Raw genomic sequence first — 57,671 nt, forward strand, 5'->3', positions numbered from 1 at the left:
ATCTGTTGCATCATCATTAGGCCTAATCTCAGCACCATCATTAATAAGTGCTTGTGATCAAAACACGAAAGTTATCTCAGAAAATAAAGATATTGAACCAATTTGGCGAAATAAAAAGGATGGCATGCAATATCGAATGCTAGGAAGAACTGGAATGATGGTTTCTGAGCTTGGAATGGGCACATTTCCTTATCAAACCGAAGAATGTTACCCAGTTCTTGATGCTAGTATTGAACGTGGCATTAATTATTTCGACTGTGCTTTTGCATACGGACAAGGTAAGGTGGAAGAAAATATTGGAAAGTATTTTAAACTGAGAGGGAACCGTGAAAAGGTTTTTCTTACCACAAAGCTTAGCGGTTATGGAAAAGGTAAGTATATGAAGAAGATATTTGATACGCTTTCAACGAGCGAACAAGAGAATTTACGTGCAGAAGCTGATGCTCTTTTGGCCAACAGAATGGTTTTAAGACCTGGTTATCATTTCAACTATTTCAATGGACAAGAGAACCAACTGAAAAAATCGTACCTATGGCATATTGTTTTGCAAAAATATGGCATGAAGAAAGAGTGGAAACAAGAGATTAAAAAGCATACTTATAAATTACTTGAAGATTCGCTAAAACGGATGCAGGTTGATTATGTTGATGTTTTATTTTGTCCACACGGTTCTTCAGAACCTGATTTAAAAGATGATATCCTTCAAGAGTTATTTTCAGAGTTTAAACAAAAAGGATTAATCCGTGCTTCAGCACTATCTTTTCATAATGATGTAAATGGCAATTTAGAGGCAGCCACAGATTTGTCTTACTACGATGTGGCCATGCTCGCATACAATATCGCCAATCATGCAGCTGTTGACGCAGCTATGTATAGAGCCAAGCAATCTGGTATGGGATTAATTGCAATGAAGGTTTCAAGGCTTTACGTTATGGATAATAAACCTGATTGGATTGTAGATAAATTGAATTCAATTATTCCTGATGAGAATTTATCTAAGTTTGCAAAGTCGTACCTATGGGCCTTACAAAATCCCAATTTAACTTCGTGTTTATCACAGATGGAAACAATAGAAAAAATTGATGATAACTTAATAGCTATAGGACAACAACAGGTGTGATAAATAATTACAACCACTTACATTTTTAATATCATAAGCCATTTTTTAGGAAGGTAAAATAGTACCATTTTGAGGTAAATTTCAGGAATAGTTCGAGCTAAGAATCTGTTAATATTGCAACATAATTAACAGATCTTAATAATTATTTACACAAAGCAACAACTATGAACTTAAAATTTACATCTATTCTCCTCTTTTTACTTGGCATCACTTTTACCGTCTATTCGCAAACCCAAGGAACACGCCCTAATATCATTGTAATATTAGCAGATGATCTTGGATATGGGGATGTAGGATTTAATCGCGACCCGAATTATCCTGCAGATAGAGGCGTAATACCAACTCCGCAACTAGATGCCCTAGCCACTAATGGTATTATTTGCTCAAGTGCACACGTGGCTCACCCATTCTGTGGACCAAGTAGAGCAGCTATTATGACAGGTATTTACCCACACCGAATTGGTGCTCAATATAACCTACCCAATGATATCACCACTACTTTAGGGATTCCTGAAAATGAAATTTATTGGTCAAAGGTTGTTGACCAAACCGGATATCATTCAATGGCACTTGGTAAATGGCATTTAGGTTTTACCGAAGGAAAATATCAACCTATGGATAGAGGGTTTGATGAATTCTTTGGCTTTTTAGGAGGAGGAAAAAACTACTTCAGAAGCGAATACGATAATGTATGGTACAAAAATCCAGAGGATCATGCAGATTATAATGCTCCTAAGGATAATCCTAATACAAACGAGTATCTTGATCCTTTACAAAGAAACCGAGACTATGTGGATAGAAAAGAATTTGGCTCTGATGAATATTTAACCGATATTCTGACCGATCAAGCCATCGACTTTATTGATAGAAAAGGCGGTGATGCTGATAATCCTTTACTAATGTACCTTGCATACAATGCACCTCATACTCCTCTGCAAGCTCCGCAAAATGAAATTGATCAATTCTTAATTGACAACCCTGCTTTTGAACAAAACATTAGAATTGATGGTGGTTACATTCGCACTTCGGACCCGGTTTCAAAAAGCAATAATGTTGATAAGGAAGCTCAAAGTTATGTTGAAGACGATGGCCGTGTTTGGAACGACCTTACGGAAGAAGAAAAAAATGCAGAACGCATTTTAGCTGAAGAACGACTATTTGAAAAAATGGTTGATGCACGTATTGTGTACGCTACAATGGTGGCTAATTTAGATAAAAACATAGGTAGACTGACTCAAAAGTTAAAGGACATGAATATTATGGATAACACCCTTATTGTATTCTTTAGCGATAATGGTGGGTATACCTTTAGTAAGGGAGCTGTAAATTATCCGCTCAACTCATTAAAAGGTAGTGTAGATGAAGGAGGACATAGAGTTCCTTTCTTTATACATTGGCCTAATCAAATTGAAACACCAAGTACTTATCCATACCAAATTAGCGCACTCGATTTGTATCCTACTTTTGTAAACTTAGCAGGAGGAACAATCCCAATTACTAAAACCATTGATGGATTAGACTTTATGGATAAAATGTTGGCTGGTGAAGAAGTAAGGCCCAACCAAACAATTCATGTACTTCGTCCGCAAAACGGATTCCACAACGCAGCTATAATCTCTTATCCTTACCGCATCACTCGCAAAGGAGGCAATGGTCAGTGGAAATTATTCGATGTTAATGTTAACCCCGAAAAGCAATTAAGCGGAAGCATTGACGGAAAGCCTGTGCAGGATATTATTGATGAACTAGTAGGGCAAGGTGCCGATTGGATTAGAGAATTCAAAGACGTAAAACCGGCCTGGTTTGATCACGACAGAGGTGATGGACATCCTCACCGTATTCTTTGGTTCGGAGAAGATATGGTTGGTAATACTGCCGATGTGGTGTTCCCAGGATACAGCTCAACCTATAACGATGCTACTCTTGATGAAGCTACTGCAATTAATCAGATATTTGATAACATTTGCACCGTTTACCCAAACCCAATAAAAAATAGTTTTAATATTACTTTCGATACTTCGATAGATAATCTTGAAATAGAAATACTAAACCAAACAGGACAAATCATTAAACGAATTAAATCATCTAATGTACACCGTTCTACTGTTGATGCTAATGACTTGGCAAGCGGTATGTATGTATTACGCATAAAGGCTGATGATAACTTAAGCGTAGAAAAGGTTATTAAACTGTAATACCAAAAATATCATCTCATAAAAACAACACGGGCTTAACTTTAAAAGTTAAGCCCGTGTTATGCTATATATCTTAATCTATTATACTTAAAAACCTATCTTCTTTCTAAAGTAGTACTTGAGGTTACTGAAACCGGTATTTGCATATCTTCCTCACCTTCCTTTTTACCCAACATTTCAATAAAGCCCGATATGCTTTGTTTCTGCCATCCCTTTTCAAACCAACCATCGTTCTGGTTAACTGTAAATTTTGAATGGTTATTTCCGTTTAAATTAAAACGCATCAACATGCCATCCATATTGGCCTCCTGAGCATCGGCCGACACTTTTCCCACGCTAGAAATAATCCAATTATTATTATCGGCCGATTCTAATGTCCAATTACTCATTAAATCAGCTTGCAATGCCGATGTTAAACGCGTTTCCGTAGTCCATTTGTCTCCAACCTTCTGCTTTTCATCAGGATAAATAGACAAAATCATTTCCATATTACCCTTCAACGATTCTTCACCAAAATGCGAATTCATAGTCCCTTTAATACGCTCCAATGATCGTGTTGAAGCATAAATTAAAGCTTCAGCAGCATCCTCAATAATCTGATCCATTCCATCAACCGAAATCACTTTACCTTTTGGGGTAATTACCATGGTAAAATCCTTATTCACAATACCATCGTACATCAAACCAATGTTATCTGTTTTCTCAACTGGTAAACTCGAATCGTATAACACATTAAAAAACATACTTTTAATTTGAACCGATAAAGTTTCAAAAGCAACTTTCAGGGTGATATTCTCTCCCTCAATTTTTGTAGGTGTAAATCGAGTAATACCTCTAAATGAATTATCCACCTCTTGATCCATCGGACCAATAGTTTGCGTAATATTTAATTCCGTAGCCTGATAGAATTTATAGGTCTTTCCAAGCTCAAGCTGATACCTGAGATCATAAGACTGTGCACTACCAATGATACAGAAAAATAAAAATGTGGTTATAATAAGAGATTTAATATTCATAGAATCTGATAAATTTGAAATAACAAAATTCGATATATGCTAAATTAGGATTTGCTTACTCGCAGTATTCATTTAAATACAATGCATGCATTTGCTGTGCTAAATTACATTTTTTCACTTTATAACCTCGTATTTTTTCATTTATTAAGCTCTGTAACCCTAAATAAACAAAGCTTTTTGTACTTTTGCGCCTCCACAATAAACAGTATACAAAACAAAATTAATATGGCAGGTCAATTATATTTAATTCCTACAACTTTAGGTGATAGTACTATAGAGCGTGTAATTCCGAATGACATCATTGGTATGGTAAAAGAAATAAAGCATTTTATTGTTGAGGATGTTAGAACCACGCGTAGGTATTTAAAAAAACTTGATAGGTCAATAAATATTGATGAGCTTACCTTTTACGTATTAAATAAGCGCACCACCGATAAAGAAAAAAGTAGTTTTCTGAATGCTGCAAAAGCCGGAAACGATATGGGTGTTATATCAGAAGCAGGCTGCCCTGGCGTTGCCGATCCGGGTGCCGATATAGTTGCTACAGCACACTTCTTGGGCATCAAAGTAGTTCCTTTGGTTGGTCCATCATCTATCCTGCTTGCCCTAATGGCTTCGGGTATGAACGGACAAAGCTTTGCCTTTAACGGATACATTCCCATTAAAACCGATGAACGAACTAAAAAAATCAAACAGCTCGAAGGCCGTTCTCTCTCCGAAAACCAAACACAGTTATTTATCGAAGCACCTTTCCGTAACAACCAATTGCTTAAAGATATTTTGGCTACCTGCAAAGGCAATACCCGCATTTGCATAGCCTGCGATATTACTTTAGAAACAGAATACGTTAAAACAAAAACTGCTAACCAGTGGAAAAAAGAAATACCAGAACTACACAAACGACCTGCGCTATTTCTGCTTCACGCGTAACAGATATAAAATATACCCAAGTCCTAATCTGCAGTTGCGGATTAGGACTTCTTATTTAACCACAAACCTTTTAATTTTTCCAAAACCCTAAATATTTGGGGCTTCCCCTGCGGGTCGGGCAATCCGCTGTATCTTTGCTTCGCCAAAAAGGGCTCACAAAGGATGCCGCTCCTATCCCTAAGCCAACTGGGTTCGCAGTATGCATCAATAATAAACTCCCTTGCACATTCCACTGCCTCTCAAACAAGCCCAAGAAACAACTAACTACACAAGCGCGAAACAATGGTTCACCTATCAAAATATGCATCACACAAATGTTGATATCTTGAACCACTGGCGAAAAGTACCTCCTCCGAAATTTTGATGGTATGCCTCACTGCCCAAAATACCAACAACATAAACGGGAAGGCTCAACCATGAGGCGAAAATGGTATCCCATAAATCTAGATGGTTCATATTCGCCGAAAAAATCGAAAAAACATTTTGTAAATACCATTTTGTCCGAAATTTAGTACTAAAACATGTCGGTAAAGGTAGTTTTAGCCACCCATACAGCCCATCTCCTATTACACATTGCTACTTTTTTATTGATAATACCACATTACGCAAATGTAAAAGGTACTTACACCGCCACATCACTAGTTCAACATTTTGTTGGTGGGCTATCTACACGAAAAATGCCTATTCCATACCTAATAATAAATTTAGTACCTTACTAACTATAGGGTTTATAATTCACTTTGAAATTATAGGAAACAGATTATCAAGCAATATAAAAACTCCTTAAAATTGAAATAAAATGACTACACAAAAAATTGCAGTAACAACAGCAAGCGGAAATTTAGGAAGTACCATTATAAAACACCTAATAAGCGAAATAGGTGCAGAAAATATAGTTGGTATAGCACGCACCCCTGAAAAAGCGAAATCACTTGGCGTTGAAATCAGAAAAGGAGATTATAACAATAAGGAAGATTTTACAGAAGCATTAAAAGGTATTGATGCTGTACTTCTGGTATCAGGTATGGATCATCCAGATAAACGTATTCAACAACATCGTAATGTAATAGAAGCAGCCAAAAGCAATGGTGTAAAAAAAATAGTTTATACTAGTATATTCGGTGCCGAGGAAGGCAATGCTTTTAGCCCCATTGTGGCAAGTAACCGCCAAACAGAAGAGGATATACGAAACTCGGGCTTGCAATGGGCTATTGGGAGAAACGGTATTTATATTGAGCCTGATTTACAATATATAGATACTTATACCAAAGAAGGCGGTATAATCAACTGTTCTGGTGATGGACGATGTGGGTACACTTCGCGCCAAGAATTGGCTTTTGCTTATTTTAAAATGCTAATTAACGATAGCCTAATTGGTGGAACTTATAGTTTATTTGGAGAACCAATTTCTCAACAAGAACTAGCTAGTGCCATTAATAAGAACTTTGATACTAACTTGGTATACAAAAGCATTTCGGTTGCAGACTATGTTAATGACCGCAAAGAAGCCTTGGGCGAATTTATGGGCACAGTAATTGGCGGAATTTATGAAGGGATTAGAACTGGAAAATTTGATGGCATTTCCGACTATCAGAAAGTAACACAACGTAAACACAAATCAATTGATGAAATGATTCAAGAGTTTAAAAATTAAACTTTAATAAAATACCTTGAGAAGAAGGAAAACTAATTTCCTTCTTTTTTATTATAACCAATTAGTACATCAAATAAATAGAGCACAATATCAACATTACAAAAGAAGTAGCTGCATTAACCACAGCTGCTTTTTTTATATCCTGAAAAGTTATTTCTCTTTCGTTTTCTCCAATATAAGGCTTGTCTACTAGCTTTCCATGATATACATTCGGGCCTCCAAATCTACAATTTAAAATACCCGCTAAAGCTGATTCAGGGTAGCCGGCATTGGGACTTGCATGCTTATGTCCAAACTTAAATATGAAGCTAAAACCTCTATAACTAAAAGATACAAGCACCATTAATAATGCAGTCAAACGTGCTGGTATATAGTTCGCAATATCATCAACTATGGCAGCAAACTTTCCAAAATAAAAATAGCGCTCACTTTTATACCCAATCATAGAGTCAAGCGTATTAATCATCTTGTAAGCAAACATTGCCGGTATACCGCCAATCGCATAATAAAACATTGGTGCTATTACTCCATCGCTAAGGTTTTCGGCTAAAGTTTCAAGAACAGCAGTGCGAATTTCTTGCGCACTTAATTGGCTGGTATCTCTTCCTACTATATAGCTTAGCTGCTTTCTACCCGCTTCTAAACCTTCCAACTCCAACACAGAGTTTACTTTTAAACCTTCCTTAATTAAAGTATGATTAGCTAAGCCATAAAAAACAAACACCGATACTATTACAAGACTAGCTATTGCATGCTGTGCCGAAAACTCTGCTATGAAATAAAAAGCTCCATAACTCAATCCAATTAATAAACTTGTTAATACTGCTCCCTTGGCAAATCTATTCTTTTTAGTATTGAGCTTCTTCTCACCGAAAGCAATACAGTTTCCAAATAGTTTTATAGGATGAGGCCATGAATAGGGATCTCCAATAATAGCATCTAGTATAAAACCTATTAATAAGGCGAGTAAAGTGATATATTCTGTAGACATCATTTGCTTACAAATTCTTTAATGGCATTAGCGCATTGGATATTATAATCTTCTCCTTGAATTGCCAATCTGAAATAAGACGCATCAAGTCCTTCGAAATTTGAAGCTTCACGTATTAAAAATCCGTAATTACTGATTAAGTACCTCTGCAAATCAGCAGCCTTATGATTGATCAGCTTACATAAAAAGTAATTGGTTTCCGATGGAATTACTTCTATGCCATCAATTGCGTTAACCGTATTTTGAAATTGAAGTGATTCTTTTTTTAATTCTTTAGTATCAATTGTAAAGTCATCAAGATGATTAAAAATATAACTACCTGCATCAAGCGCTATACTATTAACACTCCATGGCATTCTATAAGCGGCAACCTTATCTCTGAGAGCTTCATTTGCAATAAAGTAGCCCAATCGTAAACCAGGAATAACACATTGCTTAGTCATTGATTTTACTATAATTACATTATCATATTGAGAGATTAAACTAATTGCAGAACTAAATTTATTACAAACCTCAGCATAAGCTTCATCAATAACAAAAACCTTTTCCTTATTTTCCTTTAGTAATTCTTCAATGGTATGTATTTGCAGTACTTTACCATCTGGGTTATTAGGATTACCAATCCAAACCAAATTTGCATCAGAATCTTTTACCTTATCTAAATCTGCACTTCTAATTGTTTCAATTGAATGTTTATATAATAGAGGTGCATCATTATACTCTGAAAACGAAGGAATAACAATTAACGACTTCTGACAACTAAAAGCATGTGCAATTAAATAAAATGCTTCAGTTGCACCGTTAGTGATACAAACTGAATTATGAGTTAATCCATATGAATTGGCGACAATTTGCTGCAAATTAATAGCATCAACAACAGGGTAGTTAATTACATTATGTATTGTACTTTCAAGGTAAACTGATAAATTAGTATTTAAACCTCTATACCAAATATTGGAACTAAAGTCTTTCTGAATTGGCTCCTTTATATTAAAGTGTGAATTGCCATGTCCGTTGAGCATTTTGTAATCTTAGTAGTGATTAATAAGGGCCACAAAAATATACTTTTATATTGTTAATGACACAGTAATTACTGAAATATAATTGTCCCTATTTTGTAACAATAAGGATAAATACCAATAATAAATCCAATTAGTATCTATCATAATTTTATTTACTAAATCATTTTTCATATATTCGCAACAAACTCACACCAAATGCAACATGCTGTCTAAGAAAAAAACTCGTTTCCCAAAGAAACGCCCTATTAAACTATTGGAATATATTCTAAACATAATAGACACCGATAGTATGACTAGATATTTTGTAGCCATATGCTTTGCTGTTTCTGTATTATCTACATTTATAAACATTGCTCTAGACTTACCTCCTAGCTTTACATATATAACTGTAGGGTTCTCTTTTTTTTATGGAATACTATTATTAATATGCAAAAATAACTCAAGTTCAAGACTATGCAAACCTCTAATTATATTATCAGTTTTTAGTGCCATAAATATAGTATGGTTTACAAATGGTGGCAGCTTAGGCCCTACCGTAATTATATTTCAGGCTATTCTTCCAATCTTTCTATTTATTATAAAAATAAAAAACAAAGGACTTATTGTGGTGCTGGCATGGTTAAATATATGTGCACTATTCATTATTGAACTAATCTACCCTGAAACTATTGTTGGATATTCAAATATGACTTTCCGTTTTTATGATGTATTTATAGTTTTTATAATATTCCTACTTATTGAGATACCGATACTATACCTTATTAAAGAACATCTCATAAATGAAAAAGAGAAAGCAAAAAGATCAGAGAAAATCATCTCTTCTTTTCTTGCCAATATGAGTCATGAAATTAGAACGCCAATGCATGCTATTATAGGGTTTTCTGATATTTTAATGGATGACAATATCGATAAATCTACTCAAAACCTTTATCAAAATTTAATTAAAGATAATGGGAATAAACTCCTCAGAATAATTAACAACATGGTAGAGGCCTCTAAACTTGAATCAAATTCGATAAACGTTCATAAAAAATCGTTCCTGATTAAAAGTACTTTTGATAGATTAAGGCAAAAGCATCTATCTCAGATACCAGTTAACAAAACAGTCACAATTGGTTATAAACTACAAAAGGAGAATATTCTCATAGAATCAGATGAAAGTATAATATTTCAGATATTATCAAACCTTATTTACAATGCAGTAAAGTACACTGAAAAAGGCCATGTGGAATATGGTTTAATAGAAGAAGAAAACAATTTCAGACTATATGTTTCTGATGATGGCAAAGGAATTTCTGAAGAAGCTAAAAAAAGGGTTTTCGACCGTTTCTCTATTGATGAAACCATTCATATCAATACCAATGATGGGGTTGGTTTAGGTTTAGCTATTTGCAATGGACTTACTACTTTATTGAATGGAAAAATAGAACTAGACTCATCTCCTGAAAAGGGAAGTACTTTTTACATAGTCCTAGATAAGGAATAAATTTTTCAATCCTGTTAAAATAATATTTGCAGTAGCAACAACATTTTTTGCATTGTGCTGTTTAGATAAAAACACTTAAAGATAAACAAATGAATAAGAATAATATTGACGTAACTTTTGCCGGAAACCCGGTAACTTTAGTTGGAAACGAAATAAAAGTAGGCGATGTAGCTCCAGATTTTACTGTATTAAAAGGGGACTTAACACCTGCTAAATTATCAGATTATAAAGGGAAAGTAGTTGTATTAACAGTATATCCATCTATTGATACAGGAGTTTGTGCTGCTCAAAATCGCAAATTTAATGTTGCTGCAAACGAATTAGAAGATACTGTGGTACTTTCTATTTCTTGCGATTTACCATTTGCACAATCAAGATTCTGCGGTGCCGAAGGCCTAGAGAACATTATCACTCTGTCTGATCATAAAGATTTAGATTTTGGTGCTAAATATGGTTTTGTTGTAGAGGAACTACGTTTACTAGCCAGAGGTGGTGTGGTTGTAGATAAAGATGGTGTTGTAAAATACGTTGAGTATGTATCAGAGATAACTGATGAACCTAATTTTGATAAAACTTTAGAAGTTGTAAAATCACTTTTATAAAACCTAAAGACTCGATAAAATATCAAGCTCTTTCTCCTAATTTGGAGAAGGAGCTTTTTTATTATCAACAAGCAAGCAAACTGTTGCATCTCCTGTAACATTAACCACTGTACGCATCATATCAAGAATACGGTCCACTGGTAATATTATAGCAATCCAAGCAGGATTTAGCCCTACTGACTCAAGCACAACCATAAGCATAACCAATCCGGCACTAGGTATTGCAGCTGAGCCAATACTTGCCAAAGTTGCTGTTAGCACAACCGCCATTTGCTGTCCCAAGCTTAAATCAATCATATGAATTTGGGCTAAAAATATTACCGCAATCGCTTGGTACAAACTTGTTCCATCCATATTAATAGTAGCACCAATGGGTAAAACAAAACTTGCTGTTCTTTTATCCACTTTCAAGTTATCTTCTACACACTCTAATGTGACTGGCAAAGTTGCCGCACTTGAACTAGTTGAAAATGCTAAGGCTTGCGCAGGACTAATACCAACAAAGAAATCTTTAAACTTGAATGAGCCCCTTAGTAGTTTTAACAAGCTTGGATAAAGAATAAAGGCCATAATAAATAAACCTCCTGACACAGTTAATGAATACCATGTTAAACCTTTGAATAACTCTAAAACTTTTGATGGATCATCGCCAGCAATATCATTTACAACACCTGCCATTAGCGCAAAAACAAAAAGAGGAGATGCTTTCATTACAAAGTCAATCATTTTAACAAATGCTTCTGTTACCCCCTCTACTAAACTAATTACAGGTTTCGCTTTTTCCTTATCAATGTACAATAAGGCCACACCAAAAAAGATGGCAAAAAAGATGATTTGCAGCATAGATCCATTCCCAGATAAGGAATTAAATATATTAACTGGTATAATATCTACCAGTGGTTGAAGAGGACCTGATTCTTCATTAAGACGATTCTTAAATTTTTCATCTAACTCTTTATCTATGGAATTTTCTACTTGCCTTTTATCAAACAAATATGCTTTATAAACCTCATTATTCACTAAAGATTTATTCTCTATTATTTCAATTCCATTTTCATTGGCCCACCCTTCATAGGCAATTCTATTTTCTACTCTAACGTCTTCTGATAAGGTTTTTCCTGGTGAAAATACATTAACTAATATCAAACCTACTGACACTGCAGTTATTGTAGTAATTAAATAAAAACCGAGAGTCTTCACCCCCATTTTTCCTAAATCCTTGGGATTTCCAAGACCAACAATACCTCCTATGACCGAAAACAATATCAAAGGAATGGCTATTAATTTTAATAATGCAATAAAAATATCTCCCCAAGGAGAAATCCAGTTATTGGTAAAAGAACTCCACCCCATGTAGCTTGACAAAACAGCCCATATAATTCCGAAAATGAGTGCAACAATAATTTTAATATATAGAGGAATACTTTTTAGCATTTAAAAGAATTAGAAGATGAATAATTATAATGAAAAAAGCCTACTATAAAGTAGGCTTTGCAAAAGTATAATAAATTAATTATTGATACATCTTATTGAGATAAATCATATCAACCATTACCATAGCTGCCATAGCTTCAACTATTGGCACAGCACGTGGCAATACACACGGATCATGTCTTCCCTTAACCGTAGACACAATCTCCTCTCCTTGTTTATTTACGGTATTTTGTTCTTTCAAAATTGTTGCAATCGGCTTAAAAGCAACATTCATATAGATATCTTCACCATTGGTAATTCCACCTTGAACTCCTCCTGAACGGTTTGTTTTGGTTCTTACTTCATCAGCATCCATAATAAACTCATCATTATGCTGTGATCCTTTCATTTCAGCAGCCTTGAAACCCATCCCGTAATCAAAACCCTTTACAGCATTAATTCCTAGCATAGCTTTACCCATTTCTGCATGAAATTTATCAAAAACAGGTTCTCCAAGTCCAACTGGTGAATTCTTAATTACACAACTAATTACTCCACCAACAGAATCCTTATCTTGTCGTACTTTATCAATATACTCAATCATTTGCTCTGCAACCTCAGCATCAGGGCATCGCACAATATTATCCTCAGTTTTAGATAAATCAAGTTCTGTATATGGTTTCTCAAGTTTCAGTGTACCTACCTGAGATGTATATGCTGATATTTCAACATCATAACTTTTTAGAACCAATTTAGCTATTGCACCAGCAACAACTCGTGCAATGGTTTCACGTGCAGAAGATCTACCTCCCCCACGGTGGTCTCTAATTCCATATTTCTGCTGATAAGTATAATCTGCATGAGAAGGACGGTATACATCTTTTATGTTTCCATAATCCTTAGAGCGTTGATCCGCATTCCAGATAACAAAACCAATTGGAGTTCCGGTTGCTTTGCCATCTAATATACCGGAAAGAATTTCTACTTTATCTTTTTCATCTCTAGGTGTAGTAATCGCACTCTGTCCTGGTCTGCGACGATTTAATTCTGCTTGAATAAAATCAAGATCGATATCGATTCCAGGCTTCACACCTTCTATAACACCACCTACAGCTTTTCCATGAGACTCACCAAAAGAAGTGAGTTTAAAAAATTGTCCAAATGAATTTCCGGCCATCAGTTATTTCTTTTAATAATTTGTATCAGTATAACTACTGTATATGATTAATGTCACAAAAATAGAAAAGAATTTGGGATTACCCCTAAGTAAGAGACATTAGCTTACTATAAACAAAAAAAGAGTGCATAAGCACCCTTTTTTTATATCATTTTATGTATGAATTATGAACATCCACAACCGCCTGAACCTGAACCATCAGATCCACAAGACGCTGTATCACAACCACCACCGGCAGTATCTCCACAACCACATCCTGAACCACAACCGCCGCCACCTACAGCAGCAACTAATTCACTCTCTGTAGCTTCACGAACTTCTAATACAGATCCTGAGAAAAATAAATCATCTCCAGCTAAAGGATGATTAAAATCCATTTTTACAGTTTCGTCAGTAATCTCTAATACGATACCATTTAAACGATTTCCTTGAGCATCTTGCATAGGAACAACATTTCCAACTTTAATTAAGTCTTCGTCAATTGCTCCTTCTACCTCAAATATATTCTTTGGAATATCAACTTTTGCTTCTTCATTAATTTCTCCGTAACCAGCAGCACTAGGAATCTCAAAATTGTATTCAGAACCAGCAGTTAAACCCTCTAATTTCTCTTCAAACATAGGAAGCATTTTTCCTGTTCCGAAAACAAATTCTAAAGCATTTTCTGGAGTTGTTTCTTCTACTAACTCACCATCTGCAGCGTTTGTACGTAGAGCGTATGTAAGCTTTACGAAACTATTTCTTGTAATTTCCATATCTTATTTTATTTATTTTCAATAATCATTAAGTTTACAAAGTAAGGTAGATTTTTACTGATTACAAAACAACCAATGTAAAAAAGACTTAAAAATCCGTTTTTATTCCATAATTTTTTATAGGATTTAAAACTTCATTTTCTACTTTTGCGTTAAGCATATGTTTAACTTTAAAAATAGCGTCACCAAAGAATTCATGAAGAACAAAGTTGTTATAATTACTGGAGCCTCTTCAGGTATAGGCTTAGCTCTCGCTAAAGAGTTTGCTAAACAAGGTGCTAAGGTTGCTCTAGCAGCTCGATCGTCGCAGAAATTGGCTACTATTTCCGAAGAATTAACTTCAATTGGATGTGATAATATTGTTGTAACTACTGATGTAAGTATAGAGAATGATTGCAAACACTTAATCGACGCTACTGTATCTGCCTTTGGTAAAATTGACATACTGATAAATAATGCTGGTATTTCAATGCGAGCACTTTTTAAAGATGTAGAGATAGATGTATTAAAACAATTGATGGATGTAAATTTTTGGGGAACGGCTTACTGCTGTAAATATGCTCTACCATATTTATTAAAATCAAAAGGATCTATTACAGGCATATCTTCAATTGCTGGCTATATTGGCTTACCTGGAAGAACTGGATACTCAGCAAGTAAGTTTGCTATGCACGGTTTATTAGAAACTATAAGGGTAGAAAATCTTAAAACAGGATTACATGTATTAATTGCGGCACCAGGGTTTACAGCTTCAAATATCAGAAAAACCGCATTGACTAATAATGGAAGTCAACAAGGATCCACTCCTCGCAAAGAGAGTAAAATGATGAGTGCCGAAGAAGTTGCTATTTCAATTATTAAAGCTATCAAGAAAAGGAAGGAAACCATTGTACTAACCTTTCTAGAAGGAAAACTTACCGTATTTCTGAAAAAATGTATGCCACGTCTATTGGATAGATTATCGTTCAAACATATGTCTAAAGAAGAAAACTCTCCGTTCTAAGATAGAAGATAAACTCTAAGCTTTATTCATCATAAAAACAGAAAATGCAACAATTACCAATACAACAATTGCAGCTCCTGCTATTTTATTTAACCACCAAAGTCTTCTTAAGTTAATTTTTGAACGAAAAAGATTAATAACCGACGTCAGCATAAACCACCATATAGTCGCTCCCAAAAACACCCCGCCAATTAACATTACATGTTCTGGCAATCCACCATCTTCTTTCACCACTTCAAAAAATGCAAACCATGCCAAAAATAGGCCTATGGCTAGCGGATTTGAGATTGTTAGAAAAAAAGTGGAAATAAAGTCCTGAAATAAAGAACTCTTCACTTTTTTCTGTTTTCGTAATTCCACGGCCGGATTGCTCATAAAAATGCTAATGCCTAAGCCTATCAAAACAAGAGCTCCAAATATCTGTATGAATAATTCATACTTTGTAACAAAACCTAATATATAAGAAATACTAAAACTTGCTATAATTGCATATATGGTATCACTAACTACAGCACCTAAGCCTGAAATAAATCCAGATAATTTTCCCTTATTAAGAGTACGCTGAATACAAAGAACACCTATTGGTCCGAGTGAAACTGAAGCTAAAAATCCAACTATAATTCCGTCTGATAAAAAATTTAACGACATTGATTTGTGCTAATAATTTAAGCCGAACTAATACACGTCAGCTTTATTAAATATTCGGTTTTGTTAAAACAAAGGTACGTTAAAACTTAAATTTTGGTGCAAGATATCGTTAAACTTTAATTTGAATTAATCCACAAAGCTTAATATCCCCTTAAAGCACTTAGATCAGATAATGTGTTAACTTGTACATTATCAAATCATCTAATGATACAAGTACAATCAAAAAATCACACCATATATTTTTGTAATCTTGAACAGAATATCCTAGATTGCCAATTGAATATTAACATTGAATTAACATTTAAATAATATATAAAAAACATAACTAGTTGCGCTTTACAATATGTTTGCAACGCAAAATTAAAACAATATTAACTTAATTTTAATGGACAATATTTATTTAATTATGGTAGTGGTGCTCTTCGCACTCGCCATTTCTGATTTGGTTGTAGGTGTTAGTAATGACGCTGTAAACTTCTTGAATTCTGCTATAGGTTCTAAAGCAGCCTCATTTAAAGTAATTATGATTGTTGCAGCTGTAGGTATACTGGTAGGTGCAACTACTTCAAGTGGAATGATGGAAGTAGCCCGAAAAGGAATTTTTAACCCAAACCTATTCGCTTTTAGTGATATCATGTATATCTTTTTAGCGGTTATGCTTACCGATGTTTTACTTCTTGATCTCTTCAACACCTTTGGTATGCCAACGTCAACCACTGTATCGATAGTTTTTGAACTATTAGGTGCAGCTATTGCATTGGCTATTATTAAAGTTTCAAATGATCCGAGTACATCACTAAGTGAATATATAAACACAGCAAAAGCCCTTGCTATTATTAGTGGAATATTATTATCTGTAATTGTAGCCTTCAGTGTTGGAGCTATTGTTCAGTACATTACCCGTTTAATATTCTCATTTAATTATCAAAACCGACTTAAGTATATCGGTGCCGTATGGGGAGGTGTTGCAATTACTGCAATTACATACTTTATACTTATTAAAGGAGCAAAAGGCGCTTCTTTCATGACTTCTGACACAAAGGAATGGATTAACAATAATGCTTTAATTATCATTGGTGTTTCTTTTGTAGCTTGGACCGTATTGTTACAAATATTCAGAGCTTTATTTAAATTAGATATATTAAAGTTTACTGTATTGGTAGGAACATTTGCACTTGCAATGGCCTTTGCTGGTAACGACTTGGTTAACTTCATTGGGGTTCCGTTAGCTGGTTTGGAATCATACGGCTTCTTTAAAGCTGCAGGCAATGTAGACCCAACAACTTTTAAAATGTCTGCCCTAGCCGGAAAAGTAGCAACTGATACCTATTTATTGGTAATTGCAGGTATCATAATGGTAATTACACTTTGGACCTCTAAAAAAGCTAAAGCAGTTGTTAAAACTTCGTTAGATCTTAGCCGCCAACAAGAAGGTGATGAAAGATTTGGCTCATCGTTTTTTGCTCGTTCAATTGTTCGATCATCAATTAATGCATCAAATTCTATCAACACAATTATCCCAAAACCAATAAGTAACTTCATTTCGAAGCAATTTGACTCAACAAAATACGAAGAACAACGTATTGCATTAGGGAAAGATGCACCTGCTTTTGATATGATCAGGGCAACAGTAAACCTTGTTGTTGCAAGTATATTAATTGCAATGGCAACTTCTTACAAACTACCATTATCAACCACATACGTTACATTTATGGTAGCTATGGGTACATCTTTAACAGATGGTGCATGGGGACGCGAAAGTGCTGTATATAGAGTTACTGGGGTATTATCTGTAATTGGAGGTTGGTTCTTCACTGCTTTCTCGGCATTTACTGTTGCATTCATTATTGCTAACATTATAAACCTTGGTGGTGTTTTTGCAATCTTTGCGCTTATTGTTGTAGCTGGATACATTATGTACCGAACACATCTAATTTCAAAAAAGAGCACAGCAAAAACTACTGAAGTATCAGAATTTGAAATTGAAGAAATAGATGGACCTATTGAAGCGGATAAGATACTAGATACATGTAAGACTACCGTTACAACATCTCTAAATAAAATTCTTAATATCTATGTTAAAACATTTAAGGATTTTGAAAATGAAGATAGAAAAGAACTTAGAGAAAAGAAGAAGAAAGTTAATAACTCGAACAAAAAAATAAAGAAAGTAAAAGATAACATTTACCAAACAGTTAAAAAACTGCAGGATAATGAAATCGATTCTAGTCTTTATTATGTACAGGTAATTGATTATTTAAGAGAAACGGCACATGCCATTACATTTATTGTAACACCTCTTTATAATCACATCGATAACAATCATTCAGTATTTTCTGAAGAGCAGTTTAAAGACCTTAACGAGTTAACTGAAAGCATTAAGGATCTTCTAAAAAGAGCGATCAACATCATCAATAACGATGATTATGAGGATTTAAATGACTTTACTGAAGCAATTCAGCTCAAAATTGAAGACTTAAGAGAAATGCGTAAGAAACAGTTAAAACGCATCAGAAAAGAAAAGTCAGGAACAAAAAATAGTATGTTATATCTTAACATATTGCACGAAACTCAGAATATGATTTTACACGTGAACAACCTTGTAAAATCACAACGTGATCTTGTAAATTATAAAAAATAATTCCAAGTAGATGTGGATATTCTTGGGAGGGTATATCCACATCTATTTTAACACATTTCAGAGTAACCAATTGTACTAACCGGTACAAGTCCTATTAATTAATTAGGTCAATTAATCGAAATTACACATCAGGAAAATTCCTAAAATGAAAAAACAATTATTTGTGACAATACTTGTCACGCTAGTATCCGTATTTGCTTTCGGTCAAGAAGGCATTGAACTCAACAAAAAATCAGAGTACGCCCTACCCGAAACAAAAGATGTTAACCTTAACGATATGATTGTTCCTAAAGAATGGAATGAGCGTATTAAGATCTCAGGTTACATGCAATTACGAAACAATGATTTCTACCAATCAAATGTGGACCTAACATGTCCTCAATGTGACAGAACATATGGTGGAAACACCGGTTTCTCGTTACGTCGAATGCGCTTAAAAGTAACTGGTAGAATACATGAAAGAGTTTATTTTTACCTTCAATCAGATTTTGCTTCTGATGGTAAAAACCTAGGTCAATTGCGTGATGCTTACGCAGATATCTACCTTACTAAGGATGAAACATGGAGAATTAGAGCAGGACAAAGTAAAATCCCTTATGGATTCGAAAACCTACAATCATCACAATACCGTTTAGGTCTTGATAGAAATGACCCTTTAAATAGTGCGGTTAAAGATGAGCGTGATATGGGTGCCTTTGTTTATTGGACATCTACAAAGAATAGAGCAATCTTCCCAGCCCTAAAAAAGATGGGTTTAAAAGGATCAGGAGACTACGGTAACCTTGGTTTTGGTATGTATAATGGCCAAAGGGCTAACACATACTCAGGAAACGGTAGTTACCACTATGTGGCTCGTTTCACATGGCCTTTCCAACTCAATAATGGACAATTTATGGAAGCTGGTATCCAAGGGTACACTGGTAAATATACTGTTACCGATGTAAGTGATTCTGATATTAAAGTAAAAGGCACTGATATTAATGCCCTAAACCATGAGTTTAATGATCAGCGAGCTGCAGTAACTTTTATTGTTTACCCACAACCTTTTGGGTTTCAATCGGAATTTAATATTGGTAAAGGGCCTGAGTTCGACCCAGAAACCAATACAATTGACACACAAGATTTAATTGGTGGATATGCTCAATTAATGTATCAATTTAAAGGTAAAAGAAAACACAATTGGTGGTTAATGCCATTTTGTAGAGCTCAATATTATGATGGTGGTAAAAAGTTCGAGACAGATGCTAGAAGCTATACTGTTAAAGAATTAGAGCTTGGTATTGAGTGGTCCCCATTTCCTGCTTTGGAACTAAATACAACTTACACCTTCTCTGATAGAAGATATGAAGATTTAAGTAATTTTGTTAATGGTAATACAGGAAATCATCAAAATGGACAGCTATTAAGAGTCCAACTTCAAATAAACTATTAAGAAATATTTTACAAACTAGAAAGGCAATTCGAATTGGATTGCCTTTTTTTTATTCTCCTATTTCACAATATGTGAAAAAGTAAAAAGCCGATTTAATTAGTTAAATCGGCTTTTTAAGTCTATTTCGTTATTAAATTAATATCATTCATTAATTGTTCTTTATACGACTTACCAATTGGGATTACCTTTGAACCTATTTCAGTTTTTATAACAACTGAATTATCTTCTATTACTCGAATCTTACCTATATTTACAATAAAAGAGCGATGCACTCTTACAAACTTATCTGATGGCATTTTCTCAGAAATAGCTTTCATTGTAAAGTGAATAGTAAACTTATCCTTAAATGTATTTACTACAACATAATTCTCTAGGGCTTCTATCCATAAAATATCATCATATTTTACACGTACCAGAGATGAGTTATTTTTTATGAATATTTCAGAGTTACTTTTTGAAATATCATCTTTCTTTTCAGTATTCTCCTTAGCTTTACTTACCGCTTTTATAAAACGCGGATAGTTTACTGGTTTTAATAAGTAGTCTGTGACATTATATTCATACGACTCTAATGCGTACTTCTCTTTAGAAGAATAAATAATTACCTGAGGTAATACATTTAAGGTCTTTAATAAATCAATACCTGTCATATCAGGCATCTCAATATCCAGAAACAATAAGTCAATTCCGTCAGAATTTTTTCCATTCAAATAATTAATTCCGTCAACAGCATTGTCATAAGTTCCTACTAAGTTAAGGTCTCCAGATTTCTCTATAAATTCAGCTATAACCTTAGTTGAAAACTTATCATCATCGATAATAATACAGTTCATATAGCAATTTTTTTTCTTTAAAGCATATTATTAGACTTATGTCTAAAGGGCCTTAAGCTGGTTAATTTTTATGCCAGATAATTTACAACATTAATCATCAATTATCTAACGAATATCGTTTTTTTTTACATATTTATCACTAAATATCTCTTCTCTTGTATTCTTCAATAATGGCTTCCGATCGTTTAATTGAAGATTTCAGCCAATCAAACTTTATTGATTCTCGCTCATTTTCTGATAGTTGCCAGTTTACATTTGTAGCCCTAATTTGATGAGATAGGTGTTGCAACATTAAAGCTGCACATACTGAAATATTAAAACTTTCAGTAAACCCATACATTGGTATCTTTACGAATTCATCAGCTTCTTGTTTCACAATATCTGAAATTCCTGTTAATTCTGTACCAAAAACAAATGCTGCCTTACCTTTTGTAACATCAAAATCATAAAGCTCAACATCGTTTGTATGAGGTGTTGTTGCAACAACTCGGTACCCATCTGCCTTTAACTTCTTTATAGCTGACAAGGTGTTATTTTCATGCTCATTATATTTATGCATACTCACCCATTTCGATGAGCCTAAAGCTACATCTCTACTAACGGTATATTCGTTTGTATTTTCAATAATATGAACATCTTGTATACCAAAACAATCACACGATCTTAATACAGCACTAGCATTATGGGCTTGATATATATCTTCTAAAACAACACTGATATATTTTGTTCTTTCATTTAAAACCCTATCAAAAAGTTCCTTTCTATTATCTGTAATATATTGCGATAAGAACTCATTTATATTTTCATCCATAGATTATAACAATACGCTTTAAAATAAAATTTGCGCTAATTTATCATTTCTTCATGAGGAAACCACAATTATTACGTGGCATCTAACAAGATTTAATAATTAATTCTTGTAAATTCAATTTCACCTCTAATAAAATAGGGAATCACCTTACAGTTTTGTAAAAAAAAAGAGAGTACTAATAGTACTCTCTTTTGTATTTCTTTCTTAACAGAAAACTAGTTAACAGCGTCACTTAGTTCGCTACCAGCTTTAAATTTAACCACTTTTTTAGCAGCAATTTGAATTTCTTTACCTGTTTGAGGGTTTCTTCCTGTTCTAGCACTTCTCTCAGAAACTGAGAAAGATCCAAAACCGATAAGTGAAATTCTATCTCCACCTTTAAGTGCATCGCTAGTTACGTTAATAAATGAGTCTAAAGCTTTTTTTGCATCAGCTTTAGTTAAACCTGAATTCTCTGCGATAGCGTCAATCAATTGAGCTTTGTTCATGATAACTTATAAATTAATAGGGTTAACAACTAGATTCACTAAAATTTGCATTACAAATATAGAGTAATTATAGTCTCATCCAAATCTAACAGTAGAAAAAAAGCCTATTCTAAAGGGATACAGTCGTTTTTTAACATTTCAGCCATATAAATGCATGCACCTAACTCACTGATATTGCTCCACATAATGAATGTGAGATAATTATCTGTTTTTTAACATTTAAAATTACTTTTTCATACTTTTTATTAATCTAAACCTTCACTTACCGCCCTCTTGTAAGTTCTACTATAATGAATTTCCAATATATTCATACTTTTACATCCTTTTATCTTATATTTGCAGCCTTTTAAAAGAAATTACAATGCATTATAATAAACTAAACAAAGAACAACTCATTCATAAAATTGAGACTGAAACTTTTAAGAGAATCACAATCTCTTTTTACAAATATGTAAGCATAGATAATCCTGAAAATTTGAGAGATGAACTATTCTTTAAATGGAACGAACTTTTATGTTTAGGTCGAATTTATATAGCAGAAGAAGGTATTAATGCTCAAATGAGTATTCCCGAATATAATATAGATGCATTTAAAAATTTACTTAACTCCTATAAAGAATTCAAAGATATTCCTTTTAAAATTGGAGTTGAGCAAAGTCAATCTTCGTTTTATAAGTTGCAAATTAAAGTACGCAAACAAATTGTTGCAGATAACCTAGATAAAGGCGAATATGATGTTACAAATGTAGGAAAGCATTTGAATGCCAAGGAGTGGAATGATGCAATGGATAAAGGTGCTACTATTGTAGATATGAGGAACTTCTACGAAAGTGAAATTGGTCATTTTAAAAATGCTATTTTACCAAATGCCGAAACCTTTAGTGAGGAATTACCAATGGTACTCAATCAATTAAAAGGCAAAGAGGACGAAAAGGTGTTGCTTTATTGCACAGGAGGAGTGCGCTGCGAAAAAACAAGTGCCTATTTAAGAAACTATGGTTTTAAAGATGTAAATCAATTGCACGGAGGGATAATTGACTATGCAAAACAAATAAAAGAGCAGAATTTACCTAATAAGTTTATTGGAAAGAATTTTGTTTTTGATAACCGATTAGCAGAAAAAATTACAGATGATGTAATTAGTAAATGCCATCAATGCGGCGATGCATGTAATACTCATATTAATTGTAGTAATGTTAGGTGTAATATATTACTAATTCAATGCCCCAACTGTGCAAAAAAATATTCCGATGCTTGTTCCGAGAAATGTATGGAGTATGTATTAGCGGATGCTCAAAAAAAGGCAGAATTGGACAAACTACATAATTATAGACCTATTAAAAGATACTTTAAGTCTACTTCTAAAATATAGAAGTAAAAACCAACCTATCCTTTTTCTTTTCCATATACACAAATATGATAATGGTGTTTCTTTGAATTTATTCTATTTTTGAATTTGAAACTTCGAAATTCAAAAATGAAAATTCTACATACTGCCGATTGGCATATTGGCAAAAAATTAGAGAACTTCTCACGATTAGCAGAGCAAAAAGATGTTTTATCAGAAATTTGCGCTATTGCTGACGAAGAGGATGTTAATGCTATAATTATTGCTGGTGATTTATTCGATAACTTTAACCCGGCATCAGAGGCTACAGAGTTGTTTTTTAAAACGCTCAAAAACTTATCTAATAATGGTAACAGACCAGTAATTGCAATATCTGGCAACCATGATTCTCCAGAGCGTATCGAATCACCCGATTCTTTAGCACGTGAGTGTGGTATCGTATTTATGGGATTCCCGCATTCTAAACCAAATACTTTTTCTTTAGATAGCGGTTTATCTCTTATAAAAACTGAACCAGGATTTTTGGAATTTAAAATACCCAATTGTAATGAACCCTTAAGAGTTATTGCAACTCCATATGCCAATGAACATAGAATTAAAACCTATCTGAACCAAGAATCTAAAGAGCAAGAGTTACGTGACTTTCTATCAGAACATTGGAATAGTTTATACAATGCACATTGTGATTCAAAGGGGGTTAACATTTTAGCTACCCATCTATTTGTTATCCCGCAAGGTTCTGAAGTAAAAGAAGAAGCCGAAGACGAAAAACCGATTGTACACGTTGGAGGTGCGCAAGCTATTTATACAAAAAACTTCCCCCCTGAAATTCAATATGTAGCTTTAGGTCATTTGCATAGAAATCAAAATATAGGAACAGACAAACAAGCTATAGTATATTCAGGCAGTCCTCTATCCTATTCGTTTGCGGAAGCAAATCAGCAAAAATACGTTTCAATAATAAATGTAAAAGCTGGAGAGCAAGCCAAAGTAAGCCATATACCCCTGAAAAAAGGAAAAAGACTACTCCGCCTAAAGGCCGAAAATATTACCGATGCGGTTGATCAATTGAGTGCAAATCAGGATTCATTAATTGAGCTAACGATAAAAAGTGATACTTATTTAACGGCCGCAGACAGAAAGTTACTAAATGAGAGTCATCAGAACATCATTACTTTAATACCAATGGTAAATATTACCAGTAGCGACAATGATTTAGAACAAAAAACTATTAATCCTACATTAGAGAGAGCTCAGTTATTTAAAGATTACTTTGAGCATGTGCATGGGAACAAACCTAATGATGAAATAATAGACCTATTTAACGAAGTTATCTCCAATAATAGCAGCAATATATGATTCCTATAAAACTAAGCATTGAAGGTTTGTATTCGTACCAAGCCAAACAAACCATAAACTTCGAAACACTCACATCAGATAAGTTATTCGGTATTTTTGGAAGTGTTGGAAGTGGTAAATCATCCATATTAGAGGCTATTACATTCTGTTTATATGGTAAAACTGATCGTTTGTTACAATCTGGCGATAATCGTAACTACAATATGATGAACCTAAAATCAAATCAAATGTATATTGAATTTGATTTTTGGGCTGGAGATAATAATACTAAGTTCAGGTCGGTTGTAAGTGCTAAAAGGAATTCAAAAAGGCATGAAGATGTAAAGAAAATTGATCGTATAATTTACCAACATATTAATGGTAAGTTTACACCTATATCAAGTGAAGAACTTGAGAAAATACTAGGATTAAGCTACGATAACTTTAAGCGTACCATAATAATCCCGCAAGGAAAATTTCAGGATTTCCTACAAATTGGTGATACGGAGCGAACCAGAATGATGAAGGATTTATTTAACCTTGAAAAGTTTGAGCTAGCTCCTAAATTAAGAGGGATAGAATCGGATAACCTCAGCAAACTTCAAATTACAGAGGGGCAATTAAAGCAACTTGAAGAAGTTAACGAAGAAAGAGTAAACCTTAAACATGAAAAACTAGATAAGGCAAACAAAGAATTATTAACTATTAATGAGAGCGTTACCAATGTTGAAGTTGATTTAAAGGAGTTTGATAAACTAAATGAATTGTTCAGGAAACTTAATGCGAGTAAAGAAAAACTCAATGAACTTGAGAAACGTAAAAGTTTTTTTGATGAACTAAAAATAAGACTTCATAATATAGAATATTGTAATTCACATTTTAAAAACAACATTAATTCTGCCATTGTACATCAAAACAGAATTGACACTTTAAATTCGAGTATTGATAAGGATACCCACCTACAAGCTAACCTTATCAAGAAAGAAACAATTGCCAATGAATCATTAAAACTAAGCAAAGAAAAACATGAGAAAATTGATACTCTCAAAAAAGAAACTGAGCAATTTCTCAAGCTAATTGAAATACAAAAATACAAGTCGCAAATAACATCAAATAAAGAACGACTAAGTAATGGAAGAAAAGCTGTTGATGATACATCAGAACTTTTGAGTAAAGTTAACCTTGATATTGACCACACCGAGAGAGAACTTGATTTACTTAAAAAGCAATTGCCAAATTTAAATGAATTAAGTAGTGCTGCCGAATGGCATGCAAAAAACAATCAGATTAAAACGGAAATACTTGATCTAAAAAAAGAAGATGATGCGATTAATATAGAGCTTAAATCTGCTACAACAAAAGCTCAAGAAGCAATTGATAATTTAAAACTAGACATTTCATTAGAAAACTGGCAAAAAGATATTGAAGCACTTAAAAATTTAAGATTAGTAAAGTTAAACTCACTTAGAGATGAGTTTAACAATATGCAAGTTCAACAAAAACTCATCTCCTATTCAGAACATCTTCATGAAGGGGATAATTGCCCATTATGTGGTTCAATAAAGCATCCTAATCCAATCAAAGAAGGGAATATTCGCAAGGAATTAGAAAGCCTTAAATTATCTTTAAAGGCAGAAGAACAGAATATCGCAGCCTTGGATGATTTTATTAAATTGATGCTCTCTATCCAATCCGAAAAAACGATTCTGAAAAAGCAATTAAAACGCACTAACGAAAAGAAATGTAATATTGAGAATAAGTTAAAAGAACATGCTACCCTAGTTTATAAAAGCTACCAAAATATAAAACAACTCACTGATGCTCAAGATAAACTAGAACAAGACGAAAAACTAATTAAAGCAAAGGATACCTTATTAAAGGAATACCACAATAAAAGAATACAGCTTACAAATAATAAAGAAAAGTATGTTAATGCACTACATAAAATAGAAACGGAACTTGAAAAGTACTCTCAATCAGTATTACTTTTAGAGCAACAAATTGAAAAGCATTTCCTTAATCAGCATAAAGCTTTTGATTCAGCATCCTTACAGCAGAAATATGACTTAATGACCAAGGAAATTGTCAATGTTGAAAACCAATATAAACGTGACTTTACTAATTTAGAGCAAATAAAACTAGAACTTGAAAAAGTAAGTGCTGTTTTAAGTACTAATAAAAAGTCGCTTAATAAAGAGGAAATACTGCTTACTGATATTAATAATGCGCTACAGGTGGCTGTAACAAACTCTCCCTTTAAATCAATTAGCGATGTAAAAGCAATTCTTGCTGATAAATTAGATATTACTTCTTCCAAAGAAGAACTCAATCAATATATCAGAAACTCTGAGATACTTAAAAATGAGCTCGACCTTTATAAAACCGAGATAGGTAATAAGGAATATAATAAAGAGAAGCACAAATTGGTAAAAACTGAGTTTGATAATATTAAACAAAAGCAAAATGAATTATTTAGTTTAAAAGGAACGCTTGAAAACCAGTTTTCGGAGTTAAAGAAATCTTTGGCCCAAAAAGAAGCTCTGCAACAACAGAACAGTCAATTAAAACAACGTAATGAAAACATCAACACGCTTAAAAAACTATTCAAAAGCAGTGGCTTTGTAAACTACGTATCTTCAGTATATCTTCAAAATATTTGTGCCGCAGCTAACGATCGTTTCTATAAAATGACACGTCATAATTTAAGTCTTGAATTGAACCCAGTGAATAACTTTGAGGTAAGAGACCACCTGAATGGTGGTAAAGTTAGAAATGTAAAAACTCTATCTGGAGGACAAACTTTTCAGGCTGCATTGGCATTGGCCTTAGCTTTATCTGATAACATTCAGTCTAAAAATCAATCTAAACAAAATTTCTTTTTCTTAGATGAAGGATTTGGTTCCTTAGATAAGGCTGCTTTAGATATGGTATTTAATACGCTTAAAAGTTTGCGTAAGGAAAACCGTATTGTTGGTGTTATCTCACATGTAGAGGAGCTAAAACAAGAGATTTCAAGCCATTTACGCATCACCCAAAATCAAGAAGATGGCAGTTATATAAATTGTAGTTGGGAAGAGTAATAGGGGCGTCCTAAAGTAGGGCTATTCTTCTGTGTAATAGCCCTGACTATAATTATACCCATATCCATAACCGCTACCATATCCATTCGTCACTCTGTTTCTCATTTTCTTAATATCCAAATCGTTTAACAATACCCCAATATTATTAATTCCTTCATGGGTTGCATGTTGTAAAGTATGTGCAAAAATATCTTTAACTGAATGGTTATGACGCGCCATAAATACAAGAGTATCTGATTTTCGAGCCAATAAATAGGGATCAGAAACAATTCCCATAGGAGGAGAATCTAATATAATTATATCAAATCGCTCTCTTAATTCTTCCAGCAATTGATCTGTTCGTGGTGAACTAATTAGTTCCGATGGATTTGGTGGATTTACCCCAGAGGATATGATGGTGAGATTGTCAATTCCGTGATTATTCTCTAATAATATATCCTCTAAGTTAACTTTGTTAATCAAGTATTCAGAGGTTCCATCAACCCCATTAAGATTTAGCATTCGTGATAAACCGGGTTTACGCATATCAAAACCAACAAGTACTGTTTTCTTTCCTGACAAGGCAAATACAGATGCTAAGTTTAAAGAACAGAAGGTTTTCCCCTCTCCTGGTATAGAAGAAGATATTGTAACAACAGGAGACTTCACATCTCCAATTAGATACTCAAGCCGTGTTCTCACTCTCCTAAACGATTCCGTTACTGAAGATTGTGGGCGACTACTAACTATATTATACTCAGGTCTTGAACTATGCAATACTTGTCCTATAACCGGGTAAGAAGTCATTTTTTCAACATCCTCAATACTTGATATTTTTTTATCTAATAACTGACGGATTACTAAAAACAATAATGGTAATAATAAACCTATAATAAAGGCTTTTTTGTAGTTACCCTGAATATTTGGAGAAACCATACCTCCATTTCGTGCAGCTTCTAATACTTGATGATCTGGAGTGTTTGAAGCCTTCTGTATTTGCGCTTCCGAATGCTTTCGAAGAAGAAACGTATATACTTCGTTACTTAATTCAAATTTACGCTGAATCCCCATCAACTTACGTTCTGTATCTGGCAAACCATACAAGTTTGCTTCTACTTTCGACTTCTCATTCTTTAATCTTAAAACCTGTGTTTCTAGTATCTCATTCTGACTTTGTATAGACTGAATCAAGGTATTTTTAGCCAATTCAAACTGGCTGTCCATAGTGTACGCATATGGGTTCTGCGTATCTCCCAATGGTTTTTTAATGGCTAATCTTTCTGAATTGATTGTCATCAGATTTTGAATCTGAGTAGATATCAATTGATTATCAATTTTATAAATAGCCGGAGCAATAATACTATTATCGATAGTATCGTTTAAGAGATATTGATTTAAGTATAAATAGTAATCTTTAGTTATCTGAATTTCTTCCAACTGAAGTTCAAACTCTTGCATTCGGGTAAATAAGAAATCGGCCTTTGAACCAATGTCCTGAATCTTATTCTTAGTTCTAAAATTACTTAACTCTGTACCCGTTTCACTTAAGGAGTCTTTTATAGTGAGCAATTGACTCTCAATAAAATGAATTGTATTGGTTGCTATTTGATTTTTCTTTTCCAGATTATTCTGAATAAATACCTGTGTTAAGGTGTTCAGAAACTTAATATTCTTTGCTTTATTTTCACCAGTAATCCCTAAATGAACAATACTTGAGGTTTCACTTTTTTTATACGCTCTTAGCTTACCAACATACTTGCCGGCTAACGCATTGGGGTGATTAAATAAAAAATATTGTTCTGAACCCGAACTGAAATTACAACCATTACATATAACCCTAAACTTATAATTATCTGTTTCAATCCAATCTCCAAATTTATAAGTAGTTGTAGTCGTATTACTGACAGCACTTCCTCGTGAAGCACGAGAATAATAATTATAAATGCCTTCACCGTTATCTGTGAATTTTAGCAGAAACTCCTTTTTATTAAGTTGTTCAATATAAAACTTTGTATTTATCAACTGATCATGAAGCGTATCAAACTCAATTCTCCAGTTCGAAGCTGGATACACCTCAGTGGTTTTCACATTCCCTTGTGCAAAATATGAAACATTAAAATCTAAATTATTAATGGCTTCATAAACCATATCCCAAGAGGTTAATAAAGCAATTTGGTTATCTACACTCCTCATTTCAGGGGTTAGTCCAAAGCCTTCCATCATATTGGTTTGCGGCATATCAGTGCCACGTTCCTCCATTAATATTTTAATTTCTGCGCTGAATACTTCTGGCACATACCTATGCAACATATAAACTGATCCTATTGCTAAGGGTATGGTAATTAAAAACAACCACCAATATTGAAGAAAATCGAACAGTAATTTCTTATAATCCAAATTAATATTCATTCCACTTTCAGGTACTTGCTTTGTTGGTGTTTGACTCATTCTTTCGGCAGTAAAATTATTTTGAGTACGATGCAATTGTCATTATAGTAAGGGTTAAGGCCAATAAGGATGTAAGAATTCCTAAACTTACAGATTCTCCAATTCCCCACATCTTCGCTTTCATTGGACGAATATATATTATATCATTGGGGTAAACGTAATAATATTCAGAATCTATTATTCTTTCATCTGTAATATCAACAGAATAGCTCAATGTTTTACCATCGGGTTGAGGACGAATAATTCTGATATCCCGCTTTTTACCATAAACGGTTAAATCACTTCCCATCCCAATGGCTTCAAAAATTGTGATTTGATCACGGTTCATTTTCTTCTGACCAGGGCTTTTCACTTCACCTAACAAGGTAAAATAATTACTCCCTAACCTAACAATTAGGTTTCCATCGCTCAAAAATGGTTTTAATTTGCCCTTTATAATTTCCTTAGCCTCAAAAATATTAGCCCCTTTTAAATTGATTAAGCCTACATACGGAAAATCTATATTCATGTCATCATCAATCATATACAAGAACATTGTATTTCCTTGATTTTGATTAATATTATTTCCTTGCTGAGCATTAAAAAACTCTGACAATTTAGGATCTGGTGTTGTTACATGTATAAATAGATAATCATTGGGTTGTAATACATATTTACCTGTTATTTCTGTAGCAGGCGTAAATTCCATTTCTGCCTCTTTTTCCTGAAGATATAAGGTTTCCTTTTGTGGTATACAAGAAGCCAACAAACTAATAACAAATAGGGTTATAAGTATAGATGGTTTAAATTTATAAGTCATATTTTTATAATAAACTGATCTTCGTTTTTAATGATGCTGGCAAAAATAACCTTTTTAAATAATTTATTACCCTGAATCACATATTTAATGAGCTAACTACCTATATTAGTAGTAGTCAGTCTTCTTTAAATTACTTAATTAAACGATGAAGATTATTTTCAGCAATAAATTAAATAGAAGTCGGCAAACTAACTCTATAATCACTCGAAACTATTTTATATTTGCAGGCTGATAAATTGAACAAGCTATGCAAAACCACTTTAAAAATATAACACTTAAGGCAACCCAATCTACAGATTTGTATGAGATAGAAATGATACAAAGCCTATGGAGTGGGTACGGCAAAATTATTCGATTAGGACTTGAAAATGGAATAAAAAAAAGTGTTGTAGCTAAACACGTTAAAATGCCAAATCAGAAAAATCATCCGCGAGGTTGGAATACCGATTTTTCTCATTTACGCAAAGTAAAGTCATACGAAGTAGAAACCAATTGGTATCAACAATGGGCTAAATTATGCGACGATAATTGTAAAATACCACATTGCTTTGTAATTGAATCAGAAAATGGAGAGGTTTTTATGGTACTCGAAGATTTAGATGATGCAGGTTACGATCTTCGCAAAGATTCTGTTGATTGGAGCGACATTGAAGCGTGCTTAAAATGGTTGGCAAACTTCCATGCCACTTATCTGGAGGAAAAACCTACAGGTTTGTGGGATATAGGTACGTATTGGCATTTAGATACTCGCCCGGATGAGCTTAAAATAATGGATGACAAAACACTTCAAAAAGCAGCGCCTGCTGTAGATGAAAAATTAAATAACTGCAAATACCTTACCTTTGTACACGGCGATGCTAAGCTTGCTAACTTCTGCTTTTCAAGCTCTGAAAATAAAGTAGCAGCTGTAGATTTTCAATATGTTGGTGGTGGATGTGGAATGAAAGATGTAGCTTATTTTATAGGTAGTTGTTTATACGAGGAGGATTGCGAAAAGCTAGAAGACAAAATACTTGCTTTTTATTTTAAAGAACTCGAATCTGCAATTGCTTTAAAAAATAAAGACCTCAATTTTAAGGAACTGGAAAAAGAATGGCGCGAAATGTATCCTGTTGCCTGGACTGACTTTCACCGATTTTTAAAAGGCTGGAGCCCTAGCCACTGGAAAATAAATAGTTATAGCGAAAAAATGGCACGCCAAGTAATTAGAAAATTAAGCTAAACCAAAAAACATAGAGACATGCTATTATCCAACGAAGCTTTAAAAGAATTATGTAATCAGGGAATTGATGCTGCTATTAAGGCAGGGTCCCTAATCGAATTTTACGCTAACAAAAGCATAATAGTTAATTATAAGGATAATAACGGAGGAACAAGCGACGCTTCAAAAGTAGTAACAGAGGTTGATATAAAAAGTCAAAATACGATACTTAAAACTCTTGAAAAAGGAATAGAAAAGTTTGATTTAGCCTTACTAACCGAGGAATCTGTAGATGATAAAAGCCGCTTTGAAAAAGATTACTTCTGGTGTATTGATCCCCTTGATGGTACTTTACCTTTCACCGAAGGAGTTGAAGGTTATTCGGTTTGTATAGCGCTTGTAAATAAGGGCGGCGAGCCAGTTATTGGCATAGTTTACGACCCAAAGAATGATACTCTTTACCATGCCATTAAAGGGTGTGGTGCATTTGTAAATCATAAACCCCTCTCCTTTCAGCACGATTCAACTGAAGCTTTCTATTTGATAACAGACCGAAGTTTTGTAAAGCATCGCCATTATAAAGAAGTTGAGTTACATATAAAATACGAAGCTCTAAAAAATGGGGCCCAAGAATTTAACGTAATTAAAGACATGGGTGCTGCCATGAATGCAATAAATGTAATAATTAAGCGGAATGCTTGCTACTTCAAATTTCCGAAAGATGAGCAAGGTGGTGGTAGTATTTGGGATTTCGCTGCTACGGCATGCATCCTAAATGAATTAAAAATGGAAGTAAGTGATTTTAACGGAGCACCTCTCCCATTAAATAAATCAAATACAACTTTTATGAATGATTGCGGTATTATCTTTTCCCCCAATAAAGAAATTACAGGTTGGATACATTCAGCGCATAAAAAAGTGCAGAGTACGAATTGGTAGAGGTTCTATTTATACCTTCCTCCGCCAATAAAATACTTCTTATAATAAGCTTCGCTTAGTTTGCTAATCATAACGCCTCTGCTTGAAGAAGCATGCACAAACTCACCATTACCTAGGTAAATACCCACATGATTCACTCTATTCTTCTTAATCTTGAAGAATACTAAATCTCCTTCTTTCAAAGAGTGTTTTCCTACCTTTTTCGATTTCGCATGCTGATCAGCTGAAGAACGAGGTATACTAATATTATAAGTACTTTTGTATACTTGGCAAGTTAAACCTGAGCAATCAATACCTGATTTAGTATTGCCCCCATAACGGTACCTTGTACCTAACCATTTTTTTGTCTCCTTTGAAAGCGACGATTTTTTTGCTGGCTTTGCAGCTACTTTAACTTCGCCATTATTTACCTTAGGCGCTGGTGCTTGTTGAGGCTTATTTGTTAGCTGAGCAATTTTTCTATTACACTGCTCTATTTCTCTTTTTTTCGAAGTCAATTGGTTTTGCACGGCACTCAACTCTTTTCGTTTGGCTGTGAGCTGATCTAATATCCTTTGTTCCTTTCGTTTAATTTTCGTTTTGTTCCTTCGCTTTTTTCGTTTACCAGCCTCGGCCCAAGCCTGCTTTTTTATAACATCTTCCTCAATAATTAAAGCTTGTTCAGTTTTACGCAGCTTCAGCATTGCTTTCTCGGCTGCCTTTATCTCCTTCTGTAACTCTTTAATTTCTTTTTTCGTTCCACTAGCTAAGCTTTCAATGTCACTCTCATCAGAAATTACATCTGACGTAGCATATAAGTTAGAAAATGATAACAAGCTTAAGACTAGTAAGGCTCTATTTATGAATTTTGAGAATTGCATGTGAGTTCGATTTATAGGCACAAATATAATGAATAAGAGATGCGCTGATCAAAAGTGACCATAAAAATTACTCTCAAACAAAATACACGGCATTAAGTAACTGTTTACTATATTTGAAGTCTAAAAATAAACATACAAATGAGATTATATTTATCCTTCGTTTTAATTAGTATCGCATCAAGCATTTGGGCTCAAGATGCAAAGACTGTTTCGCTACTATTTGTAGGAGATGTAATGGGACATGGCACACAAATCAATAGTGCTTATAACGAAGAAACCCAAAAGTACGAGTATGATGGCTGTTTCAAATATGTAAGTAATATTTTTAATGATGCCGATTTTTGCGTTGCCAATCTTGAAGTTACCCTAGCAGGCCCCCCATATAAAGGCTATCCTCAATTTAGCTCGCCTGATGCTTTAGCCATTGCCATGAAAAATGCCGGAGTAAATGCAATAGTAAATGCAAACAACCATTGTGTAGATAGGCGTAAACAAGGGTTAGAGCGAACAAATGAAGTATTAGATAGTTTAGAACTTCCGCGCACCGGAACTTTTAAAGACGAAGAAGATAGGAAAAAACACAACCCAATGTGGCTCGAAAAAGATGGGGTTACCATAGCTATTTTGAACTATACATATGGCACCAATGGTATACCCGTTACCGAACCCAATAAGGTTAATTTTTTGGATAAAGAGCTCATTAAATCAGACATAAAAACGACTAAAGCTATGAAGCCCGATTTTATCATCGCTTTTGTGCACTGGGGCCTAGAATACCAAACCGTTGAAAATAAAACACAACGCGATTTTAATAAGTTCTTTAACGATAATGGAGTTAATATCGTTATTGGTTCTCATCCTCACGTGCTGCAGCCTATTCATAAAACAGATACTAACTTTGTAGTTTATTCTTTGGGTAATTTTGTCTCTAACCAACGTACACATCCGCGTGATGGAGGCGCTATGGTTCGGATTGAATTAACGAAAGATAAGGATATTAAAAAATTGAGCGACGCATCCTATTATTTAACATGGGTTCATACCCCTACTATTAATGGCAAAAAAGAGTTTCGGGTTTTACCTGTTAGTCCGTTTGAAGATGAAGCTTACTTCTTAGATACAAAATCGCACAATAGATTGAAAGATTACAAAAAGGAAGCTGAAGCAATTTATAAAAACAACACTGATATTCAGGAAATGATTTTTAACGCGGATTTACCCGGATGGGAGAAAAAATAATTCGATGATTTTGAGTCAGAAGAGAACTTGATACTCATAAAATGAGTCATAATAAAAAAAGGTCTTAAAGCACAGAATAATATGCTTTAAGACCTTTCTTTTTTCTATTTCAGATATTTACCGTCGTATACCACGTTTACGAAGTTCGTTTTGATACTTGCGAGCATTTTTATTATGCTCGGTTAAGGTTTTGGCAAAATTATGGTAGCCCGAAAAATCTTCTTTAGCACACATATATAAATAGCGATGCTCTGCAGGGTTTAGAACCGCATCAATACCTTGTATTGATGAAATACGAATTGGTCCGGGAGGCAAGCCTGCATACATATAAGTATTATAAGGCGAATCTATTTTCATATCCTTATTTAACAAGCGCTTAATGGTAAAATCGCCCAAAGCATATTTTAAAGTAGGATCAGCCTGCAAGCGAATATTCTTGTTTAAACGATTTAAATACAAACCTGCCACCTTGGGTTTTTCATCAGCTTTAACCGTTTCTTCATCTACAATTGCAGCCAATGTTGTTACCTCAACTGGTGTTAATCCTTGCGCTTTAGCTTTATCAACTCTACTGGTATTCCAAAACTTTTTATACTCTTTTTGCATACGAGCTACAAATTCCTTTGCGTCGGTATCCCAATACATTTGGTAGGTATTAGGAATAAAAAGAGCAGGTAAAGTACTTTCAGTAAAGTTTATTTCTTTTAAATATTCTTTATTCGTTAATAAGTTCAGCAAATCAACAGAATCGAGCATAAGCTGACCTGCAATGCTCCCGGATAATTCCTCTATGGTTCGGATATTATTAAATACTACATTTATTGGATCCTGAATACCCAAACGCAGCATGTTTACCAACTCATTATTATTCATTCCGTTGGCAATTTTATAACGGCCTGTCTTAATTAACGAAGGATAGCTTTTACGCTCAGCAACCCAAATAAAGCCATCAATATTACTTACTATCTTTTGTTCTACCAGTTTATTGCAAACATCTTTAAAACCATCATTGCTACCTATATGCAAATACGTTTGTGGTTTATCTAAAACAACACTTGTTCCGTATATAAACTTATAAAACCTTCCTCCAACTAATATTATTACAATTACAATTAAAGCTAAAAATAGCCCCAATCGCTTAACCTTCTTCTTTATCTTACGATTTGTTTTTTTTCCCATCGATAAATATAATTTAATACCTGCAAATATGGCATTTTATCTATAAAAGGGAAAATATTATTGTTGTTGTATCCTAGCAAATTGATAGAATATTCCTTAATCACCTTCTCCTCTGAAAATTTATGAGTCTTTAATAATTTTGATATAGCCTTATCAATTTCTATCAGTATATTTTATGGTTAAGTAAACACTAATACCTTCTATATATTTACCTTGATAGGTGACGCTATTTCCGAAAAACAGAATGTATCTTTATCTTATTCTCAACCCTATAGTATTGAGAATAAGATTGATTTTGAACGATGATAAAGAGAAGTAGAAGTAATAGACTCCGAATAGTTGGTTTATTGCGTAAAACTAATGCAGTACACTTATTACGAGCAGCGCGGATAGGAATGGCAGCAAGGGGTTTGGTTAGCCATGATGCAGGGAGAACGGAGGCGACCTAAGAAGCCCCCGTAACGACCATGCAGCATGTGCTTACTAAACCCCTTGCTATAATGGATAGCCGCTTAAGCTGCCCAAATTATAAGTTTTTTACTCATTTTTAGAGAAGAATATTTGACGTCCATTGGGTAAAAGCAAATTGTCGCCCGTGATATTAATGGTTCCTCTTAGACGAATATCAGTACTTGAGGCACCAATTTTAAACTCATAGGCGTCAGACTCAATAAGCCATTGGTTATTTTTGTATTGTGCCAACTGCTGTGGCGATACCTTAAAGGTGATTTCCTTTTCTTCGCCGGCAGACAGTGTTACTCGCTGAAACCCTTTAAGCATAATTGATTTAAGCGTAGCATTAGTATTTGTTGGTGAAACGTATAATTGTACCACCTCTGTACCTTGGCGCTCTCCAGTGTTTTTTATTTTGCACGATATGTTAAAGCTTTCTTTTGTGATTTTTGTTTGGCTTTTCATTTTAATATCGCTGTACTCGTATTGAGTGTACGAGAGCCCGTAACCAAAGGGATATTGGGGCTGATTAGCTTCTGTATAGCCATTTTGGTAATTGATTTCTACCTTTTCTTCGGTGCGCGGATAAGTAACACAGAGCTTACCTGATGGATTAACATTACCCAAAAGAATATCGGCAATGGCATTACCTGCTTCTTCACCAGGAAACCAGGCTTGCACTATAGCAGCACATTGCGCTTCAATGTCGGCAATTACTTGCTGTCGTCCGCTAAGCAAAACCAAAATAACTGGTTTACCCGTAGCAATTAGTTTCTTAACAAATGCCTCTTGCTCACCTGGTAGTTTAATGCCTTTTCGCCATCGTCCTTCACCATTTAAATACAGGTTTTCACCCATCGCAGCAATAATAACATCACTTTCGTTGGCTATTTCAATGGCCTTATGAAGATTGGGTTGTGGTAACCCGCTTATGGTGAGTAGTTTTAATTTCTCTATGCGACTATCGCCAAAGCTTTTTGTATCAATCTGAGCTTCAAGAGCTGCACTCCAATCACAACCACGTTCATGCTTTAATTCAATATCCTTAGCTAATCGGTTTTCTAAGCCTTCTTTTAGCGTAACTAATTTAGGGTTATTAATGTCAAAGGTAGCTTGTTTCCAAAAAGCTCGCATACCCTGATAGGTATAATCGCCCAACAAACCGTGTACTGTTGCAGCATTGGGACCTACTAATGCTATTTTTTTCACCTCCGTTTTTAATGGTAAAATGCCATCATTCTTTAACAGTACAATGGATTGACATGCTGCATCATAAGCCAATTTTCGGAATGCAGGCGGATCAAGATCTAAAGCTCCATCAACCCCTATAACAGGTGATTCATCAAGCAAACCTAATTTAGCCTTCATAGTTAGAGAACGACGTACGGCGGTATTAATAAGCTCCTCGGTAACCAATCCTTCTTTAATGGCCTGAGGCAATTTGGGGTAAGCCACTGGTGATGATAATTCAATATCAACCCCTGCATTAAGTGCCAAAGCACCTGCTGTTAGGGTATCTTTAGCAATTTTATACTTTTTATGTAACATGTTTATTGAGCCGTAATCGCTCACCACCAAGCCATCAAAACCCACTTCTTTACGCAACATTTGATCCAACATAATTGGATTAGCAACAACTGGTAAAGCACGATAAACTCCATAGGATGGCATAACACTTTTTGCCCCTGCAACTTTTATACATGCTTCGTGGGGCATTAAATACTCTTCGTAAAGTTGCTTGGTGTCGTTATTATTTGTTCCGTAACCTGCAAAATGTTTTACGGTAGCAGCTACTCCCGTTTTAAGATCATTGCCTTGTAAGCCTTTTACAAAGGCCACTCCCATTCGGGATGTTAAATAAGCATCCTCGCCATAGCTCTCTTGGTGGCGATTCCAATGTGCTGTTCTACTTAAATCGAGCATTGGCGAGAGGGCAAATGTAGCACCTACAGCACGCATATTTTGAGCAGTGGAACTAGTATTGTTTTTAACTAAATCAGGGTTCCATGAGCACCCTATACCAATTTGCTGAGGAAAGGTTGTTGCTCCAAGGGTAGCAAAACCGGTTATAGCTTCCTCGTGAAATATAGCCGGAATTTTTAAGCGAGTGCCTGTTATCAAATAATTTTGAACTTCTCGCACTAGGTCGCGCAATGCTTCTGGCTCTAACTCCATCCCGGAAGAAAACTGGCAAAAATGTCCAATTCCGTATGGAATATGACTTTTACACTTTTCTAAATCTAGTTTCCCATCAGTCATGATGTCCCTAAGGCGAGTACCCATTAATTGTGCAATTTTCTCATCCATAGTCATGTCAGCCATAATAGCATCAACTTGAGCATCAATCTGTGGATTAGAAAAATTTGTATAGGTATTTAACTGTGCCAACATTAATGGTTGCGCACAGATAAAAATTAAAATAAAGACTTTAATACTTTTCATTATCGTGAAATTTATTTGAGGTTTTAAGTACTACTATTGATAGAGGCAAAAATAAGAGGAAGCGCATAGCTATTTAATGTAAAGAACTAGTTTTAAACTAGACTATTTTACATTTCATAAACGCTTAAAAACAATCCAAAATACTCATCTATAACTAAAGGGTGTTTAGGTATATAAAATAGGGGAATAATAAAATGGAAGCCAATAAAAAAGTTCCGCATTTAAAAACAACACCTACATATTACCAGCAGGGTATTACAAAAAAAGTCATTTTTTTTATTGGACTAAATACCTCATAATTTTGACTAATTCATTATAAGTAATGATTAAAAAGACTTGATGGTCTTTATTATACTCTAAAGCCCTTTTTTAATAGAACCTTTTCACTTTCTAGGCGTAATAAAGGCTGTTTATAATTTATAAAACAATACATATAAACTCTTAACTAGAATTTTTTATGAAAAGACAATTAATAAGTAAAGTATTAGCTATTTGTGCTATACTAACTGTTTATAGTTCTTGTAATCTCGATGATTTCGATTTAGAAAAGATGGCAGACCCTTCTTTTAACTTAGGGTTAAAAGCTCCAATAGCGAGTGGTTCGTATACCATGGGTCAAATAATTGATAATATTGACGATCCTGATAGTTTAATAATAGTTGATAATGAAGGCTTGTTCCGAATTTCTTATGTAGATGATAATATCTTTACTTTTCATGCTTTTGAGTTGGTTAATATTCCTAGCATTTTAACTCCAAATGATTTTGAGATAGGAATTAACGACCTAGTAGGAACTTCTCTTCCCGATGGAGGCGTGTACATAACAATTAAGGATGCTGAGCCTTTTATTGAAGAAAAAGAACATACTGTTGATGTTGGAAACGAAGGGAATGATGAAGATATCTTCTTATCTGAGATGATAATTGGCTCTTCAGATTTTATTGTTAAGCTTACTACTAGTATCAATTCGCCAATGTCTGCTGTAATAACGCTTGACAATTGTTATAAAAATGGAGTCCCTGTTACGTGTACTTTAACAGATTCTGAACCAACAAAAACAATCAGCCTGGCTGGTTCAACTATAGATTTTACACAAAGCAACAAGGAAAATTTATTACTTTATTCAACCAGTGTAAGACTTGAGGATAATGACAATGCTTATATCGAATCAACAGATTGGGTCAATATCAACCTTACTTTAACGGATATACATCCTGAATATATAGAAGGAGATTTCGGACAAAAGACTATTGATATAGATCCTGAAGTTTTGGATTTTACAAGTGAAATATTTGAATCCTTAGGTGGCAATATCATTTTAGAGAATCCTATATTCAAGCTAAATATTTCAAACTCAATTGGAGTACCTAGTGCAGTCGACTTTCAACTTTCGGCAGACACTAAAGATGAAACTTCTGTTTTATTAAACCCCTCAAATATCAATATCGAAATTCCAAGTGAGGTGGGAGAAAATACGACTGTTGAAAATATTATCGATAGAACTAATTCTGATATTATTGAATTTGTTTCATCTCTTCCTGTTGACTCCATTAAATATTTCGGAGATATAGAAATGAATAAGGAAGGTAGAGTAAATACGAACTTTGTTACCGATGAATCGATGATATCAATAGACCTTGAGATGGATCTTCCTCTTGAAATAACCGTTGAAAGTATGGGTATTCAAGATACTATTCCAATGGATGCGTTAGATATGGAAGTTTCACTCGACAATACCTCGTTATGGATTAATGCAAACAATTCTATTCCTCTTACCATCTCTTCTGAAATTATATTTATAGATACAGACAACAAAGCCCTATCTAGACGAATTAAGTTAACCGATTTTGCAGCTGCCAAAGCAGATAAAAATGGAAATACTATAGAAGCTGTTAATTCTGAAATACAAATTGAATTAAGTGCTGATGATATGATAAACATACTAGAAGCCAATTCTATGGTATTTGACGCTCGTTTTCAAAGCCCTGAGGACGGAAAAAGTCCAGCAAGGTTAAAAGAAGAGTATCAGCTTGATATTGAAATGAAATTGGAAACCAGAGCAACACTAAACTAGAAAAAACATGAAACTTACATATATTTTAGCGCTATTTCTCCTCATTGGAGGATCGTATGCAAAATCGCAGTCGTCGGTATTATACCATATGAAAGGGATACCGCAAACTAAAGAGTTAAATCCGGCATTTTTCAATCAAACAGAAGCTATTTATATTGGTGTACCAATGCTCTCAGGTATTGATATGGCAACTTCTACTAATGGCTGGGGATATAACGACCTTATTAGAAAAGGAACTGGCGTTCAGGCAGATTCTTTAGTAATGGACATTGATAATTTTTATAATAGCTTAGATGACAACAACTTTTTGAGAGAAGCACTCAACATTACCATTTTAGAATTTGGATTTCGCGCAGGTAAAAACTTTTTCGGATTATCGGTTGGAGAACGTCAATACATGAACACTAATTGGGATAGAAATCTTATTGCTCCTTTTACCACACATCCTGATGCTCCAAAATTAGGAGAAGATTACACCACTGGTAAGCTTGATGTAAGTGCTATGGGTTATCATGAGGTTACATTAAACTATGGTAGAGAAATTAATGATAAACTTACCATTGGTTTTGCTGCGAAAGGCCTAATTGCATATGCAAACATTCAGGCAGAGAATATTAGTGTAGATATGGTATCAAGCAATAATGGATATTCAATAGATATGGTTGGCAGAGGTAATATAAACTTCACTGTTCCTGGTACAGTAGATTACGAAAACAATCAGATTAATGGTTTAGACATTACTAATGATGATTTTATAAACGCACTTACAGGTACTGATAACTTTGGTTTAGGCTTTGATTTTGGTGCCGATTATAAAATTAATGATAAGATACGTGTTTCTGCAAGTGTTATCGACTTAGGTAAGATTACTTTCAAAACCAACTCTCACAAACTAACTGAGAATGATGAAGGATACAGCTTCTCTGGAATTGATATTACGAAAGATAATGATCAGGATATAGGTGAAGATTTATTAGATGCTATTAATTTTAATGGTGAGGAAGGTAAATATTCTGTCAACTTACCAGCAAAAGTATATTTGGGAGGAGTTTATTCTTTAAATAAAACCTTTGAGTTGGGCGCATTAACCAGATTAAGGTTCATAAATGGAAATACAAGCGCTACATACTCTGCTTCCGCTAACGCATATATTGGTAAATTCTTCTCATTAGCTACAAGTTATTCAATTATTGAAAATACATATAATAACTTAGGTTTAGGATTTGGAATAAGGGCTTCAGGGCTTCAGATTTATGCTGGTGCCGATGATGTTATTTCTTTGGCTAACCCAAGTCAATCAAATAATACTTCATTCCGTTTCGGAGTGAACTTCTTATTAAATAGAAAATTTAAAGAGAAAAAAGCAGATTTAGAGTTAGAGTAAACCTAGCTTAATAAGAAAAAAGAAAAGGTTGCCTCTATCTTATGGAGGCAACCTTTTCTTTTTTATAATAGTTACTAAGCAAGAATCAAATAATAATATTATTGAATAAGCAAAACTTTAATTGCCCTTTATAATAAATTGTGCTTTATAAGCTGCATTATTACCCACAAGAACAATAAAATAAATTCCTGCATTTAAACCCTCTAGGTTAAAGCTAGTGCCATTATCCGATGTTATAATTTGTCTGAAATTTCTGACCTTAGTTCCTTGCAAATTATATATGGATACTAAATAATTACCTGCATCTATACCATTTAAACGAATTATACCGCTTGTTGATGGATTAGGATAAACTGATAGTTCCATAGCATAGCGTGAGTCAACGGCATTATCTGCATCGTCTTCATTATCAATAATCGCTTCCTCAGGATTAAGGGGTTTCCATGTTAAGTTATCAAACATTATAGTATTAGACTTATCACCTTCTGTTGCATTTCTAAGCGCAAGAGAAAAATCACCTGCAATATCAATATCTTCAACCGTAAAATCATAGGTGCTCGTTCCTAAATTATTAATGGAACCCACAACATTATCATTAATTAGCAATTCAATGGTACGCTCAACATCTTCGGAATATAGGTTTTCACATTGAACACTAAAGCTTGCAATACCTCCTGGTATTTTATCCGCTTTTACACCTGTTTTTCCCTTATTAAACTGAATAGAATTAGCTGTACCCATCCTAATGGTATTAGTAGCCTTCATATCCCATTTAATACCATTATCCCCCATATAAGTATTCAGGTTATTATCATACGAAATGTAATCGTCAAATGTCTCTATAAACTTACCCACTTCCATATGATTCTCTGCCGTTTTATTTCCTTCATTAGTTGTGGCCGTAATTACTGCTTTTCCTTCTGCTATAGCAGTAATCACACCTTCTTGATCAACCTTAACAATATCAGTATTACTCGAAGTCCATGTAATGGTTTGATCAACTGCTGTACTTGGAAATATTTTATAGTTCATCTCCTTAGTTTCTCCAATTCTCGTAAGATAAGTAGAGCTTTTATCAAATAATATCTTAGCAACTTTATCAAGTAAAGTAGCAGGACCACCAGGGCGGTATAATTCAGGATTCTGCTGGGCAAAATCGGTATTATTCACCCCTAACTGAAGCTCAGTTTTATAAAAAATAATATAATCAATACAAGCATTAGTTGACCGTCCGTACATCGAGAATGTATACTCTTTTCCTTCTGTTAAATGATAAATTGGGAAATGAGAATCATTGTGCTCAAGATATTGAGCTGTTCCCCACTTGTTCACACCTCTACCCCAAAACTTGTGTTTGGTGGCTAAATCTTCAGTTGTAAATTTTGAAGCACTAGTATAATCTCCTTCCATTTTAACAAATACATCATTCTTTGCATCCCCTTCTTCATCATCTTTAAGAGGCTGATGCAAACGCATAGCTAACTGATAATCTCCGGTAGACTGACACGTGAATTTATACACTATTTTTGAGGCTTCTTCATCGCCTTTCCACGGACCAATATATTCTAAGTAGGTATCATTTATTGGATTTATCCCGCTTTGACTACTAGAATTTACATATTTCTCATATTCTGCATCTGCCGGAGTTCTAAGTGTCCAATATTCTGTTGAATAAGAAGCTACTTCTGCTTCGAAAACAATAAAATTATCGCCATATTCAATACCTGGGGTTAAGTCGCTTGCAATTAAACTAATAGAACAGAGACTTAATAATAAAAGTAATAGTGTAGATGTTTTTTTCATAAGATGACTAGTTTAGCACATAGATGCAAATATTAGCTGAAAGTGCTAATTGGATTGTTCTTTCAATTCTAAAATTCCTCTATGTTAGTTTAAATATATTATCCATGTATTTACTTCATAACATGACATAATGCTAGTTAATTAAAAAAACAGAAATAGATAGGTGAATAAACTATCTGAAAAGCGGGTATTGCTAATCAAAAAAATCTAAGCACTCGTTGATACTTCATATTATTCTAACTTCCTTTTATTTAATCAATAAGCTTTTGGCAAAATGCAGTATTCTATTATACGTAAATATCTCTCTTAATAAATATACTTAGTGTGAATTTAATTCTAATTAGAATAGATTAACCAGTGTATGGATAATTAGAAAAATAGAAATATCCGATTATAAAGAAATCTATAGTGGGATAAAAGGCACTAATTGAAGGGGGATTTTGTTATTCCCCTATAAACAAACATAATATTCAAAGCCAATATTAGATAATTCGCTACTTTCAAACTTCGATTAACTATTGAATACATTCAAAATTAAAACAAATAAAAATGAGGCATTTATTATCGCTTGGTTTAGTCTTATTAATGACGTCAGGCTTATTCGCACAAAAAGATGTTTACGAAGCAAACTGGGAATCTCTTTCGGCACATAACGAAGCACCAGAATGGTTCTCCGATGCTAAATTCGGTATCTACTTTCACTGGGGAGTATACTCTGTTCCTGCATACTATTCTGAGTGGTATCCGTACTTTATGTATAGAGATAACAAAGTAAAGGAACACCATATTAAAACATACGGTGAATTATCGGAATTTAATTACCACGATTTTGTTCCGATGTTTAAAGGGAAACAATTTGATGCCGAAGAATGGGCGCAGTTATTTAAGGATGCTGGTGCTAAGTTCGCAGGCCCTTGTTCGCAGCACCATGATGGTTTTGCGATGTGGGATAGTAAAGTGAACCCTTGGAACTCTAAAGACAAAGGACCTAAAAAAGATATTACGGGTCTTTTATCTAAGGCGGTTAAAGAGCGCGACATGAAGTTTATTGCAACATTCCACCATGCGCGTAACCTACAGCGTCACGAAGGTAACCCTGATAAATTTGCTACTTACCATAGTCACTTTGCACATGTTCCGGGAACTGCAACTGCATCAACAGACAAAAAAATTGCCAAAATGTATGGTAACATTCCTGCTGATGAGTTTAACGAGTATTGGTTTGATCAACTGAAAGAAGTTATTGATCAGTATTCTCCTGACATCATTTGGTTTGACGTATGGTTAAGAATGATTCCTTTAGAGTACCGTCAGCAATTTGCTGCTTATTACTTAAATGAGGCCAAAAAGAAAGACCAGGAAGTAATTATTGCTTACAAACAAGCAGCTATACCTAACACAGTTGGTGTACTTGATATTGAACAAGGTGGTAAAAGAGACCAATCAGAATCGGTTTGGTTAACGGATATTACGCTTAGTAACAAATCGTGGAGCTACATTGAAGGTCAAACTTACAAAACACCACAAATGGTTGTACGTAACATGATTGATGTGTGGAGTAAGAATGGTGTTGTACTTTTAAATGTATCGCCTACTGCAGATGGTGTTATTAACCAAGAACAAAGAGATATTTTAAAACGCATTGGTGAATGGATGAAGAAATATGACGAGGCTGTTTATGAAACTCGCCCATATAGCATCAATGGCTTTGGTAACGCTAAAGCTGAAGAAGGCGACCACGGTGGACAAACTGCTAAGGTTAAATACACTGCCAAAGATGCGCGTTTCCTTAAATCTAAAGACGGAAAATACATCTACCTTTTCATTCTTGGAAAACCGGCACCAGGTAGCGTAATTTCTACTAAAGAATTGGGTGTACACAAGTATTATCCTGAAGAAGGAATCAAGAAAATTACTCACATGGGTACTGATACAACTTGTGAGTGGGGCTTTGGAGACATCAACTTTGAGTTAACTGTTCCAGATGCTGAAATGGATGACATTGCCAACGTATTTAGAATGGAGTTGAACTAAAATTCAACCTTACATAAAAAAGAATCCCCAAAAGATTTTATATCTCTTGGGGATTTTTTATGGTGTATTCTGAGGCTAGAAAATCCTAATAAGCGAGCTCGATTACAAGCTAAACCAATCTATCGATATTAGCGCAATAGCCCTAATTAAGCGTCAACTTTAATAACCTTACCTGTTATGAATCCATCTACTGAGCGTTCAAATGCTTTCCCCACTAAACTTCCTGGAACAGGTTGAAAGCCAGGCATCATTTCTCCATATACATCCCAAGCTTCTTCTAAAACAGTTGGGTTAATCGAGTTTACACGAATTCCGCGTGGCATCTCGTGGGCAACACATTGAACAAATGTATCTATCGCACCACTTGTAGTTGCATCGGCAATTGCTAATGGAATTGGTTTAATATTTAATATTCCAGTTATTAATGTGAATGATCCTTTATCAGCTATATACTCTTGACCAATACGTACAATGTTAATTTGCCCTAACATTTTGCTTAATATTGTAGTCATCCATTGGTCTTCAGTCATTTCGGTAAAATTGGCATATTCACATACACCAACAGTATTTACAACTGCATCAAAATGACCTACCTCTTTAAAAAGTTTTCTTAATGATGTTTCGCTAGTTATGTCAACTTCGTAGTCATAGTTATTGGTAGATCGCCCTGCAGTTACAACTTTGTGTTTACCCAAGCCCGTTAAAGCTGCTTGCCCCATTTTGCCATTTGCTCCAATTAAAATTACTGTTTTCATACGTTTATCCTTTTTATTAAAACTTATGCAAACTTAAAAAGAGTCGAAATGATAAGAGTAGGACATTTGTCTAATAAACAATATTGGCTCTTATTCTACTTAGATGCCTTTGCGTTATGCCCAAATATGAAGCAATATAATGAAGCGGGATTTCTTGAATATACTGTGGTTGCTTTGTTATTAAATCTAAATACCGTTGTTGGGCTTTGTCTTTTTGATGATTAAAAATCCATTTTTCTAACTCAACATATTCTTTCTCTGCAATTATCTTTAAAAATTTCAGCCAATTATTATTTGATTCAGAAAGGGTTTCCAAATCCTCTTTTGTTATTGAAATTATTTCTGAATTTGTTAAAGCTTGGATATTTTCCTCTGATTTACTTCCTGAAATAAAAGAAGAATAAGCCATTAGTAAGTTGTTCGGAAATGAAAAACAATAAGTAATTTCATCATCGCTATTTGAATAGTAGAAGGAGCGAAAAATACCACTTTTAATAAAACTTAATAAACCACATATTTCATTTTGCTGAATATAGAAATCACCTTTTTTAAGTTGCGCTGTTCTAGATAATTTTAGAAAATCATTTATTTCATTGTCAGTAAATAAGTCAAAGGATTTTAGATAATCAATCATTATTTGTGAGTGTATGTATATTTAAAATATTAATGCCAAGGGCAAGTATCCTGAACTGTTAGCTAGCTTATAATCTAAACTCAAAAAAAAACAAAATCATATTTGAGGTGCTGACTATAAATCTATTCATTTTACTATTCGAATCAAATATTTTCATGAAATTAATTAAACCCTAAAAATGCACACACATGATTAGTTATGAGTAATTTTATTAGGCAGTTCTTATTTTTCATCATCTAATTACAATTTGCTCTCCAAGGAATTTTGGCTCTTTACCGAACAGCAAATCAATAAGCATTTTTACTCTTGCAAACCTTTCTCTTAAGCTAGTTTTAAAACCATATTTTACATTAACATCTTCGGCATTAAAGCCTATAGCCTCTATATCCTTATTCTTTGCAATATATATGGCTCTTTCATTATGGAATTGCTGAGAAATAATTGTAATACTAGTCTGTCCAAATATTTCCTTACAACGCACAACAGAATCTAAAGTCCGGAATCCGGCATAATCAAGGTAAATTTGGTTTGAAGGAATTCCGTTTCTAATTAAGTCTTCTTTTATTGTTGATGGCTCATCATAATTCTCCGTTGAATTATCTCCACTTACCAAAATACATTCAACCTTTCCTGATTGAAACAACTTCACGGTTGCCTCAATCCTATATTTATAATATAAATTTATACGTCCATTTGATAGTACTTTACCAGTACCTAAAAATAAACCTACTTTATTATACGGTATTTCTTTGGTGCTATTATAAACTCTACTTGAAGCAACCTTTTCAACTAGTTTATCGGCAGCAAAAATAGCTACCAAAGATATAACTGCTATGAATAATCCAATGCTAAATATATTCTTAATCCTCTTCATTACTTTTTACGTATTGTTTGTACATGCCCACTGCCGTAAATTACATAAATAATAGCACTTACCCTGTTAGTTATTATCCTCTTTAAAATTAATATCAAAGATGATATTTGAACAATAGAACCCTGCTTTTTCAATTGCTTTTCGTGAAGCAACATTATCCAGTGTTGTTGAACAAATCGGATTCCTTCCAGCTTTTAAAACTCTGTTAACTTGCATTTTCATGATTTGTGTGGCAAGGCGCTTACCCTGAAAATCACGATTCACTATAATTCCCAAATCTGCAATTTCGGGTTGAGAATCGCTCATTCTACATTCACTTGTTGCTATAATGGTTTCAGCTTCCTTAAGCATGAAAATCTCTTTTCTTGATACAAGGTTCTCTGTATATCCAAAAGTATCGTCCATACCAACTTGCTCTTTAAGAAATAGCTTTACTAAAGGAATATCGTTTGTTGTTACCAATTCGATATTTAGCTTAGTATTAAGCTCCACTTCTTTATTCAGATGCTGAAAACAAAAGGTGTTTGCCTTTACTGATTTTGAATGAAACAAACATGCATTAAACGCCACAGGTTCATTTGAACTCAGACTTGCTGTTTTAATCAATCCGCTCTCAATTAACTCTTTAATTACCTTATCCATCGATGATAGATGGTTCTTCATCAGAAATATTTGAGTTAAACAACCTTCCTCGTTAATACAACAATATCCTAAATTTTTTTTGTCTTCGATTAGGTAATGCTGTGAAGAACCTATATAAAGCTGTTCCCACATTGCGTCGATGGGAGCTTTTAATGAAAGGTATAACTGCGACCTTAAGTCATTAATTGTTTTTGTAATATCTGTTTTAATAAAATTCATTGTCTTACTTTTTTTCCATTCCATATAGTATTCTACTTCATTTGTACTTTCCTCAATGGATTCCGAAAGAATACTGAATCCCTGATGTTTATAAAATTGAATACCCGTGGAATTATTTTTATACACTTTAAGTTGGATGGTTTCTCTTTTGCTTTTAATAAAGTCCAAAAGATTTTTTCCTATGCCAGATCCCTGCATAGAAGTCTGAACAAATATTGCCGCAAGGTAATTATCAACCATAGCAACAAAGCCAACTATTTTTTCTTCTATAATTGCTAAATAACATTCTGAGCCCGGTAAGTATTGGCTTGCCATAGCTTCTTTATTCTTTTCCCAATAATCATTTGGGATAAAACTATGTGCTTGTATGCTCACATTGTACCAAAGCTCAACTACTGCCTCTATATCTTTATCTTTTAATTCTCTTATTTCCATTAGTTTCTATACTTTTCAAGTAAATGTTGTTTCATCTCCAACAACGGAAAATCAATATCTCCCGCTAAGTAATTTATTGCAATTCCATCTAACTCGGCAATAAACATATAGCTTAGAACATTCGCATTTTCTTTATCAAGTTTACTGAAAATACTGGTCACCGATTTTAAAATAAAAGTTGCCCTCTCACTTATTAAATCTTTGAGTACCTCTCTGGTTCGAGGCTGTAACATTGTATTTAAACTGAATTGAAAGAACATCCTATCAGATTCTAATTGACTAAAAAAAGATTCTAATAATTCTACCAGTTGCTCATTAGGAGTCTTATTCTGTTTGTCAACTGCGTTTATCTCAACAATCATTTCAGTTGTTTTTTGAAAGATCTCTCTTAATAAACCGTCTTTCGATTTAAAATGATGAGAAATAAGCCCTTTAGACACATTTGCTGTTTCACATACCACCGACAGAGGTGTATTTTCGTATCCTCTCTCCGAGAAGAGTTTTGTTGCTATATCTATTAATTGTTCTCTTTTATCCATAAAACTTAATCTATTTCAACTACACTGACCGCCCGTGCAGTCGGTGCAAATGTAAGAACATATTTTTAATTGACAAGTGAATTGTACTACTTTAGAATTTTGTGAGTTATTTTTAGTAAGTACAGCATTGAACTATAAGTGGAATAGCTAATTAGGACAGCAATCCTCCACCCTATTAAATAGCGAGACAAAAAAATCGAAAGAATTATTTAGCGCAATAAACACCGAAAGTTATACACACGGTTCATGTCCTCATTTTATTGTTGACAATAGGCTTTTTTAAGGGTTATTTTTCTTCCAGAACTGTTTATTACCCTTACTTCGTTGCTGTTATTTGTTCGTGATCGATTAATTATAAACATCTTGCAATCGCAAATACGTTCAATCGAAACACTACTGTTCCTGAGAAATAAGTTTTTAAGATCGGCAAAAAGCGGTGGCAGACAGACAAGTCCTTTAGTAATTTTTGATGGAGCATTAGCTTGTGCTAATTGCAAATGTGCTAGGCTAAGTGTGGTGTATTTTTCTTACTTAATACTCGCCACCTTGTTAATATCTCCTCCCTCCAAATGCTTCAAACTTTGAGGATAATTGTATAAATTAATCATGGCTCTACCTATTTTAATGGTAGTAGTAACCGATTTCATTCGCTTCATTAACGGGAATAATGGACGGGTAATTACATATAGCGTATTGTATAGTTTTGTATTTGATTTTGTCCCACGTTCAGGTAAAATTGCTCCTGGGCGAAACATATAGGCATCTTTAAATCCCATATTCAAAATCATATTCTCAGTTTTGCCTTTTACACGTGCCCACATTGTGCTGCTTTTCTCCTCACTATCAGTACCTGAACCCGATATATAATTAAAAACCATGTTAGGGTTTATGCTATATAAAACACTAGCCAAAGCCTTTGACATGGTGTATGTAATCTCAGTAAATTTTTCTTCACTCATACCGGCACTCGACACTCCCATACAATGAAAACAAGCATCGTAGCCATCCAATTGTTTTTTTATTGCGCTAAAATCTGTGAAATCAGCATGTACAATTTCCTTTACTTTGGGGTGTGATATGCCGATAGTTCTTCTATTAATAAGTAACACCTGCTCTACCATAGGGTCATCAATGCACTCTAGTAAAACTCCTTTACCCAACATTCCCGTTGATCCTGTTATTATTGCTTTCATCATGCTTTTAGTTTAGAGTTCTATATTCCGTTGGGCTGTATCCTGTTTTTGATTTAAACAGTTTACTGAAATGCTGTGGATATTCAAAGCCAAAATCGAAGGCAATTTCACTAACAGAAGAGTTTGAGCCTAAAAGCTTTGTTTTGGCTTGCTCTATCATATATAAAGTAATGTGTTCTTTGGTGCTTTTGCCGGTTTCAACTTTTAACAAGTCGCTTAAATAATAACCCGACATATTAAGCGCCTCTCCACATTGCTGAACTGTAGGTAGTCCTTTGTTTACAATTTGTTCCGAAGTAAAATATTCTTTCAAGTATTTTTCAAATCGAATCAGGTACCCCTTATTAAGGTTGGTTCGGGTGTAAAACTGACGGTCGTAATAGCGGTTACTGTATTTTAATAAGCTCTCCAGATTGATATTGATTATTTCCTGGGAGTGCTTATCAATATTGTCGCTAATTTCCCTTTTTATATTATTCACAATATCAAGGAGAATACGTTTTTCCTTTTCAGATACATGTAAGGCTTCATGTACCTCATAATCAAAAAATGAATATTCTGAAATTGTATTTACAAGTGTAGCGTTTCTTATTAAGTCAGGGTGAAAAACGATAGTCCAACCTTCATCGGTCAGTACTGTGTTTTCCTGATCAGATTCGAATGAAATAACTTGCCCAGGTGAGGTATAGAGAATTGATCCTTCTTGGAAATCATACGAATTACGTCCGTATATCATTTCGCAATTACCAGTAGTTTTTAAACTAATCATATACAGGTTTATTCTGTATTTACCTTTGTGAACTATGAAATTAGGATTGTCTTTTGTTGAAAAAACGGAAATGAGTGGGTGTGTAGGACTTTGAAGATCTAACACCTTATGTACTTCCGAAATTTTATTAATGTTGATTATATCTTCCATTATATAAAAATAAGACTTTTTGAATTCTAGTTTTTAGTCAATGTGGCTTCATTGCATGATATTTTTACTTGGTAGCCATTTAAAACAGTTTTGCATCAGGCAACTATCCATTTTACATAATAGCTGCCTGATGATTAATAATTCTTATTCTCCAAAGAATGTATAACTGGCATGTTTAGTATCCATATACTCTTTCCATTCATAAATTTTACCATCACGTATAACTAACATAAAATGAAAGAAGTTGTTATATGTTTTGCCGCTTACATGCTCACCAAACGTTTCAGCTTCAATAGCAACACGGTCTCCCTCGGCAGTCATAGCTTTAGGAGTAAGCGACATCCCATTTGGGAACATGGCCGGGTTTCCTGCTTCTAAACCTCGTACAAAATCTTTGGTATGATTCCCAGAAATAGGCATATCGCCAGCCACCCAAATCTTTGCATCATCAGCAAAAGCTTTGGTTACATAACTCCAATTACCATCTGTAATAGCCTGAAATACTGCCTTTACAAGTGCTTTATTTTCTTCTAATTTTAAATTCTTCATTACTTGATACTTTTACTTTATATTATGATATGATTTATAAGCTTTCTCCCATATGGGAACCATTTTTCGCATGCGCGAATTAAAGATGTATGTAAAGAGCCAATTTGTTCCAAAGGGTTTTGGGTCGAAACTTCCTTTATATCTTAGTTCTAATCCATTGTTTTTCGATGTAAAAAAGAATTCTCCAACATAGTTTTTTACCGGCATTCCACCTGGTCGAGCTGCATAACTAAAATAATTAGGCGCATCAAAGCCAACAATGTCTTCCTCAAGTTTTATGTTTCCGATGGTTAGTTTGCGCAATGCTCCCAACCCAGAAGGATGACCTTGACCTTCTTTCAACAATGAAATTTCGCCAATCATTATATCAGACTTGGTATACCACTCGTGGTCAACAAAAAAGTCCCAAAACTTTGGCGCTTCAAAACCTGAATAGAAATGAGAGAATTCGAATATTACTTTTGACTTTGCCATCTTTTGTTTTTTTAATTACACTACAAATTTCTTGAATTTGAGTTGTTTGTATGTATATATTTTAGGGAAGGATGAATACTTTTTCCGGAAAACTATGACTCGAGTTTATAGCCACTTTTTTAGAACCTTATCGCTAATCTTTTTCAAGTGATTTCGTTTCGACTCAATTTGAGCTTCCTTATGTGGAGCTTGGATTTTATCTTCAGATACATAGGCTCCAGTTTTGCTAGCATACTCAGAAGATATGGCCAAACGAACAATTCGGTCGGCACCAACATTTGTAGGAGATGCCATTACATTCATAAAAAACTGCATCACTTTCTCTTTTCCTTCGAGGTTGCTCAGCAGGTTTGATTTTATGTAACCCGGATAAAGGTAATTTACTGTTACTCCTTTTCCTTCAAGCTTTTTAGCCAAATCGACAGAGAACATGTTCATCGATAGTTTTGCTTGTGTATATGTTTCCGAGGTATCAAAATTTGGTTTTGATTCAATATCATTAAAATCAATCTGGTCGATAAAATCGGTATTGGTGGTAAGATTCACAATACGCGAAGGTGATGACTGTTGAATTTTTGGTAATAAAAGATTCGTTAATAGATAAGAACCTAAATAGTTGATTGACCAGTTGGTCTCGAAACCATCAGACGTAAAGGTTTGTTTAGTTATATTGATGCCGGCATTATTAATTAAAACATCAATTCGGCTATACTCAGCTAATATTCTTTCGGCACATCTTTTAACGCTATCCATAGAAGCTAAATCGCAAATTTGCAGACTTAATGAACCTTTGCCTCCGGTTTTGTTTATTTCACTAATTACATTTTCCGTTTTTGTTTTATTGCGCCCGAGTACAACTACATGAGCTCCCATAGAGTAAAGCATTTCTACCGCTACTCGTCCCATACCATCTGTTCCCCCGGTAAAAACTATAGTTTTTCCCTCTAGATTTTTATCCTTTTCAGGGATTGCATATTTGGGATTAGGATTTCTTCTCTGTGGGAGAAATAAATTTAATAGTATACCAAGTCTTGAATTTACCATGATTCATCGTTTTAAGATCACAATGCAAATTTCGGTATAGGGGCTATTTCGTATGTATATAATTTAAGGAAGTATGTATACTTTTTGCGGAAATTTCTCTTTTGAAGTTAAAATGTAATAAATCCTAAATTTTAAGATTATAGTATACTGTGTGAATTATAAAGAGCAAATATTTTTAATCCGTTTTCTCAAGTTTTATAAATGCACACTGTCACCTAAAATTTATATGCCTCGTAAAATTTGCTTCACTCCATATTCAGGGCTCGAAACAACTTCCTTTGTAAAATTGCGTAAGAAATTCTTGGCCCCTTCCATAGATGCTTGTGCTAAAAATATTACGTCGACTTGTTCCTCGATTGATTTGATTGAATTTGCAATTTGAGCCTCATACTCTGATTGATTTCCATTGGTAAAATGCACCCAATGCTCAGAACAATCGCAGCTGATAATTTCTATTTCTTTGTTCAACCGCTTTGATGTTTGAACTAACAAGTTTGTGCTAATATCCCTAGTAGAACTAGCGGTATATACCAAGCCTATTCTATCGAATTTACCTACAATATACTGCACAATTGGCCTGTCAATTCTAAATACATTATTATACTTATCACTTTCTTCTCCGAATGTAGAACAAGTGCATATTATTAAGCTTGGATTGTCCTTCTTTATTAAATCAATCTGTTTTTTAAATGCTTCAGAATCCGTTTTACCATTAGTTATAGCTGATTCTAGTATTTCTTCATTTACAAAATGCTTAGTCGGTATATTGTTATCTATCGACCTAAGCAATTCTTCAAATCGATTGATATGAATTTTAGAAGTATGTATAAATGCGATCATTTCTATGTGTTTAATAGTGTAAGTGATATACTCTTGAAAAGCAATTACTAAAATCACTAAGCATTAAATTTAATTTAGCCGCTAATGATGAATATATTTCCTAAAGCTAACTGGATGAAAATGTAGGTGATTTGAAAAACCAAAACAATTAAAACCCAACAGAGCCGAAACAAAAGCTTAGGCAAACTTATTTAAAGAGTAAAACTGCCAAACTCAGCCTGCCAAACCATGCCCTTTATTTATTGCTACCACCAGTTATTTCTTACTCATTAATATATTTCGGGATTCCGTTCTTAAAAATGTGTCCTGTTATGGCAACCCATAAAACAATAACCGAAATAAATAACAGATTTCGAGCTCCAGATAAATGTAGTCCTTTAAAAATAACACTTGTCCAGAAAAATAGGTACCATGCTATTTTCATTCTTTCAACAAATAAGTCTGTCTTTATAGTTTTCAGTCTAATTAATTGGTCAATTAAAATCACAATTAACCCTACTGAAACTAAAGTATATCCTATTATAGTTGGAAGATGCAAAACAAGAATTCCTACTCCAACTAAAATCAATAAGTCTCCAAGTCTTACAAGTTTTCGTTTCTGGTTTTCCTTAATTTTTGTAGTCAACATTAGGAATGCGATACCTAACAATTGAAGAACAATATATAAGCCATTAAATAATTTATGAATAACTACACTGTCTGAACCAACTGTCCTTATGTATATTCCTATTCCTGTGTAAATAACTAAAACAAATAATGATATGTAACCTAATATTCTATTTGAACTCATATTTATTGTGTTATTTAATTGGTGGTAATGTTGGCATATAAAACGTAAGTTATTTTGAAGCACTTAATTATCAACATTGCACATAGCCAAAGCTTTTGTTTTGGCGGGGGTGATAAAATGCTCGGATATTCCGTAAACTACTGAGCTACTTCTGTTTTATTATGTATTTTTAGGTTTCATTTTTATTTAACACTAAGATAATCAACAAATTCATACCCCTTATTCGTTAAGTCATACGACTTACCACTTTGAAAATAATTTTCCTTTATTAATTCATTATAATTCAATTGGTCTAACATTGCTTCCCACTTCGCACATTCCCTTTGTCCTTCAGCTGTATATTCTTTATCGGCATGAATAATAAACGAACTTCCAACTAACTTGAGAAGTGTTATATTGCTTTCCTCTTTAGCACATCCTACAAGCAAATCTTTTGCTTCACTTGACAATTCTAATTCCAATAACTTAAAAGGATTAGTTTCAACACGTATTAAATCTTCATTTTGGTTGATAGGAACCTCTAATGATTTAAAATAAACATGATCATTAATCGTCATCATCAGGTGGTCTTTTAGTCTTGCTTGAAATTCTTCAATGGTAGAATATGTTTCGACAAGTCCTTTGTCAAAACACTCTTTCTTAAATTTCATTAGCTTTTTATACTGAATACTTTCTACACTATCCATTCGCACTGGAGCTTCTGAAAAATAAAGCATTGCTGGTTTATTTTTCTTAATATGTCTTTCTATTTCCTCAATTGTCCCACTTTCAAAATCTCCTGTCTTAGTCCCTATTCTAGTCCAAAAAATACCAATTAATAAATCTGCTTTATCAGTTACTTGCTTATGAATAAGATCTTGGGCTCTTTCTCCCATTAATGGTGACGAATGAGTTTCCCAACCTGTAGGTAATAATACTATTTTTGTTTTGTCTGAATTAATAAAATT

47 protein-coding genes (2 of these 47 cut by a window edge) are annotated in these 57,671 nt (G+C 34.0%); 18 read left to right on the forward strand and 29 right to left on the reverse strand.

The genetic code is table 11. The features are described 5' to 3' along the window. Both A8B35_RS09015 and A8B35_RS09020 read left to right on the forward strand, forming a co-directional pair. Positions 1-1,120, forward strand: the 3' portion of a protein-coding gene (locus tag A8B35_RS09015) for an aldo/keto reductase (RefSeq protein ID WP_068472402.1). Its footprint begins 41 nt before the window's first position; the window shows 1,120 of its 1,161 coding nt (coding positions 42-1,161); its start codon lies beyond the left edge, outside the window; the stop codon is at positions 1,118-1,120. A gap of 164 nt (positions 1,121-1,284) precedes the next feature. After that, on the forward strand, positions 1,285-3,315 hold the full coding sequence (locus tag A8B35_RS09020; protein ID WP_068472404.1) for a sulfatase-like hydrolase/transferase: 2,031 nt from the start codon (positions 1,285-1,287) through the stop codon (positions 3,313-3,315). Between the two features lie 95 nt (positions 3,316-3,410). On the opposite strand, the gene A8B35_RS09025 is transcribed toward A8B35_RS09020, so the two are convergent. Next, positions 3,411-4,331, reverse strand: coding sequence for a DUF6263 family protein (locus A8B35_RS09025; protein WP_068472406.1), 921 nt, complete (start codon positions 4,329-4,331; stop codon positions 3,411-3,413). A 225-nt stretch (positions 4,332-4,556) separates the two neighbouring features. Here A8B35_RS09025 and A8B35_RS09030 point away from each other — a divergent pair, with 225 nt between their 5' ends. Both A8B35_RS09030 and A8B35_RS09040 read left to right on the forward strand, forming a co-directional pair. Next, positions 4,557-5,261, forward strand: a complete 705-nt coding sequence (locus A8B35_RS09030) for an SAM-dependent methyltransferase (RefSeq protein ID WP_068472509.1) — start codon at positions 4,557-4,559, stop codon at positions 5,259-5,261. 799 nt (positions 5,262-6,060) lie between these two features. Further along, entirely contained in the window at positions 6,061-6,915 is an 855-nt protein-coding gene (locus A8B35_RS09040; RefSeq protein ID WP_068472410.1) for an SDR family oxidoreductase, read from the forward strand. A gap of 61 nt (positions 6,916-6,976) precedes the next feature. Here A8B35_RS09040 and cbiB read toward each other — a convergent pair whose 3' ends face one another. Next, positions 6,977-7,909 (reverse strand): adenosylcobinamide-phosphate synthase CbiB, encoded by a 933-nt coding sequence (gene cbiB, locus A8B35_RS09045; RefSeq protein WP_222844128.1) that lies wholly within the window; start codon positions 7,907-7,909, stop codon positions 6,977-6,979. Further along, on the reverse strand, positions 7,906-8,928 hold the full coding sequence (locus A8B35_RS09050; protein ID WP_068472412.1) for a pyridoxal phosphate-dependent aminotransferase: 1,023 nt from the start codon (positions 8,926-8,928) through the stop codon (positions 7,906-7,908). The genes cbiB and A8B35_RS09050 overlap by 4 nt, the downstream gene beginning before the upstream one ends. A gap of 289 nt (positions 8,929-9,217) precedes the next feature. On the opposite strand from A8B35_RS09050, the gene A8B35_RS09055 reads away from it, so the two are divergent. After that, positions 9,218-10,414: a sensor histidine kinase gene (locus A8B35_RS09055; protein WP_171973181.1), complete on the forward strand. Its 1,197-nt coding sequence runs from the start codon at positions 9,218-9,220 to the stop codon at positions 10,412-10,414. An 89-nt stretch (positions 10,415-10,503) separates the two neighbouring features. Next, on the forward strand, positions 10,504-11,016 hold the full coding sequence (gene tpx, locus A8B35_RS09060) for a thiol peroxidase (RefSeq protein ID WP_068472414.1): 513 nt from the start codon (positions 10,504-10,506) through the stop codon (positions 11,014-11,016). 36 nt (positions 11,017-11,052) lie between these two features. Here the strand turns inward: tpx and A8B35_RS09065 are convergent, their stop codons facing one another. The 3 genes from A8B35_RS09065 to A8B35_RS09075 all read right to left on the reverse strand — a co-directional run bounded on the left by A8B35_RS09065 (position 11,053) and on the right by A8B35_RS09075 (position 14,361). Further along, positions 11,053-12,450, reverse strand: coding sequence for a dicarboxylate/amino acid:cation symporter (locus A8B35_RS09065; RefSeq protein ID WP_068472415.1), 1,398 nt, complete (start codon positions 12,448-12,450; stop codon positions 11,053-11,055). A 79-nt stretch (positions 12,451-12,529) separates the two neighbouring features. Then, a complete protein-coding gene (gene aroC, locus A8B35_RS09070; protein ID WP_068472416.1) occupies positions 12,530-13,606 on the reverse strand; it encodes a chorismate synthase in 1,077 nt (358 codons plus the stop codon). Positions 13,607-13,770: 164 nt separating this feature from the next. Continuing rightward, entirely contained in the window at positions 13,771-14,361 is a 591-nt protein-coding gene (locus A8B35_RS09075) for an FKBP-type peptidyl-prolyl cis-trans isomerase (RefSeq protein WP_068472418.1), read from the reverse strand. Between the two features lie 196 nt (positions 14,362-14,557). Between A8B35_RS09075 and A8B35_RS09080 the strand changes: the two genes are divergently transcribed. Further along, on the forward strand, positions 14,558-15,364 hold the full coding sequence (locus A8B35_RS09080; RefSeq protein WP_068472420.1) for an SDR family oxidoreductase: 807 nt from the start codon (positions 14,558-14,560) through the stop codon (positions 15,362-15,364). 15 nt (positions 15,365-15,379) lie between these two features. Here the strand turns inward: A8B35_RS09080 and A8B35_RS09085 are convergent, their stop codons facing one another. Next, positions 15,380-16,012, reverse strand: coding sequence for a LysE family translocator (locus A8B35_RS09085; protein WP_068472422.1), 633 nt, complete (start codon positions 16,010-16,012; stop codon positions 15,380-15,382). A 385-nt stretch (positions 16,013-16,397) separates the two neighbouring features. Between A8B35_RS09085 and A8B35_RS09090 the strand changes: the two genes are divergently transcribed. Both A8B35_RS09090 and A8B35_RS09095 read left to right on the forward strand, forming a co-directional pair. Then, positions 16,398-18,653: an inorganic phosphate transporter gene (locus A8B35_RS09090; protein ID WP_068472424.1), complete on the forward strand. Its 2,256-nt coding sequence runs from the start codon at positions 16,398-16,400 to the stop codon at positions 18,651-18,653. Positions 18,654-18,798: 145 nt separating this feature from the next. Continuing rightward, positions 18,799-20,085 (forward strand): porin, encoded by a 1,287-nt coding sequence (locus A8B35_RS09095; protein WP_222844129.1) that lies wholly within the window; start codon positions 18,799-18,801, stop codon positions 20,083-20,085. A 119-nt stretch (positions 20,086-20,204) separates the two neighbouring features. On the opposite strand, the gene A8B35_RS09100 is transcribed toward A8B35_RS09095, so the two are convergent. The 3 genes from A8B35_RS09100 to A8B35_RS09110 form a co-directional block, all read right to left on the reverse strand. Further along, the gene (locus A8B35_RS09100; protein ID WP_068472426.1) at positions 20,205-20,918 is read right to left on the reverse strand and encodes a LytR/AlgR family response regulator transcription factor; all 714 of its coding nucleotides are present in this window, start codon (positions 20,916-20,918) and stop codon (positions 20,205-20,207) included. 139 nt (positions 20,919-21,057) lie between these two features. Beyond that, positions 21,058-21,729: a TrmH family RNA methyltransferase gene (locus tag A8B35_RS09105; RefSeq protein WP_068472428.1), complete on the reverse strand. Its 672-nt coding sequence runs from the start codon at positions 21,727-21,729 to the stop codon at positions 21,058-21,060. 215 nt (positions 21,730-21,944) lie between these two features. Further along, the gene (locus A8B35_RS09110) at positions 21,945-22,217 is read right to left on the reverse strand and encodes an HU family DNA-binding protein (protein ID WP_068472431.1); all 273 of its coding nucleotides are present in this window, start codon (positions 22,215-22,217) and stop codon (positions 21,945-21,947) included. A gap of 361 nt (positions 22,218-22,578) precedes the next feature. On the opposite strand from A8B35_RS09110, the gene trhO reads away from it, so the two are divergent. The 3 genes from trhO (at position 22,579) to A8B35_RS09125 (ending at position 27,983) form a co-directional block, all read left to right on the forward strand. Further along, entirely contained in the window at positions 22,579-23,589 is a 1,011-nt protein-coding gene (trhO, locus tag A8B35_RS09115) for an oxygen-dependent tRNA uridine(34) hydroxylase TrhO (protein ID WP_068472433.1), read from the forward strand. A gap of 105 nt (positions 23,590-23,694) precedes the next feature. Then, positions 23,695-24,924 (forward strand): metallophosphoesterase family protein, encoded by a 1,230-nt coding sequence (locus A8B35_RS09120; RefSeq protein WP_068472435.1) that lies wholly within the window; start codon positions 23,695-23,697, stop codon positions 24,922-24,924. Next, entirely contained in the window at positions 24,921-27,983 is a 3,063-nt protein-coding gene (locus A8B35_RS09125; protein ID WP_068472437.1) for an SbcC/MukB-like Walker B domain-containing protein, read from the forward strand. Before A8B35_RS09120 ends, A8B35_RS09125 begins: the two co-directional genes overlap by 4 nt. A 21-nt stretch (positions 27,984-28,004) precedes the next feature. Here the strand turns inward: A8B35_RS09125 and A8B35_RS09130 are convergent, their stop codons facing one another. After that, on the reverse strand, positions 28,005-30,410 hold the full coding sequence (locus A8B35_RS09130) for a polysaccharide biosynthesis tyrosine autokinase (RefSeq protein ID WP_245820780.1): 2,406 nt from the start codon (positions 30,408-30,410) through the stop codon (positions 28,005-28,007). Positions 30,411-30,426: 16 nt separating this feature from the next. Beyond that, positions 30,427-31,209 (reverse strand): polysaccharide biosynthesis/export family protein, encoded by a 783-nt coding sequence (locus A8B35_RS09135; RefSeq protein WP_068472440.1) that lies wholly within the window; start codon positions 31,207-31,209, stop codon positions 30,427-30,429. A 247-nt stretch (positions 31,210-31,456) separates the two neighbouring features. Here A8B35_RS09135 and A8B35_RS09140 point away from each other — a divergent pair, with 247 nt between their 5' ends. After that, positions 31,457-32,431, forward strand: a complete 975-nt coding sequence (locus A8B35_RS09140; protein ID WP_068472442.1) for an oxidoreductase family protein — start codon at positions 31,457-31,459, stop codon at positions 32,429-32,431. A gap of 18 nt (positions 32,432-32,449) precedes the next feature. Beyond that, positions 32,450-33,349 carry a 3'(2'),5'-bisphosphate nucleotidase CysQ family protein gene (locus A8B35_RS09145; protein ID WP_068472444.1) on the forward strand — a complete coding sequence of 300 codons (900 nt, stop codon included), beginning with the start codon at positions 32,450-32,452 and terminating at the stop codon, positions 33,347-33,349. A gap of 5 nt (positions 33,350-33,354) precedes the next feature. Here the strand turns inward: A8B35_RS09145 and A8B35_RS09150 are convergent, their stop codons facing one another. After that, complete coding sequence (locus tag A8B35_RS09150; RefSeq protein ID WP_068472446.1) at positions 33,355-34,209, reverse strand: C40 family peptidase; 855 nt, start codon at positions 34,207-34,209, stop codon at positions 33,355-33,357. A gap of 138 nt (positions 34,210-34,347) precedes the next feature. Here A8B35_RS09150 and A8B35_RS09155 point away from each other — a divergent pair, with 138 nt between their 5' ends. Then, positions 34,348-35,448: a CapA family protein gene (locus A8B35_RS09155; RefSeq protein WP_068472448.1), complete on the forward strand. Its 1,101-nt coding sequence runs from the start codon at positions 34,348-34,350 to the stop codon at positions 35,446-35,448. A gap of 117 nt (positions 35,449-35,565) precedes the next feature. On the opposite strand, the gene mltG is transcribed toward A8B35_RS09155, so the two are convergent. Both mltG and A8B35_RS09165 read right to left on the reverse strand, forming a co-directional pair. Continuing rightward, positions 35,566-36,627, reverse strand: a complete 1,062-nt coding sequence (gene mltG, locus A8B35_RS09160; RefSeq protein WP_068472450.1) for an endolytic transglycosylase MltG — start codon at positions 36,625-36,627, stop codon at positions 35,566-35,568. 537 nt (positions 36,628-37,164) lie between these two features. Next, positions 37,165-39,522, reverse strand: coding sequence for a glycoside hydrolase family 3 N-terminal domain-containing protein (locus A8B35_RS09165; RefSeq protein ID WP_068472452.1), 2,358 nt, complete (start codon positions 39,520-39,522; stop codon positions 37,165-37,167). Between the two features lie 457 nt (positions 39,523-39,979). On the opposite strand from A8B35_RS09165, the gene A8B35_RS09170 reads away from it, so the two are divergent. Together A8B35_RS09170 and A8B35_RS09175 are read left to right on the forward strand one after the other, a co-directional pair. Beyond that, positions 39,980-41,596, forward strand: coding sequence for a hypothetical protein (locus A8B35_RS09170; protein WP_068472454.1), 1,617 nt, complete (start codon positions 39,980-39,982; stop codon positions 41,594-41,596). Positions 41,597-41,603: 7 nt separating this feature from the next. Then, the gene (locus A8B35_RS09175; protein WP_068472456.1) at positions 41,604-42,980 is read left to right on the forward strand and encodes a DUF5723 family protein; all 1,377 of its coding nucleotides are present in this window, start codon (positions 41,604-41,606) and stop codon (positions 42,978-42,980) included. A 117-nt stretch (positions 42,981-43,097) separates the two neighbouring features. On the opposite strand, the gene A8B35_RS09180 is transcribed toward A8B35_RS09175, so the two are convergent. Next, positions 43,098-44,783, reverse strand: coding sequence for an Ig-like domain-containing protein (locus A8B35_RS09180; protein ID WP_068472457.1), 1,686 nt, complete (start codon positions 44,781-44,783; stop codon positions 43,098-43,100). A 549-nt stretch (positions 44,784-45,332) separates the two neighbouring features. On the opposite strand from A8B35_RS09180, the gene A8B35_RS09185 reads away from it, so the two are divergent. Beyond that, the gene (locus A8B35_RS09185) at positions 45,333-46,817 is read left to right on the forward strand and encodes an alpha-L-fucosidase (RefSeq protein ID WP_068472459.1); all 1,485 of its coding nucleotides are present in this window, start codon (positions 45,333-45,335) and stop codon (positions 46,815-46,817) included. Between the two features lie 146 nt (positions 46,818-46,963). On the opposite strand, the gene A8B35_RS09190 is transcribed toward A8B35_RS09185, so the two are convergent. From A8B35_RS09190 to A8B35_RS09255, 13 genes are all read right to left on the reverse strand, one after another. Next, positions 46,964-47,572, reverse strand: a complete 609-nt coding sequence (locus A8B35_RS09190; protein ID WP_068472462.1) for a short chain dehydrogenase — start codon at positions 47,570-47,572, stop codon at positions 46,964-46,966. Between the two features lie 70 nt (positions 47,573-47,642). After that, complete coding sequence (locus A8B35_RS09195; protein ID WP_083634393.1) at positions 47,643-48,206, reverse strand: Crp/Fnr family transcriptional regulator; 564 nt, start codon at positions 48,204-48,206, stop codon at positions 47,643-47,645. Positions 48,207-48,438: 232 nt separating this feature from the next. Further along, a complete protein-coding gene (locus tag A8B35_RS09200) occupies positions 48,439-49,080 on the reverse strand; it encodes a SanA/YdcF family protein (protein ID WP_068472466.1) in 642 nt (213 codons plus the stop codon). Between the two features lie 66 nt (positions 49,081-49,146). Continuing rightward, a complete protein-coding gene (locus A8B35_RS23565; RefSeq protein WP_222844130.1) occupies positions 49,147-50,376 on the reverse strand; it encodes a GNAT family N-acetyltransferase in 1,230 nt (409 codons plus the stop codon). After that, positions 50,376-50,915, reverse strand: a complete 540-nt coding sequence (locus A8B35_RS09215; RefSeq protein WP_068472468.1) for a TetR/AcrR family transcriptional regulator — start codon at positions 50,913-50,915, stop codon at positions 50,376-50,378. Before A8B35_RS09215 ends, A8B35_RS23565 begins: the two co-directional genes overlap by 1 nt. A gap of 527 nt (positions 50,916-51,442) precedes the next feature. Further along, positions 51,443-52,111: an NAD-dependent epimerase/dehydratase family protein gene (locus tag A8B35_RS09220; protein ID WP_222844131.1), complete on the reverse strand. Its 669-nt coding sequence runs from the start codon at positions 52,109-52,111 to the stop codon at positions 51,443-51,445. Between the two features lie 4 nt (positions 52,112-52,115). Continuing rightward, entirely contained in the window at positions 52,116-53,027 is a 912-nt protein-coding gene (locus A8B35_RS09225) for a helix-turn-helix domain-containing protein (protein WP_068472472.1), read from the reverse strand. Between the two features lie 144 nt (positions 53,028-53,171). After that, positions 53,172-53,576, reverse strand: a complete 405-nt coding sequence (locus A8B35_RS09230) for a nuclear transport factor 2 family protein (RefSeq protein ID WP_068472474.1) — start codon at positions 53,574-53,576, stop codon at positions 53,172-53,174. Positions 53,577-53,588: 12 nt separating this feature from the next. Then, entirely contained in the window at positions 53,589-54,050 is a 462-nt protein-coding gene (locus A8B35_RS09235; RefSeq protein ID WP_068472476.1) for an SRPBCC family protein, read from the reverse strand. Between the two features lie 105 nt (positions 54,051-54,155). Then, positions 54,156-55,094, reverse strand: coding sequence for an SDR family NAD(P)-dependent oxidoreductase (locus A8B35_RS09240; protein ID WP_068472478.1), 939 nt, complete (start codon positions 55,092-55,094; stop codon positions 54,156-54,158). Positions 55,095-55,316: 222 nt separating this feature from the next. Further along, positions 55,317-55,934, reverse strand: a complete 618-nt coding sequence (locus A8B35_RS09245) for a type 1 periplasmic-binding domain-containing protein (RefSeq protein WP_068472480.1) — start codon at positions 55,932-55,934, stop codon at positions 55,317-55,319. Positions 55,935-56,196: 262 nt separating this feature from the next. Next, complete coding sequence (locus A8B35_RS09250; RefSeq protein WP_068472482.1) at positions 56,197-56,724, reverse strand: hypothetical protein; 528 nt, start codon at positions 56,722-56,724, stop codon at positions 56,197-56,199. Positions 56,725-56,906: 182 nt separating this feature from the next. Then, positions 56,907-57,671 carry the 3' portion of a hypothetical protein gene (locus A8B35_RS09255; RefSeq protein WP_068472484.1) on the reverse strand. 96 nt of this gene lie beyond the right edge of the window, so only the last 765 of its 861 coding nucleotides appear in the window; the start codon falls outside the window, past its right edge; it ends in the stop codon at positions 56,907-56,909.

This window comes from Saccharicrinis aurantiacus, assembly GCF_001660705.2.
GTDB classification, from domain to species: Bacteria; Bacteroidota; Bacteroidia; order Bacteroidales; family Marinilabiliaceae; genus Saccharicrinis; species Saccharicrinis aurantiacus.

Excerpts from the sequence above, each read along its gene's own strand:
- A8B35_RS09020 (WP_068472404.1), top strand. The coding sequence starts at position 1,285 with ATGAACTTAAAATTTACATCTATTCTCCTCTTTTTACTTGGCATCACT.
- A8B35_RS09025 (WP_068472406.1), bottom strand. The coding sequence starts at position 4,331 with ATGAATATTAAATCTCTTATTATAACCACATTTTTATTTTTCTGTATC.
- A8B35_RS09030 (WP_068472509.1), top strand. The coding sequence starts at position 4,557 with ATGGCAGGTCAATTATATTTAATTCCTACAACTTTAGGTGATAGTACT.
- A8B35_RS09040 (WP_068472410.1), top strand. The coding sequence starts at position 6,061 with ATGACTACACAAAAAATTGCAGTAACAACAGCAAGCGGAAATTTAGGA.
- cbiB (WP_222844128.1), bottom strand. The coding sequence starts at position 7,909 with ATGATGTCTACAGAATATATCACTTTACTCGCCTTATTAATAGGTTTT.
- A8B35_RS09050 (WP_068472412.1), bottom strand. The coding sequence starts at position 8,928 with ATGCTCAACGGACATGGCAATTCACACTTTAATATAAAGGAGCCAATT.
- A8B35_RS09055 (WP_171973181.1), top strand. The coding sequence starts at position 9,218 with ATGACTAGATATTTTGTAGCCATATGCTTTGCTGTTTCTGTATTATCT.
- tpx (WP_068472414.1), top strand. The coding sequence starts at position 10,504 with ATGAATAAGAATAATATTGACGTAACTTTTGCCGGAAACCCGGTAACT.
- A8B35_RS09065 (WP_068472415.1), bottom strand. The coding sequence starts at position 12,450 with ATGCTAAAAAGTATTCCTCTATATATTAAAATTATTGTTGCACTCATT.
- aroC (WP_068472416.1), bottom strand. The coding sequence starts at position 13,606 with ATGGCCGGAAATTCATTTGGACAATTTTTTAAACTCACTTCTTTTGGT.
- A8B35_RS09075 (WP_068472418.1), bottom strand. The coding sequence starts at position 14,361 with ATGGAAATTACAAGAAATAGTTTCGTAAAGCTTACATACGCTCTACGT.
- A8B35_RS09080 (WP_068472420.1), top strand. The coding sequence starts at position 14,558 with ATGAAGAACAAAGTTGTTATAATTACTGGAGCCTCTTCAGGTATAGGC.
- A8B35_RS09085 (WP_068472422.1), bottom strand. The coding sequence starts at position 16,012 with ATGTCGTTAAATTTTTTATCAGACGGAATTATAGTTGGATTTTTAGCT.
- A8B35_RS09090 (WP_068472424.1), top strand. The coding sequence starts at position 16,398 with ATGGACAATATTTATTTAATTATGGTAGTGGTGCTCTTCGCACTCGCC.
- A8B35_RS09095 (WP_222844129.1), top strand. The coding sequence starts at position 18,799 with ATGAAAAAACAATTATTTGTGACAATACTTGTCACGCTAGTATCCGTA.
- A8B35_RS09100 (WP_068472426.1), bottom strand. The coding sequence starts at position 20,918 with ATGAACTGTATTATTATCGATGATGATAAGTTTTCAACTAAGGTTATA.
- A8B35_RS09105 (WP_068472428.1), bottom strand. The coding sequence starts at position 21,729 with ATGGATGAAAATATAAATGAGTTCTTATCGCAATATATTACAGATAAT.
- A8B35_RS09110 (WP_068472431.1), bottom strand. The coding sequence starts at position 22,217 with ATGAACAAAGCTCAATTGATTGACGCTATCGCAGAGAATTCAGGTTTA.
- trhO (WP_068472433.1), top strand. The coding sequence starts at position 22,579 with ATGCATTATAATAAACTAAACAAAGAACAACTCATTCATAAAATTGAG.
- A8B35_RS09120 (WP_068472435.1), top strand. The coding sequence starts at position 23,695 with ATGAAAATTCTACATACTGCCGATTGGCATATTGGCAAAAAATTAGAG.
- A8B35_RS09125 (WP_068472437.1), top strand. The coding sequence starts at position 24,921 with ATGATTCCTATAAAACTAAGCATTGAAGGTTTGTATTCGTACCAAGCC.
- A8B35_RS09130 (WP_245820780.1), bottom strand. The coding sequence starts at position 30,410 with ATGAGTCAAACACCAACAAAGCAAGTACCTGAAAGTGGAATGAATATT.
- A8B35_RS09135 (WP_068472440.1), bottom strand. The coding sequence starts at position 31,209 with ATGACTTATAAATTTAAACCATCTATACTTATAACCCTATTTGTTATT.
- A8B35_RS09140 (WP_068472442.1), top strand. The coding sequence starts at position 31,457 with ATGCAAAACCACTTTAAAAATATAACACTTAAGGCAACCCAATCTACA.
- A8B35_RS09145 (WP_068472444.1), top strand. The coding sequence starts at position 32,450 with ATGCTATTATCCAACGAAGCTTTAAAAGAATTATGTAATCAGGGAATT.
- A8B35_RS09150 (WP_068472446.1), bottom strand. The coding sequence starts at position 34,209 with ATGCAATTCTCAAAATTCATAAATAGAGCCTTACTAGTCTTAAGCTTG.
- A8B35_RS09155 (WP_068472448.1), top strand. The coding sequence starts at position 34,348 with ATGAGATTATATTTATCCTTCGTTTTAATTAGTATCGCATCAAGCATT.
- mltG (WP_068472450.1), bottom strand. The coding sequence starts at position 36,627 with ATGGGAAAAAAAACAAATCGTAAGATAAAGAAGAAGGTTAAGCGATTG.
- A8B35_RS09165 (WP_068472452.1), bottom strand. The coding sequence starts at position 39,522 with ATGAAAAGTATTAAAGTCTTTATTTTAATTTTTATCTGTGCGCAACCA.
- A8B35_RS09170 (WP_068472454.1), top strand. The coding sequence starts at position 39,980 with ATGAAAAGACAATTAATAAGTAAAGTATTAGCTATTTGTGCTATACTA.
- A8B35_RS09175 (WP_068472456.1), top strand. The coding sequence starts at position 41,604 with ATGAAACTTACATATATTTTAGCGCTATTTCTCCTCATTGGAGGATCG.
- A8B35_RS09180 (WP_068472457.1), bottom strand. The coding sequence starts at position 44,783 with ATGAAAAAAACATCTACACTATTACTTTTATTATTAAGTCTCTGTTCT.
- A8B35_RS09185 (WP_068472459.1), top strand. The coding sequence starts at position 45,333 with ATGAGGCATTTATTATCGCTTGGTTTAGTCTTATTAATGACGTCAGGC.
- A8B35_RS09190 (WP_068472462.1), bottom strand. The coding sequence starts at position 47,572 with ATGAAAACAGTAATTTTAATTGGAGCAAATGGCAAAATGGGGCAAGCA.
- A8B35_RS09195 (WP_083634393.1), bottom strand. The coding sequence starts at position 48,206 with ATGATTGATTATCTAAAATCCTTTGACTTATTTACTGACAATGAAATA.
- A8B35_RS09200 (WP_068472466.1), bottom strand. The coding sequence starts at position 49,080 with ATGAAGAGGATTAAGAATATATTTAGCATTGGATTATTCATAGCAGTT.
- A8B35_RS23565 (WP_222844130.1), bottom strand. The coding sequence starts at position 50,376 with ATGGAAATAAGAGAATTAAAAGATAAAGATATAGAGGCAGTAGTTGAG.
- A8B35_RS09215 (WP_068472468.1), bottom strand. The coding sequence starts at position 50,915 with ATGGATAAAAGAGAACAATTAATAGATATAGCAACAAAACTCTTCTCG.
- A8B35_RS09220 (WP_222844131.1), bottom strand. The coding sequence starts at position 52,111 with ATGATGAAAGCAATAATAACAGGATCAACGGGAATGTTGGGTAAAGGA.
- A8B35_RS09225 (WP_068472472.1), bottom strand. The coding sequence starts at position 53,027 with ATGGAAGATATAATCAACATTAATAAAATTTCGGAAGTACATAAGGTG.
- A8B35_RS09230 (WP_068472474.1), bottom strand. The coding sequence starts at position 53,576 with ATGAAGAATTTAAAATTAGAAGAAAATAAAGCACTTGTAAAGGCAGTA.
- A8B35_RS09235 (WP_068472476.1), bottom strand. The coding sequence starts at position 54,050 with ATGGCAAAGTCAAAAGTAATATTCGAATTCTCTCATTTCTATTCAGGT.
- A8B35_RS09240 (WP_068472478.1), bottom strand. The coding sequence starts at position 55,094 with ATGGTAAATTCAAGACTTGGTATACTATTAAATTTATTTCTCCCACAG.
- A8B35_RS09245 (WP_068472480.1), bottom strand. The coding sequence starts at position 55,934 with ATGATCGCATTTATACATACTTCTAAAATTCATATCAATCGATTTGAA.
- A8B35_RS09250 (WP_068472482.1), bottom strand. The coding sequence starts at position 56,724 with ATGAGTTCAAATAGAATATTAGGTTACATATCATTATTTGTTTTAGTT.